This window comes from Bifidobacterium sp. UTBIF-68 (assembly GCF_006408855.1).
GTDB classification, from domain to species: Bacteria; Actinomycetota; Actinomycetes; order Actinomycetales; family Bifidobacteriaceae; genus Bifidobacterium; species Bifidobacterium reuteri.
This window is the reverse complement of sequence record NZ_JFAN01000001.1, coordinates 1-44,872: the sequence shown is the minus strand read 5'-3', so window position 1 is coordinate 44,872 and position 44,872 is coordinate 1. Positions and strand designations below refer to the sequence as shown.

Sequence of the window (44,872 nt, the reverse complement as noted above, 5' to 3'; positions counted from 1 at the left end):
CGCATGGAGGACCGCCGGAGACATCGCCCATAGGGTCGCAGGCCGGCTGAAGGCGTCGGCGCCCTCGCCGTTCGACCATCTCACGTCGATCGGCGTGGACGAGACCAGCTACAGGAAGGGCCACACGTATCTGACCGTCGTCGTCGACCACGAGCGGCGTCGGGTGATCTGGGCGCACGACGGGTACGGCAGGGACGTGTTCGACCTGTTCTTCCAACAGCTCACCGACGAGCAGCGCGCCTCCATCCGGGTCGTCACCGGCGACGGCGCGAAGTGGATCGACTCATGCGTTAGCCAGTGGTGCCCGAACGCCGAGCGCGTGCTCGACGGGTTCCACATCGTCAGCTGGATGACCGACGCGCTCGACAAGGTGAGGAAGCGCCTGTGGAACGACGCGAGGCGCGGCGGCGACCAGGAGGGCGTCAAGCGCATGCGCGGCGTCAAATACGCCGTGTTGAAGAACCCCGACCATCTCACCGACCGGCAGGAGGAATCCCTCGCCGCATTGAGGAACACGGATCCCAAGGGACAGCTCTACCGCGCCTGGCAGCTCAAGGAACTCCTGCGCAACCTGCTCAAGCACCCGCTCGGACAGGCCACGGCGGAACTCAAACGCTGGGTGTTCTGGGCGTCCCACAGCCGCATCCCCGAGATCGTCGAACTCTCCAAAAAGATCCGCAGGCGGCGGCCCGACATCCTGCGCACGATCGAGCTGGGCTACTCCAACGCCAGACTCGAGGCGTTCAACAACAGGATCAAGGTCACCATCCGCATGGCCTACGGCTTCCACCACGTGGACAACCTCATCGCCCTGATCATGCTCCGATGCGGCGGCCTCGACATCCGACTACCAAAGCCCACAACCTAACCCACGAAAACAGCACAAGCCTCTGAAATCTATAGCATCGGAACCAAATACGAATTCTTTGGTCATGAAATCGCTGGAATCAAACTGCATGCAGCAATCGACGCCATCATCCGAAGAAACAACATCCATGACTGCACTCTTGGCACCTGGCTCGATTGGCAAGCGCAAGGTACGCGAGTAACCGCAAACACTTACCATCACAACGTACGTGACTTCATGATCGAGGTAACCCATGGCCCCTGTCTCATTGACAACAATGTGTTCGCCTCCGCCTATAACCTTGACAATGCAGCTCAGGGCACCGCATTCGTGCACAATCTATTCTGCGGCTCCACACGCAAAATCTCTACGCCCAACCGATTCACACCATATCATCTGCCACATTCAACCAAGATATTAGGCACTGCATGCGTATACGGCAACGATGACCGCGTGGTGCAAAACATCTTCGCTGGCAGCCGCATAGTCATAGGCACCGATACACGAGGAACGGAGATTTACAACGGCGCCCCTTCCAATGAAGCAGAATACGCGGAAAAAGTCCATGCCTTGGGGGTAGGCGACGTCGAAATATTCGAACAAATACCCCAGCCCGCATACATCGAAGGCAATGTATATCTTAACGGAGCAGAAGCATACGAAAGAGAAGAGCATCACCTGTTATCCAACCATAATCCAAATGTACATATCATCCAGCATGAAGATGGCAGCGTGTGGTGTGAATTTTCACTCGATTTCCCAATAGATATCTTTACTCGTCTCATCAGTACAGACACGCTCGGGGTACCGCGATTGGTTAGAGAGCCATATGAGAATCCTGATGGTTCTCCGATTCTCATTAATCATGACATCAACGGAAACCCGCGCAAAGACTCCCCGACTCCCGGTCCATTTGAGTCACTAACAATCGGGCTTAACCAAATTCGATTGTTTTAAATAACGCAACCAAAGCGGCTGGTCGTCATATTACCTCATACCACTCCATATAAGAATCGGAGCAACAACCAGCCGCTTTGCTCACATCATCCGAGTACTTTATGCTGGCACTCACTCTGCCTCTCAAATCTCTAGATGCGACAAACCACGGTTCTCAGGCATCGGCTCCTCGACCCAGCAGGAAAAATACCTTCAACACCCAATGACAGCGCCAAAACCCTTGACGCCATCGTCTTCAGCAATCAATCAAACACAATAATCCGTGCTGCGGCATAGACACCCGGCATCACAGACGGAACACGGAACCTGACCACGAAATAGAAAAAGGGTCCCGGAACAACCCGGAACCCTATGGGCGGATGAAGCGAGATTCGAACTCGCGGAGGCTTTCACCTCACACGCTTTCGAGGCGTGCTCCTTAGACCGCTCGGACATTCATCCATGTCACCAAAAGGCAACTTGTTCATTATGCCACATCCCGCCGACCTGGCAAATCGGAGTTTCGCGACAACTCAGGCGTCAAGGACGCGCTGCGGAGAAGCACGGTGAGCCTCTCACGATGCTATGCACCTTCCTCAGCTCTCCCAATCCCACGTCACACCCCCAACGTTCCCACCGGAATGACATATATGCCGTCATCTCGACGATATGCGAACTCCCCAATACCTACCAGCACTGCCAGGAATTCCGGTTCACGAGTGCGGGCGCTCGGATTCCTCAGCAGTTTATTCTTCAGTCGGCGTAGGTTCGCCGCCGCCTCGGGGACCTTGTCTTCGCTGGTCTTGATCTCTATACCCGCCCAACGTCCATCAGCCAATTCGATGATCGCATCGCATTCAAGCCCGGAATCATCGTGATAATAGCGGACCGGCTCCATGCCGACGTCCGGCAACGCCCGCGCATATACGAGCAAGTCGCGAATGCAGAGGTTTTCGAACAGGAAACCGAAGGTCTGCCAATCACGAATCAGCGCATCAGGATTCATGCCCAGCGCCGCGGCAGCGATTGAAGGGTCTGCGAAATATCGACGCGCCTTGGTCTGCAATCGCTTCGGATCACGGGCGGGCGGCACCCAACCCTTCACAGGATCGATGACGAACATGCCTTCGAACATGGAGACATACTCCGCTACTGTGCGTTCTGAAATGAAATCATCCAGATTCTCTTCCGCACCGTACATATCTTTGCGAAGCGTTTTGAATGTGACAGCCTGACTGATGTTACGCGCCAACGAATCCAGCAAGCGCCTTGCCACGTCCGAGTCCTTGCCTTGACGAGGGACGCTTTCAGCCAAGGTAAGTCTCACGTATTCCCTAATCAGAATTTGGGCATCAGACACGGTCATATCCACGGCCTCCGGCCACCCTCCACGGCACACTGCGTCCATCAGCCCCTTGGTATCCAACCCGGACCTCGCCGCAGAAAACCTATGCCCGAACAGCCCCGACAGGCTGACTTCACCGCTGGAAAGCCCTGATTCATACAATGTCATGGGATTCATGCGAATCCGTCCGATTCTTCCGGCGCCACTGTGATTCGGAAGCTCGCTGCGAAGCGGCGTGGATGACCCGGTCAACAACCACTGACCTTTGTTCGCTGGCTCATCATCGACATGATGGCGCACCTCATCCCAGATAGCGGGCGCCAACTGCCATTCGTCAATCACATGCGGCCTGTCCCCCAGCAGCATCAACGATGGGTCTGCTTTGGCGACGGTCAGATTGTTATTGCGATCCACATACGTGATGCTGCTCGCGTGTGCACGGGCGGACCAAGTCTTACCGCACCATTTGGTACCAGCGATTTCAACTGCACCAAAGATGCGCAGATACCGAGCGATCTGCGAGTCCACGATACGAGGACGGTAGGTCTCAGGCTTTATGCCATGCGTCGTTGCTTCACTCATCGAATCCATCTCCCGTCATCATCGCCATCTCGCCTGCAATAATCCGAATTTCTCAACCGCAAAAATCCGAACTATACAACTACAATAATCCGAATTTCTCAACTACCAAAATCCGAATTTCTTAACCGCGAAAATCCGAATGAGTGAACCGGCTGCGCTGCCTGTATGTCTTCGCGTCGACCAGCATACTGCCTCATCAGCTAGTGCAGCATCACAGCCGTATCAGCAGATGACGGGCCAATCAGGACTGCTGCTCGTGCACGGAAGCGTTGACCCATTGGGTCTGCTCGACGTTGTAGCCGGAGAAGATGCCGATGTCGAGCATGCAGTCGCGATAATCGCGCCCGTGCGCGATGGTGATGTAATTGTCATCGACCAGACGGTTATGCGTGGGGTCAAGGCCAACCCAGCGACCGTCCTGATACACCTCCACCCAGGCATGCGTGGCACCTTCCCCACCGAGCAGTCCGGCGATGTATCGCGCGGTCAGGCCGACGTGGCGGCATACCGAGAGCATCACATGCGCATAATCCTGGCATACGCCCTTGCGCTGGGCGAGCGCCTGTTCGGCGGTGGTGCGAATCGTGGTGGACCCCGGCGTATACACGAAGGCGTGGTATACCTCATCCATCACTTCGGTGGCACGCTCAACCGGCGTGGCATGCTCCGGCAGCTTCGCTAGACGCCTCTGGCACAGATCCACCATCGCCTCGATGCATGGCCCGGGAATGGTCAATGCGGAGTTGAAGCGGTAGAGCGGCTTGTAGATCTCCTTCTTGATGTGCGCATTGTCCACGAAGGCGATGCCGGTCACCGAATAGCTGAACACGTCATGCGGTTCGGGAATGAAACCGGTCATCACCACGGAGTCGAAGGAGTCGATGGTGGTATCCAGCTCGGTATCAGGTCGGATCTTGACCTCCACGTCGATGACCTGCTGACGCGGGCCCGTCGCGGGGATGCAGCGGAGCTGGAACCGATGGTCGGTCACGGGAGCACTGAACGAAAGCTTCATCTCATAGTCGAATACGAGTTTCTTCAATACTGCTCCTGCGATTGTCTTCGTGTTCCACGGCATGAGGCCCGCCCGCAGGTACAGGCGTCATATCGCCCTACCGCATGACAGGCCAACAAGACCGCATTACCGGCTGTATGTTGATATCACCTTAGCATTGCAACACGTCAGATGCGCTTGGCGTCCATGTTCATGGAGCTCAACGACCCCATGTCCTTGATGGCCAACGCGCTGATGCGGCCGGAATAATCATCCAGATACTTCTTGAGCAGCGCCGCCACCTGATCGTACCCGCGGGCCGGCAACTGACCCACCAGCCAGCTCAGCCCATCAGCAAAGCAGCTGGGCAACGGCATGCCGTCAAGCACCATGGAATATGACGCAAGCTTGCGCAACGGCGCATCCATCTGCTCCATCGACAGCCCGAAACGCGTATACAGATCGATGCGCTCCAGATATTTTCCGATGAATACGAACGCCTTCAACGTGGGGTCGACTGGCGAGTTCTCGATGCCGCCCCAGAAGGCGAGCATGTCGTCGGCGATGTCGCGCTGATTGTAGATATCGTCGGCATCGGCCGCCTTGCGTGCCGCATCGGTGATGTTGGTCATGGCCAGTTCCACATACTGCAGCAGACGGGAGCTCAGTTCCGGGCGCAGAATCACCGCGTTGTTGAATGCGGCGGTGACCGCGGAACGGACGGAATCAGGGTTCGTGCCGTCGTAGAGGAAGCTCGTGACGAACTCGTCGAAGTCCTCGAAGTCCTCCGGAAGATCGAGTGCGTGGGCGAACGGGCGGAAAGCGTCCACGTCCGTGTCCATCACACGATCGTAGAACGGGAAGAACTGGTTCAGCGTGGTGAACGCACGCTCGGTGTAGCGTCCGAGCCAATACAGGTTATCGGCCTTGGATGCAGTGACCAGCGACAGCGAGTGATGACGGGACTGGCTGAGCAGATTGGCGACCTGCACCTCAGCCCCCAGCTCATGTTCCACACCGGTTTCAGGCGCCAGCACCCACGTGTCCTTGAATCCGCCGCCCTGCGAGGAGTTGACGATCATCTGGCCGGGCACCGAAGAGTATCTGGTCAGACCTGAATACCAAACGTGCGTGCTCTTACCGGTCACCACGAACGCGCGCAGATCGCATTTGCGCGGCGACATCTCCCCGGTCTTGGCATCGACCACGTCAATGTCGCGGAACTGAATCACCTCCTGGGCGATGAACCGGCGCGGATCCTCCTTGATGCGTTCGGCAAGCTCCTCGCGAGCGGCGGTGTCCAGCGATGAGCCGAACACCACGCCATAGCCGCCGGCTTCAGCGACGTCCTTGATGACCAATTCGCCCATGCGGTTCAGGACTTCCTTGCGATCGGCCTCGAACATCGGCATATACGTGGGCGCATTGTGCAGAATCGGTTCCTCGCCGAGGTAATACTTGATCATCTGCGGCACGAAGTAGTAGATGGCCTTGTCGTCGGCCGCGCCATTGCCCGGCGCGTTGACGATGGCCACGTTGCCGTCGCGGTATGCGGACAGAATGCCCGGCACGCCGATCACCGAATCGGGGTTGAAGGCGAACGGATCCAAGTATTCGTCCGACAGACGGCGGTACACCACGCCCACGCGATGGCGTTTGCCTGCGTAATCAAGGAAGTACACCTTGTTGTCCACCACTTCGAGATCCTCCGGGAAGGCGAGCGCCGCGCCAGTCTTCTCGGCCAGATAAGCGTGTTCGAAGAACGCGGAATTGTAGCGGCCCGGCGTCAATACCACGGCGATGCCCTCGGTGGAGACAAAATCCATGGCCTTGCGCAGCAGGCGGGGGTATTCGCGATTGTCGCGGATGTGCACATCGCGGAACAGGCGCGGGGAGATGCGACGTTCAATGTCTCGCACGAACAATGGATAGCTGGCACCGGAGGGGATGCGCAGATTGTCTTCGAGCACCCACCAGCGGCCGTCCTCCCCCTGTACCAGATCCTCGCCGGCGATGTGGGCGAAGATGCCGCCCGGAGGCGTCACACCATTGACCTGCGGGAAGTACCCGGCGGACGTGTATACATACTCTTCCGGAATGACGCCGTCATGCACAATCGACTTGTCCGAATAGATGTCCTTGAGGTAGGCGTTCAGCGCATTGACACGCTGTTTCAACCCCTTCTCCAGTTCGTCGAACTCATCGGATTCGATGATGCGCGGCACCGGGTCATAGGGGAACAGACGGTCATGGTATTCGTTGTTCTTGTAGATGCCGAAGCGCACGCCGTTTCTGGAGAGCTCCCGGTTGATGGCTTCACGGCGATTGACTAGTTCATGCGCCAACTTATGCGCAGCTGATTCGATCATCTCGTGCCTGCTCCTTGCTGTAAACGGCCGCTCGGTGCCACCTGCGTATCGCGGAGGCTTTGGCGCACGCTGACGCCGCCACCGCAACCCGGTGTGATGGTTATTAACCTAGGACAGGCCCGTTTCGGCAAATGCGCGCGAATGTTACGGGTAGGTCACTTCACAGCCGCTTCGACGCATGCTTCGGCGCTTCCTTTCGGAATGATGTCGCCAGCGAATCCTGCATCATCGTAATCCCGGGACATCATGCCTTCCACAGTGCAGTAGACGTGGAACATACCGGCCCACCGGAATCCGCGGCTGCTCGTTAGGATGGATGGTTATGACACGACTTCGCATTGATCTGGCGTACGACGGCGGCGGTTTCTTCGGATGGGCCAGGCAGCCACGACTGCGCACGGTGCAGGGTACCATCGAGGACGCGTTGCACAAGGTGCTTCGCGTACCTGCCGATGACGCTGACGATCCGTTGCGACTAACCGTCGCAGGGCGCACGGATACCGGCGTGCACGCCTCGCATCAGGTGGCGCATCTCGATGTGAGCGATGCGGTATTGCTGCGATGCGTCGGGCATATGGAGGTGCCAGCCGTCGATGCTTTGGCACGCCGGCTCAAAGCCGTACTGCCCCCGGATATCGTGATTCACCAGGTGACGGTTGCGCCTGACGGGTTTGACGCTCGTTTCTCTGCGCTGGAGCGGACCTATGTGTATCGTGTCGCCGACCGCTCGTCCGAAGCCGACCCGAGATCACGTGGTTTCGTGCTGCGTGTGGACGAGGCTTTGGATGTGGATGTAATGAACCGGGCGGCGGCGATGACACTGGGGCTGCATGATTTCGGCTCGTTCGCGACGCCCAACCCGGGCGGAACTACAATCCGCGAGGTCAAGAACGCCTATTGGAGTCGTGTTCCCGCCGTTCCGCTGGTTCCATCAGGTTCGGATATGGGCGAGTCATACCGGACTCCGTCATTGGAATCAGGATTGCTGGTGTTCACGATTGTCGCCGATGCGTTTGCCCGCAATATGGTTCGCTCTCTGGTCGGATCCTGTGTGAAGGTCGGTTCGGGACGCAAATCATTGGATTGGTTCGCCGATAAGATGGCGCACCCGGTGCGGGAGGGCTCGAGTGGGCCCATTGCGCCTCAAGGACTGACTCTGGAGCACATCGCCTACCCTCCGGATGAACAACTTGCTGCCCGCGCCAATGCAATCCGGGCGGTTCGTACCCTGCCATGATGCCCAACGGCCCGTATCGCCCCGTATGATCACGACAACCGAGAATTTGCGTCGCTGACAGGCTCTCAGTGACGCAAATTCTCGAAGAAAACAACCATCCCGAGAAAAAACATCACTGACACCATCTCAGCGACGCAAATTCTCGAGATTGGGAATCGTGCCAGAATCGTGCCAGAAGTGCCCCAGGATAATCCCAGAAGTGTCCTGATGCGAGATATGGAAAGAGGGTTGGAACCCATTTGGATTCCAACCCTCTATCTAGCTTAGCGGAAAGCTATTCAGCTCACTCGGCCTTCTCGGCGGCGGCTTCCTCGGCCGGAGCCTCAGCTTCAGCAGCAGCGGTCTCCTCAGCCGGAGCCTCGGTGGCCTCAGCAGCCGGAGCCTCGGTAGCTTCTGCGGCAGGAGCCTCGTCGGCGACCTTGGTGGCGGCCTCGGCTTCCTTCACGACAGCCTTCTTGGCAACCGGCTCGGTGACGAGCTCGATGATGGCTGCAGCAGAGGAATCGCCAACGCGCGGAGCGATCTTGACGATACGGGTGTAGCCACCCTCACGCTGCTCCATCTGCTCGGCAATCTGGGTGAACAGCACGTGCACCACGGACTTGTTGCGGATGACGCGCATCACGCGACGACGGGAGTGCAGATCACCGCGCTTGGCAAAGGTGATCAGGCGCTCTGCCAGCGGACGAAGGCGCTTAGCCTTCGGCAGCGTGGTGGTGATGCGACCGTTCTGGAACAGGCTAGTCGCCATGTTTGCCAGCATGAGGCGCTCGTGCGCAGGGCTGGAAGCCAGACGCGGGCCCTTCTTAGGTGTAGGCATGGGTTTACTCCTTATTGTCCGCAACGGCAGGCAGGTGGGCATATGCCCGAACATCCGCCTGCCATTATGGACGGTTTGTCAAAAGGGGCAGATCACTCTTCTTCAGGCGAGAAGAACGTGCCACCTTCGAGATTATTGGTATCAAAGGCCATCGGCGAGGACTTGAGGCTAAGACCCAGGGCCTGCAGCTTCTCCTTGACCTCGTCAATCGACTTCATACCGAAATTGCGGATGTCGAGCAGATCCTGCTCGGTGTGGGAGACAAGCTCACCGATGGTGTGAATGCCCTCACGCTTGAGGCAGTTGTAAGAACGCTGCGTCAGGTTGAGGTCCTCGATCGGGACAGCCATCTCGGGGTTGGTCTCCTCGGCCACCGGGGCCGGACCGACTTCAACGCCTTCAGCCTGGGTGTTGAGCTCACGGCACAGGCCGAAGAGCTCCACCAAGGTCGAACCAGCGGAAGCCACCGCGTCGCGCGGCGAGATGGCGGGCTTGGTCTCCACGTCCAGAATGAGCTTGTCGAAGTCCGTGCGCTGTTCCACACGGGTCGCCTCGACCTTGTAGCTCACCTTGAGCACCGGGGAATAGATGGAATCAACCGGGATACGGCCGATTTCACCATTGTCCTGCTTGTTCATCTGAGCCGGAACATAGCCACGACCGCGCTCGACGGTGAACTCGATTTCGAGTTCGCCATCTTCGGCGAGAGTGGCGATGTGCTGATCCGGGTTGGCGATGGTGACGCCGGCCGGCGGAGTGATGTCTCCTGCGGTAGCCTCACCCTTGCCGCTCTTGCGCAGGTACATGACCACAGGCTCGTCATACTCGCTGGTGAGCACAATGCCCTTGATGTTGAGCAAGATCTCAGTCACGTCCTCCTGGACACCCGGCAGAGTGGTGAACTCATGCAGGGCACCGGAGATACGCACAGAGGTCACAGCCGCACCAGGGATGGAGCTCAGCAGCGTGCGACGCAGCGAGTTGCCGAGCGTATAGCCGAAGCCAGGCTCAAGCGGCTCGATGATGAAGCGGGAGCGCTGCGAATTCAGAGATTCCTCGGTCAGAGTCGGACGCTGTGCAATAAGCACTGTGGTTATCCTTTCAGCTTGAACTCGGTGGTGCACTCACCGGTCAGGCGGTTTTGGATTGATTTCGTATTGCTGAGTGCTCAGACGCGACGACGCTTCGGAGGACGAACGCCGTTGTGGGCTTGCGGGGTGACATCGGTGATGGAACCGACCTCGAGACCCGCGGACTGCAGAGAACGGATGGCGGTTTCACGACCGGAACCCGGACCCTTGACGAACACGTCGACCTTCTTGACACCGTGCTCCATCGCCTTGCGGGCGGCGGACTCGGCGGCCATGCCAGCAGCGTACGGCGTGGACTTGCGGGAGCCCTTGAAGCCGACGTCGCCACCGGAGGCCCAGGACACCACGGCGCCGGACGGATCGGTGATCGAGATGATCGTGTTGTTGAAAGTGGACTTGATGTGAGCCTGACCCACCGGAATCGACTTGCGATCGCGGCGACGAGCGGGCTTACGAGCGGCTTGCTTTGGAGCTGCCATTGACCCTCGTTTCCTAATAACGAACTATGTTGTTGATATTCGAACGATGGAATGCCGAGCATCCCGTGGCTCGAATCATGCCACTCTTACTTGGTGGCCTTCTTCTTTCCGGCGACCGTGCGCTTCGGGCCCTTACGGGTGCGGGCGTTGGTCTTGGTGCGCTGACCGCGCACAGGAAGTCCCTTACGGTGACGCTGGCCTTGGTAGCAGTTGATCTGAATCTTGCGACGAATGTCCGCATCGATTTCACGACGCAAATCACCCTCGATCTTGTAGTTGCCCTCGAGGTAGTCACGCAGCGTGATCAGCTGCTCGTCGGTAAGATCCTTGACGCGGGTGTCCGGGTTGATACCGGTCGCGGCAAGCGTTTCCTTGGCACGAGTGCGTCCCACACCGAAAATGTAGGTGAGGGCGATCTCGATGCGCTTCTCATTGGGGATGTCGACTCCGGCAAGACGTGCCATTGCGATTCCTTCTTGTTTCCGTAGGTCTTGCACCCGCTCCTCCGGTAATCCGGCACGAGCCTACGTACCCGTGGTTCAGTGTCGTTCCCTTTCGGGAAGCACTGTGAGTGAGTGCCTTAATTATGGTGCCGCTGGAGAATCTGCTCTCAGCCCTGACGCTGCTTGTGGCGGGGGTTGGTGCAGATCACCATGACGCGGCCGTGACGACGAATCACGCGGCAGTTTTCGCAGATTCGCTTCACACTAGGGCTGACCTTCATGGTTATCCTTTACTTGTGTACCTTTACTTATAGCGGTACGTAATACGTCCACGATTCAGGTCGTAGGGGCTCATTTCCAGCACCACACGATCCTGGGGAAGAATACGAATATAGTTCTTGCGCATCTTGCCGGAGATCGTGGCGAGCACGATGTGCTTGTTTTCGAGCTCAACGCGGAACATCGCGTTCGGCAGTGCCTCCACTACCTGACCTTCGACTTCAATCACACCGTCTTTTGCCATGTGCCTCAGGTTTCCTATCGCTGGACGAATTACTACGAGTGCATCCGAAGACACACCGACATTCAAATATATACAGGGGCGTATACAGAGGTACCCCTACGCAACACCCGGCGTGTCGCATAGGGGTACCTGATCCGATCTGTGATATTGGAGCTATCGAATCAACTTTTCGTTGGCTGACTCAGTGCAAGTCGTTGATGATGCGCTTGCTGATTTCACTGATCTCGCCGACTCCGTTCTCAAGCACCAGCAGGCCGCGAGACTTGTAGATGTCAAGCAGAGGGGCGGTTTCCTTCTCATACGTTTCCAGACGCTTGGCGATGGCCTCCGGAGTGTCATCGGCACGTCCCTGCTCCGCGGCGCGCTTCTTCATGCGCTCCAGCAACACTTCACGGTCGGCTTCGAGCGCCACCACGTGGTCAAGCGGGGTGCCCAGCTCTTCGAGCATCTGATCGAGGGCTTCGACCTGAGCGGCGTTTCGCGGATAGCCATCAAGGATCCAACCGTTGGCGCAATCCTCCTTGGCCAGACGATCCTTGACGATCTTGTTGGTCAGGGAGTCCGGCACAAGCTCGCCCTTGTCGGTGTAGCTCATTGCCTCCAGGCCCAGTTCCGTCTTGTTCTTGATGTTGAAGCGGAAGATATCACCGGTGGAAATGGTGGGGATGTTGAAATGCTCGGCGAGCAGCGCGGCCTGAGTGCCCTTGCCCACACCCTGAGGACCCATGATGAGCAGACGCATGGTTTATCTCCTTGTTGATAGTGCTTGTCGTTGTATTGGTACGGAATCGGCACGACTGGCCATATGCCAACCGTGCCGACATCATTGGAGGCTTACTTGCCTTCCTTGTGATCCACGTTTTCGAGCAGGAAGCCGGTGTACTGGAACTGCTCGGTCTGGGCCCTTGCCTGACGCAGAGTATCGAGGCCCACGCCGGCGATAATCAGGATGGTGGTGCCACCGAACGGCAGCTGCGTGTTCAGTCCGAGCGCCATGATCAGCACGGTCGGAATCAGTGCCACGAACAGCAGGTAGACGGCGCCCACCGTATTGAGCCTGTTCATCACGTAGGTCAGGTAGCGGCTGGTGGCGTTGCCGGCACGGATGCCGGGGATGAAGCCGCCGTACTGCTTCATGTTGTCGGCGGTCTCGTCCGGGTTGAACGTGATGGACGTGTAGAAGAAGCAGAAGAACACAATCATCAGCGCGTACAGGGCGATGTACCACACGCTCGTGGTGTTCGCCAGGTTCGCGTTGATCCACTTGACCCACGACTGGTCGGACTTGCCGAACTGGGCGATCAGCGTCGGGATGGCGAGGATGGAGGACGCGAAGATCGGGGGGATCACGCCGGACATGTTGATCTTGAGCGGCAGGTAGGTGGAGGAGCCGCCGTACATCTTGCGGCCGATCATGCGGCGCGTGTACTGGACGGGTACACGACGCTGGCACAGTTCCACGAAGTCCACGAAGATGAGGATGACGACGAGCACCGACACCACGATGGCGAACTTGGCCCAGTCGCCGTCGGTGCCGTTGGTGCCCCAGCCAATCTCCCACAATTGAGGCAGGAAGCCCGAGCAGATGGACATGAAGATCAAGATGGACATGCCCTGGCCGATGCCCTTGTCGGTCACGAGCTCGGCCATCCACATGATGAAACCGGTGCCGCCGGTCATGATCAGCACCATAACGACGAGGTTCCACACGGAGCCGTCCGGGATGACCTGGTCGCACGCATAGTTGAACAGGGCGCCGGAGCGCGCGGTGACCAGAATGGTGGTGGACTGGAGGACGGCCAAGCCGATGGTCAGGTAACGCGTGTACTGGGTGAGCTTGGCCTCGCCGGACTGGCCCTCCTTGTGCAACGCCTCGAAACGCGGGATGACCACACGCAGCAGCTGCACGACGATGGAAGCGGTGATGTACGGCATGACGCCCAACGCGAAGATGGACAACTGCAGCATGGCACCACCGGAGAAGAGGTTCACCAGACCGATGAAGTTCTCGGACGCGGTCTGCGTCTTGCCGACGCACTCCTGCACCACCGAATAATCCACGCCCGGGGTCGGAATGAACGACCCGATACGGTAGATGATGATGATGAACAGGACGAATAGGATCTTCTTCCTGAGTTCCTTGGTCTTCAGGGCCTGGATTAGTGTCCTCACCTGGATTTCCTCCCTATGGCACGCTTGGGAGCGCACAAATACACAAACTAACGAACGAGCATAGTCTAACGTGCCTACTTGCCACACCTATGTCTCGAGAAAAGCATGGTTATGACGTCAAATACTCGTCCAATATTTGAGGACGATGAATCATCTATGGACGTTAGCCCGCGTAGGCAGTGCTTGAAAACGTTGGAATATGATGAACCCCCGTCCACCGGAAAGCGAACGGGGGTTCGTCATATTGAGGCGCTCAAATCATCTGAGGAACTATCAGTCCTCGGAGATGGAGCCGCCAGCCGCTTCGATCTTGGACTTGGCGGAAGCAGAGGCCTTCACACCCTTGAGGTTGAAAGCAACGGTGGTTTCGCCTTCGCCCAGAACCTTGACCGGAGCGTTGCTGCGCACAACGCCCTTGGCGATCAGGTCGGCCACGGTCACGTCGCCACCCTCGGGGAAGATCTCCACGAGACGGGCGATGTTGATGACCTGGAACTCGACCCTGAACGGGTTCTTGAAGCCACGAAGCTTCGGCAGGCGCATGTACAGCGGCAGCTGGCCACCTTCGAAGCCAGGACGCACGTGATTGCGCTTGGTCTGGCCCTTGGCTCCACGGCCAGCGGTCTTACCCTTGGAGCCTTCACCACGGCCAACGCGGGTACGATCCTTGTTGGCACCCGGAGCGGGCTTCAGGTCGTGCATCTGCAGGATTTCGTTATCTGCCATAATCAGTCAACCTCCTCGACGGTGACCAGGTGGCGCAAGGCGTTAGCCAAGCCACGGTTGGCCGGGGTGTCCGGACGGACGACGGTCTTACCGATCTTGTTCAGACCGAGGGTCTTGGCGGTAGCGCGCTGAGCCGGAGTACGGTTCACGAGACCGTGATGCAGGGTAATCTTCAGGTTCTTAGCCATGATTATCACTCACCATCCTTCTCTTCAGCGGCCTTGGCAGCAGCCTCTTCGCGAGCCTTGCGGGCCTCGGCGATGCCTTCGGCACGGGCACGCAGCAGGTTGTCAGGAGCGACTTCGTTCAGAGCGAGGCCACGACGGGCTGCGATCTCTTCCGGCTCCTCGAGCTGCTTGAGGGCAGCCACAGTGGCGCGGACGACGTTCACGGCGGTGGCGGAGCCCATGGACTTGGACAGCACGTCGGTGATGCCGGCGCATTCCATAACGGCGCGCACGGAGCCACCGGCGATTACGCCAGTACCCGGAGCTGCCGGGAGCAGGAGCACGGTGCCTGCGGCATCGTGGCCCTGAACCGGGTGGGTGATGGTGCCGCGGACGCGAGGCACAGTGAACATGTGCTTCTTGGCGTCGAGCTGGCCCTTGGCGATGGCGGCCGGGACCTCACGGGACTTGCCGTAGCCGACACCCACGGTGCCGTTACCATCGCCGACCACCACAAGTGCGGCAAAGCTGAAGGTACGACCACCCTTGTGGGTCTTGGAGACGCGGTTGATGGTCACCACGCGATCGAGCATATCATCGCCGCGGTTTTCCTCGCGACGGTTACGACGCTCGCCACGACGGCCCTCGCCGCGCTGGCCACGACGACCCTTGCGGTCCTCGTTGTTGGATTCGGTCGCCACAGTGTTCTGAGTTTCTTCAGCCACTTGGGTTTCCTTTGCTTCGTTGTCGCTCACAGTGCCAGACCTCCCTCGCGGGCGCCTTCAGCAACAGCTGCGACGCGACCAGTGTACTTGTTGCCACCACGGTCGAAGACGACTGCGGTGATGCCGGCAGCCTTTGCCTTGTCGGCGATCAGCTCGCCGACCTTCTTGGCGGCCTCAACCTTGGTGCCCTGGAAGCCGGCGAAGTCGGCCTGCAGAGTGGAAGCGGACACCAGAGTCACGCCCTTGGTGTCGTCGACCACCTGGGCAACCATGTGGCGGTTGGAGCGGGTGACCACCAGGCGCGGACGCTCGGGGGTGCCGGAGATGCGCTTGCGGATGCGTGCATGACGGCGCTTGAGGGCGACCTTCTTGCCCTTTCCGAGAATTGCAACGCTCATATCACTTACCAGCCTTTCCAGCCTTGCGCAGGATGTGCTCGCCGGCGTACTTGACGCCCTTGCCCTTGTAAGGTTCCGGAGCGCGCAGCTTGCGGATGTTGGCGGCAACCTGGCCGACGACCTGCTTGTCAGTGCCCTCAACGACCACATGGGTCGGATCGGTGACCTTCAGCGTGATGCCTTCGGGCGGGTTGACGGTGATGGTGTGGGAGTAGCCGAGGAAGAACTCGATGCCCTTGCCCTTGGCGACGGCGCGGTAACCAGTGCCGACGATCTCGAGGGTCTTGGAGTAGCCATCGTGCACGCCCTTGACCATGCCGGCGATGATGGAACGAGCCAGACCGTGCTTGGCACGGGTCGGACGCAGGTCATCGGCCGGGGTGAGAATGATCTCGTTGCCTTCGACGACAGCGGAGATGCCTTCCGGAACCACGTAGGAGTCGGAACCCTTGGCACCCCTAGCCGAGAAGTTCTGACCGTCGATCTTGACTTCGACGCCAGCAGGGATGGCGACGGGGAGCTTACCAATATGCGATGCCATGTTTCAGCTCTCCTTTCTCACCACACGAAGGCGACAATCTCGCCGCCAATGCCTCGGTCGAGGCATTCCTTCTGAGTCAGCAGTCCCGAGGAGGTTGAGATGATAGCGATGCCCAGGCCACCGAGCGGCATCGGCAGGGAGTCGGACTTCGCGTAACGGCGAAGACCCGGCTTGGAGATGCGCTTGATGCCCTGAATGGAACGCTCACCGTTCGGACCGTACTTGAGGGTGACCTCAAGAGTCTGGCCGACCTTGGCTTCCTTGGCGGTGAAGTCCTTGATGTAGCCTTCACGCTTCAGGATCTCGGCGATGTTCGCCTTGAACTTCGAGTACGGCATATCCACGGTTTCGTGCTTGGCCGCGCTCGCGTTACGCAGACGCGTCAGCATGTCTGCGATCGGATCTGTCATTGTCATTTTGGGCTTCATGCCCTTTCTCGCCGTGGTTTCCGCCGCTGTTCCGCCCTCATGGGCGGAACGTGCCGCGGACCTTCAGCGTCGATGTTTACCAACTGGACTTCGTAACTCCGGGCAGCTCGCCGCGGTGGGCCTTCTCACGAAGGCAGATGCGGCACAGGCCGAACTTGCGGTAGACGGAGTGGGGACGACCGCAGACCTGGCAGCGCGTGTAAGCGCGCACCTTGAACTTCGGCTTGCCGGCCGCCTTGTTCTTAAGAGCGGTTTTTGCCATATCAGTTCTCCTTGAAGGGGAAGCCAAGGTGCTTCAGCAGAGCGTAGGCTTCCTTGTCGTCCTTGGTGGAGGTCACCACAGTGATATCCATGCCGCGCACGTGGTCGATCGCATCCGGATCGATTTCGTGGAACATGGACTGCTCGGTGAGACCAAAGTTGTAGTTGCCCTGGCCATCGAACTGGTGGCCGTTGATACCGCGGAAGTCGCGGATACGAGGCAGCGCCAGGGTCAGCAGACGATCCAGGAACTCCCACATACGGTCGCCACGCAGGGTGACGTACGCGCCGATGGCCTGGCCTTCGCGCAGGTGGAACTGAGCGACGGACTTCTTGGCCTTGGTGATCTTCGGCTTCTGGCCGGTGATCACAGTGAGATCCTTGACGGCACCTTCGATGAGCTTGGAGTCACGAGCTGCGGCACCAACGCCCATGGAGACGACGACCTTCTGGACACGAGCGACCTGCATCGGGTTGGAGTACTTGAACTCCTTCTCGAGCTCAGCGATGATCTGCTCGTTGTACTTGGCCTTCAAGCGCGGGGTGGCCGGCGCTTCGACAGTGGTATCGGTCATGCCAGCTCCTTTCCGGACTTCTTGGCGACGCGCACGCGCACGGTCTTCACCTTGCCGTCACGCGCCTCTTCCTTGATGGTGACACCCACGCGGGTAGGCTGCTTGGTCTCCGGATCGATGATCATCACGTTGGAGCGATGAATCGGAGCCTCGGTGGAGACAATGCCTGCCTGCTGGCCCTGCTGGGTGGCACGAACATGCTTCTTGACGATCTGAACGCCTTCAACGATCAGTCGGTCGTTCGGAAGCACACGCTTCACGGTGCCTTCCTTGCCGCGGTCCTTGCCACGGATGACCTTGACCAGATCGCCGCTCTTAATCTTGGCTACCATGTCAGATCACCTCCGGAGCGAGGGACACGATCTTCATGAACTTGTGCTCACGCAGTTCACGACCAACCGGTCCGAAGATACGAGTGCCCTTCGGTTCACGGCCGGAGCCGAGAATGACGGCGGCGTTCTCGTCGAACTTGATGTAGGAACCGTCCGTACGACGGGATTCCTTGACAGTGCGGACGACAACGGCCTTGACCACGTCGCCCTTCTTGACCGACCCGCCAGGAATGGCGTCCTTGACGGAGGCGACGATCACGTCGCCGATGCCGGCATAGCGTCGCTTCGATCCGCCGAGCACTCGGATGGCGAGGAGTTCCTTCGCACCCGTGTTGTCGGCGACATGAAGCCGCGTTTCCTGCTGAATCATTGATTCTCCTTAGCCGAGCTGGTTCTCCCCATTTACCGGGGCATCGTGGAGTCCATGGTGCCCCGGTAAATGGCGAGCCTTGCCGAACTTTACTTACTTAGCGCGCTCGATAATGGATTCGAGACGCCAGCGCTTGGTCTTGCTCAAAGGCCGAGTTTCCATAATACTCACGAGGTCGCCAATGTGGGCGTCGTTGTGTTCATCATGGGCCTTGACCTTGCTGGTGGTACGAACGACCTTACCGTAGAGCGGGTGGGTCGAACGATGCTCGAGCTCGACGGTAATCGTCTTGTCCATCTTGTCGGACACGACGTAGCCGCGGCGAACCTTACGGGAGTTACGCTCTTCAGCCATAATCACTTCTCCTTGGATTCGGTAGCGGCCGGCTCCTGGCTGATGCCAAGCTGACGCTCGCGAAGCACGGTGTACATGCGGGCGATGTCGCGCTTGACGGCCTTGAGACGGGCAGTGTTGTCGAGCTGACCGGTCGCGTGCTGGAAGCGCAGGTTGAACAGCTCTTCCTTGGACTTCTTGAGGAAGCCTTCGATTTCCGCGTCGGTCTTCTCGTTCAGATTCTTGATGGAGTAATCAGCGGTACCGATAGCCATCAGATGTCACCACCTTCACGTGCGATAATGCGGCACTTCATCGGAAGCTTATCGATGGCGCGGCGCAGGGCCTCCTTGGCGATATCGTCAGAGACGCCACCGATCTCGAACATCACGCGACCAGGGCGGATGTTGGCAATCCAGAACTCGGGAGCACCCTTACCGGAACCCATTCGGGCGCCGAGAGCGTGCTTGGTCAGCGGACGATCCGGGAAGATCGTGATCCACACACGGCCACCGCGCTTGATGTAGCGGGTCATGGCGATACGTGCAGCTTCGATCTGACGGTTGGTCACGTAGGCCGGGGCGAGAGCCTGGATGCCGTAGTCACCAAAGTTGATCTCGTTGCCACCCTTGGACATGCCAGAACGCACGGGGCGGTGCTGCTTGCGGTACTTAGTCCTCTTGGGGATAAGCATTCTTGCTCACTCCTTCGTTTCTGCTGCAGGAGCGGCCTCGGCGGCAGGAGCTTCAGCCTTGGGGGCTGCGGACTGCTGCTGGGCGGCGGAACGGTTGCCACGGCGCGGACGACGATCGCCACGACGGCCCGGACGGTTGTTCTGCTGAGCCTGCTGCTCTTCGAACTCGGATTCGGTCATATCGCCCTTGTAGATCCACACCTTCACGCCGATACGGCCGTAGGTGGTGCGGGCCTCGAAGAAGCCATAATCGATGAGGGCGCGGAGGGTCTGCAGCGGAACGCGACCCTCGCGGGAGAACTCGGAACGGCTCATTTCCGCACCGCCGAGGCGGCCGGAGAGCTTGATGCGGATACCCTTGGCACCAGCGTGGATGGCGTCCTGCTGAGCCTTGCGCATGGCACGGCGGAAGGTGACGCGGTTGGTCAGCTGCTCTGCGATGCCCTGAGCGACGAGCTGGGCATCCAGCGCGGCGTTCTTGACTTCGAAGATGTTGAGCTGGACCTGCTTGCCGGTCAGCTTCTCGAGCTTGGCGCGGACCTTCTCAGCCTCGGCGCCACGACGGCCAATCACGATGCCCGGACGGGCGGTGTGAATGTCCACGCGGACGCGGTCACGGGTGCGCTCGATCACGATCTTGCTCACGCCAGCGCGCTCGAGGTCCTTGTTCATCTCCTTGCGGATCTGATCATCCTCGAGGACGAAGTCGCGGTAGCGTTCGCCGGGCTTGTTGGAGTCGGAGAACCACTTGGAGCGGTGGTTCTCGGTGATGCCCAGACGGTAGCCAAACGGATTGATCTTCTGACCCATCTTTAGCGGGCTCCTTCCTTGTTAGCCACAACGACCGTGATGTGAGAGGTGCGCTTGTTGATGCGAGCAGCACGGCCCTGGGCACGAGCGCGGAAGCGCTTGAGGGTCACGCCTTCATCAACAAAGGTCTCCTTGATGACCAGGTCGTTCTCGCGGAACGGCTCGCCGGCCTTGTCGGCCTTCACACGAGCGTTGGCGATGGCGCTCTCCAGGGTCTTGCGGACCGGCAGGGCCGCAGCCTGAGGGGCGAACTTCAAAATGGTGACGGCTTCGGTCGCCTTCTTGCCGCGGATGAGGTCGACCATGCGGCGAGCCTTGCGCGGCGTCACGCGGACGTGACGAGCGATTGCTTTAGCTTCCATGTTCTATTCCTTATCCTTAGCGGCGGGCCTTCTTGTCGTCCTTCACGTGACCCTTGAAGGTCTTCGTGGGGGCGAACTCACCCAGCTTGTGACCAACCATGGCCTCGGTGACGAACACCGGGACATGCTTACGACCGTCATGAACGGCGAAGGTGTGTCCGATGAAATCAGGAGTGATCATCGAACGACGGGACCACGTCTTGATGACGTTCTTGGTGCCCTTCTCGTTCTGCTCGTCGACTTTCTTCTGCAAGTGGGCGTCGACGAAGGGGCCCTTCTTGATGCTACGAGTCATCTTCTCGATACTCCCTTACTTGCGGTTCTTGCCAGACGGACGACGACGAACAATCATCTTGTTCGAAGCCTTCTTCGGACGACGAGTACGAACCTCGCCCTTGCCCCACGGGGAAACCGGCGGCTTGCCACCGCGGGTACGACCGCCGTGCGGGTGGTCGACCGGGTTCATGGACTCACCACGGGTAATCGGGCGCTTGCCCATCCAACGAGCACGACCAGCCTTGCCGAGCTGGATGTTGGCGTGGTCCTCATTGCCGACCTCGCCGACGGTTGCACGGCAGCGGGCGTCGACGTTGCGGATTTCGCCGGACGGCATACGCAGCTGGGCGTAAGCGCCATCCTTTGCGACGAGCTGGACGGAAGCACCGGCGGAGCGGGCGATCTTGGCGCCGCCCAGCGGCTTCAGCTCGATGGCGTGGACCACGGTACCGGTCGGGATGCTGTGCAGCGGCAGGTTGTTGCCCGGCTTGATATCGGCCTGGGCACCGGTCTCGATGACGTCACCCTGCTTGATGCCCTTCGGCGCAATGATGTAGCGCTTCTCGCCGTCTGCGAAGTGCAGCAGGGCGATACGAGCGGTACGGTTCGGATCGTATTCGATCTCAGCGACCTTTGCGGGCACGCCGTCCTTGTCCCAACGCTTGAAATCGATGAGACGGTACTGACGCTTGTGACCGCCGCCACGGTGGCGGGAGGTGATACGGCCGTAGGAGTTACGACCGCCGGTCTTGGACTTCTTGCGAAGAAGCGACTTCTCAGGCGTGGAGCGCGTCAGCTCGGAGAAATCCGAGACGGACGCGTTACGACGGCCTGCGGACGTCGGCTTGTAAACGCGGATAGCCATAATATAGTTCTTCCTTTAACTTTTCTCGGCTAGCCTTCAGTTGCCGAAGATGTCGATCGTCTGGCCCTCTGCCACGGTCACGATGGCGCGCTTCTGGGAAACACGCTGGCCGAAACCGGTGCGGGTGCGCTGCTTCTTGCCAGCGCGGTTGAGGGTGTTGACGTTCGTCACCTTGACCTTGAAGATCTCTTCAATTGCCTGCTTGATCTGGACCTTGTTTGCGTCCTTGGACACCACGAAGGTGTACTGGCCACGATCGGAATTGGCGTAGCTCTTCTCGGAGACGATAGGCTTCAGAATCACGTCATGTGCGGGCTTGTGAATAGCGACCATCGGAATCAGGCCTCCTTCGGCTCAGTCTTGGCAGCCACGAAAGCCTCGAAGGCTTCCTTGGTGAAGACCACGTACTGCGCGGTGACCACGTCATACGTGTTGAGCTGATCGACGAAAATCGGGTGAACGGTCGGGATGTTACGCACGGACAGCCACTCGTTGATGTTGTCGCGAGTGAAGACGACCGTGGTGAACTTGTCGGCGGTGATCGGGCTCAGCGCAGCGACGGCGGCCTTGGTGGACGGGGCATCGTTGATGCCGAAGTCCACAACGGCGATACGACCGGCGTTGGCGCGATCGGAAAGCACGTAGCGCAGGGCTGCGGCCTTCATCTTCTTCGGGGTGCGCTGCGAGTAATCACGCGGCTGAGGACCGAACACAGTACCACCGTGGTACCACTGAGGAGCGCGGATGGAGCCCTGACGAGCACGACCGGTGCCCTTCTGCTTCCACGGCTTCTTGCCGCCGCCGGAAACCATGCCACGGGTCTTGGTGGCGTGAGTGCCCTGACGGGCAGCAGCGAGCTGAGCAATGACGACCTGGTGAATCAGCGGGACGTGAGCCTGCACGTCCTCGGCGGAAACGCCGAAGATCTCAGCAGGGGCCTCAACGGTACCAGCAGCCTGGCCCTTGGCGTCAGTGACGTTCAGAGTAACGTTTGCCATGGTTTATCAGGCTCCCTTCACAGCCGAACGGACGAGAACGATGCCGCCCTTGGGGCCCGGGATGGCGCCCTTGATGGCGAGGATGCCGTTCTCGACATCGGAGGAGATGACGGTCAAGTTCTGGGTGGTGGAGGTCACATGACCCATACGACCAGCCATACGCTTGCCCTTGAGGATACGGCCCGGGGTAGCGCATGCGCCCACGGAGCCAGGACGGCGCTCGTTCTTGTGAGAGCCGTGGGAACGACGGTAGGACTTGAAGCCCCAGCGCTTGATGGTGCCGGCGAAGCCCTTACCCTTGGTGGTACCGGTCACGTCGACTTCAGCACCTTCGGCGAACAGCTCGGCGGTCAGTTCCTGACCTGCCTCGAACTGATCGACGTCGTCGGTGCGCACCTCAACGAGGTGACGACGCGGGGTGACACCGGCCTTGGCGAAGTGACCTGCCAGCGGCTTGGTCACCTTGGTCGGGTCGATGGCGCCATAACCGAGCTGAACGGCCTTGTAGCCGTCGGTCTCCTCGGTCTTGACGGCGGTCACCACGTTGGTGGACACGTCGACGAGAGTGACGGGCACGAAGAAGCCATTCTCGTCCCAGACCTGAGACATGCCGAGCTTCTTGCCCAGCAGAGCCTTGCGATTAGACATAGTGCTTCCTCCTCCCTTACAGCTTGATCTCGATGTTGACGTCTGCAGGCAGATCGATGTGCATCAGGGAATCCACGGCCTTGGGGGTCGGGTCCACGATGTCGATGAGGCGCTTGTGAGTGCGCATCTCGAAGTGCTCGCGAGAATCCTTGTACTTGTGAGGAGAACGAATAACGACAAACACGTTCTTCTCAGTCGGCAGCGGAACCGGGCCAACAACCGTTGCGCCCGCGTTCGTCACCGTTTCGACGATTTTCTTCGCCGATTGGTCGATGACCTCATGGTCATAGGACTTAAGCCTGATGCGGATTTTCTGTCCCGCCATTGCCGTCCGCCCTTTCTAGCGATTCGTTGTAGTGTTTACCAACCTGCTTCATTAGGGCACCGGCGCGCATGGCCTCCCTTGGACATACGTCCTCTGGCGGTCATCCGACATCAGTGCGCGGCTTCTGGGTTTCACCCGAAAGTGCTCTCCAGTCCGCGCTCGCTTTTTTAATTCCAATTTGCGAGCCCAAATCAGGCAACTTGTTTATCTAAGCACCGAGGTAGGACTAATTGCGAACTCATGTATTCCGGCGTGTCGCTCTCCCCGACTCCCCTTCCCCGGTCTCGAATCCTGTCTCTTCCTCTCCGACTTTCCACACGCCTACTCGGTTTACTTTCGATTGAGCACACACATGTCATCCCGTTGTTTATCCTCAGTCCTCCTTCTCTCTCCGCCGTTTCCTCTTTCCTCTCCTCCTTTCCTTCTCTGTCATCCCTCTATCCTTTCGGTCATCCCCTTGTTCTTTCTCTATCTTTTCGCCCTCCTCCCCCGCCTTCACTCAGTCCTCATTCCCTCACTCCTCGCTCCTCCACCCGTTGCCCTTCCGCCCACACGAATTTCCAATCCGGCCTATGAACCGACGTTCCGGGCATATGCGTATCACGAGGAAGTCCCCATATCTCGTTCTGGGCATATACGTATCTTGAAGAGCCCGATTTTGTCGCCACATGGTAGTCATATGCCCAGAATGCTGGGCGGCAGTTCCTCGAGAGAGGCCGAATACCACTCGACAATTGCAAGACAGACCCAGACAAACCACAGACACCACAGACAAACCACGAGTTGCAGGTATTTTGTGTACCTCAAATACAATCTGCAGGTATTTTGTGCTCATGAGAGACGAATTCCGAGCCGTACAAAGACACAAAATACCTGCACCGGCCCTTCACGTCACTTTTCACCTGCAAGCAGTGCTTACATATGTACCTGTTTCACCTGCACTGTCTATCGGACGCCCAGCTACCCATCCTCAGGTCCTCATATAACGACCTGTTTCACCTGCACTGCCTCGCTGGAATCTGATTCGCTGAAAGCATTGCAGGTAAAACATCGACAATTACGACAAATACACTCCCACATGTAGAACTAGCCCCATCAGAAGCTCGTGAGCCATACGCAATAACGAATCTCCGCACACAGCCGGACTGCACACCTGTCGGCTCACTCATTGCCTGCACCCAACTCCGCTGTCTGTTCCACACCAACGTCCTGACGAGGGACAAAGAAAGTCGATGTTGCCTACGGTTTACCAGAGCCATGAGTAGCTGGCATCCTGCGTCAATAGCTCGTTGACTGTATTGCCGGCTCCCCTACTGAGGGAGCTGACCAGCGGAACCGAAAGCCAGTCAATCCGCCAACGAACTGCTGACGCAAGATACCGGTAGACCACTAACGCTGTACGACAGTGCAGCTTGATAACCGATGCTGTCGCCCAGAAAGACCAAGCCGCGGCACCCCGGCACGCTCCAATTTCCTGACCAATAATGTCCGCTCCATCGCTTCTCGGAATGAAAAACGTACCATGTCGTCGACTATCATGCGAATCCGCTCCTCACGTTCCTTTTCAGCGATGACGGTGGCGGATAGGTCTCCTTCATGAAGCATTGAAGACGACCTATACTTCACACGGCCGTCAAGCTCTGCAACGATGAATCGACCGTCTGCCGTATGCCATGAGAAATCAACGCGATAACGATGTGCAAGATCAAGAGGATAGACAACCTCCTCTTGAAGAAGCGGCATGGCGAATCCCTCCTCTAGCATTACTCCTAGAGAGAATGCCTCACCACCATTTTCGGTCTGTCCGGTCACATATTCCAGCGCCTTCACGGCACCCTGTTTACCGTCACCAAGCATCCGCTGGAAATAATCGCGTAAGACTCGTTTCGAGGCGAGCCCTTTACGAGCCACCGCTTCTCCAATCGCCAAAGCATCCGGGAACTCCAGATGTCTCATGCAGTCAAAGACGGTACGCAACAAAGGCGTGACCCGAACGCCATCCACAACCTCATACTGAATATCGGACATGTAGTGATGACGCATTAATTCGTAATCTCTCCGGTATGTACTGCGTGTGACCGCAATGTTCACATTGCGCATATGACGTGTGGACTCATTGAATCCATAAAATGCCGCAGCCGTCATTTCGCAGAAAACCCATCGAGAGTGCTTAGAGGACAACGAGCGGATGATATGCCGGTATTGTTCAACGGCGTCAAGAAGACGCCAGTACTCGGGACGCGCGAACATACCTTTATATACGCACTGCAGCTCACCCGCGTTTGCGCGTCGGGCAAGAGTACGGCGTTGTGACGCGTCACGACCCCATACGCACAGTCGCTGCCGTTGTGCCTCGTCCAGACGCCGATCCAGATCCTTGTTCCGCCTCATACATCGACGCTAAGCAATGATGGATATGACTGTCCAGCCGAACCGACCTATGTGGTTCCAGCTTACCGAGTTATCCACATTCGTGTGCGAAAGCGACGCGGAATGGCTGGAACACGGCGAGGGTGACGCGGGTCTATGTAGACAAGGCTTGTATAGCCTCGCCTACGCAGGTGAGGCAACACAGCGACTGTATAGGCGAAGGTTACGCAGGTGAGGACTTTGGGAACGGAGGCGAGACGAAAACACAATGGAGACAGGGCGAGCGGGAACGAAGCGACGTGGCGGATGTCACAGCAGGGATCGCGGGACAAGGATTGTGGGTCAGGACACGGCCAATTATCGTGGATGCCGTGACACAATCACTGGCCAAGAACATCCGTCCCATCACCGACCACGGCGCAAACGTGTTGTATCAGCACGGCACACTCGCGTTGCTCGTACCCGGCCTGCTGGAGGGCACCACCACCATCGGCGAGCTGCTCGAGCACGGAGACACCGGCATCGGCACCGGTGAGGGACTGGACGGCGAACTCATCATCCTCGATGGCGTCGCCTACAAGATAGGCCAGACCGGCGTGGCCGAACGGGTCCCGGACGATTTCACCATGCCGTTCGCCAATTCTCATCGTGCTGCATTCCAGTACCAGTGCGAGCGTGAGGACATCGGCCTCAAAGAGCTCAATGACCGCATCGTCGAGGCCAACGGCCGAGCCAACACGTTCTTCTCCGTGATTGTGCACGGGACGTTCAGCTTCGTCAAGACTCGTGCCGTGATCAAGCAGCAGGCACCGTATCCCACACTGCTCGAAGTGGCGGACCGGCAGGCCATCTTCCTCAGACATGATGTGACCGGCACCATGCTTGGCTACTTCTCCCCCATGATGTTCCACGGGGCCGCCGTGGCCGGATTCCATGAGCATTTCCTCTCCGATGACCACACCTTCGGCGGCCATGTGCTTGATGCGGTGCTCGGCAGGGGGAAGATATACAGTCAGGTGTTCGACACGCTGGTGACGCATCTTCCTGTGGACGACCCCAATTACCGCAATCACGACTTCAGCCAGGACAATATCGGCGAGGCAATCACCAGCGCCGAAGGTGACACGCACGCGGATCATTCCGCCTAACGAGGAGCACGCGGACCATTCCGTCCGACGGGCAGGCCAGCCATTCCGACTGAGGAGGGTCGGCACAGCCACAGCATCCGCGAGCTGCAGCATCCGCAAGGCACAGTCGATGATGGTATCCGTCGACCACCCCTATATAAATCCGCCGATTACCCAGTAACCCGGAAATCAACCCGCCCAATTCAGCAATTCAGCAATTCCAGCAAACCGAATCTGTTGCACCCGGCGAATCTGTTGCGCCCGGGGTTGAATTGATACCTTTATATATATGAGCGAGCACTCCTCCCCACATCCGCAGTCCAACGACGTCATCAGGCAATCATCAGTGGCTTCCGTTCGCAATACCCCCCTGCAACGTTCGGACAGTGCTTCCCAATCTCATTCCAGTGCCGCCATGCAGGCCGAGCGCACTTCACGGCGACGCCGCACCACACTGCGTGATTGGATTCCCGACCAACCCGGCGCATGGGTCATGGCCTTGGCTCCCGCACTCGCCGGGGCGATATGCGGCACAGCCGCGGCAGTGGCGCGACCATCCGCTCAGTCAGGTTTCCCGGCGACCGCAGCCGGCTGGTGGATCCTGGCGTGTTGGGCTCTGTGCTACTGTCTGGAGTTCACGACCGCACGTTGGCTGAAATCCCATTGCGCATCGCGCTACCTGCCTCCGGCGCTCGGCTACGGCATTGCGCTTGCCGCCATAGGGTTGCCATTCCTGATCACGCACGTCGATGTGCTCGTATGGGCTCCCGTGTATGTGGTATTGGCGGTTGTGGCATTCGCCGGCGCATGGTTTCGCCGCGAACGGTCGCTTTGGGCCAACGCGGCAGCGGTGGTTGCCGCCAGCCTGATGTCGATGATCACATTCCACTATGCCGCGCATTCGCCCAGTATTCCGCAGGTCTCGCTGCCGGGGCTGGTGCTCGCGCTCTGTTTCGCCGCAACCCAGTTCGGCTCGGTGCTGTTCGTGAAGACGATGATTCGGGAACGCGGCAAACGCTCGTATGTCGTCGCCTCCTGGCTGTGGCATGCCGCGCTGCTGGCTTGGTGGCTTATCCCCGCGAATCGCAGTCCCTATCTGGTGATTATGGGGGTGGTTCTGCTCGCGCGCGCCATCGCGCTGCCATTGGTCGCCCGCGCACGAACCATAAAGCCCGTGATCGTCGGCATCACGGAGTGTTTCGCCAGCATTATCGCTTTCGGCTGCATCCTCGGCAATGCGCTGATGTATATCCCGCATATCTGATGGCCCCACGATGTAGGGACTATCCCACGTTGTAGGGATGCAACGATGCGGATTGGCTGTATGAAGCCATTTTGCGTTACAACACCATGGGGAAATCCCTACACCATGGGATAGCCATAACGATAACGGCTGAGGGGAGCCGCGGAACAATCGCCGTGGCTCCCCTCAGCCGTTGTGGTTTTGTTATTAGACTCTCAGTCGGACTCTCAGAGCCGCCGTCCTCAGACGCGCTCGGAGGCTTCCTCAGTGGCCGCCTCGCCTTCGCGTTCGACGCGCAGCTTGTGGCCTTCGGCCTGGCTGACGCCGTAGTAGGCGGCGATGGCGATGTCCTTCATGTCGTTGATCAGCGGGATGCGCGGGTTGGCCGGGGTGCACTGGTCCTCGTAGGCGCGCATGCCAATCTGGTCGAGGACGCTCCAGAAGTAGTCCTCGTCCACACCGCAATCCTTGAAGCTCTTGTTCATGCCGAGCTTGTTGTCGCGGTAATCCTCAACGGCCTTGGCCAGGTTCTCGACGGCCTCGGCCGGCGTCTTGCCGGTGTCGATGCCGAGGTTACGGGCGATGTCGCGGTAGCGCTCCGGAGCCACGTACTTGCTGTACTTCGGCCAAGAGGTTGGTTCCTCCGGAATCTGGCCATTGTAACGGATCACGTACGGCAGCAGGATGGAGTTCGTGCGGCCGTGGGCGATGTGACAGAGCGCGCCGATGGTGTGGGCCATGCCGTGGCACATGCCAAGGAACGCGGAGCCGAACGCCATGCCGGCCATCGTGGCCGCGTTGTGCATCTTCTCCTGTGCCTCGGTCTTGGCCAGACCGGGCTCGCCGTTGACGGACTCGGCCAGGTTGTCCCAGATGAGCTTGGCCGCGTGCAGGGCCATGCCGTCAGTGAAGTCGTTCGCGTACACGGACACGTATGCCTCGAAGCTGTGGGTCAGCGCATCGAAGCCGGCGTCGGAGGCGAGCTTGCGCGGCTGGGTGCGGGCCAGCACCGGGTCCACGATGGCCACGGACGGGGTCAGTGCGTAGTCGGTGATCGGGTACTTGTAACCGGTCTTGTGATCGGTGATCACAGCGAACGGCGTGACCTCGGAACCGGTGCCGGAGGAGGTCGGGATGCACACCAGCTTGGCCTTCTTGCCCAGCGGCGGAATCTTGAACGCGCGCTTGCGGATATCGAAGAACTTCTCGCGCACGTCGGAGAACGCGATCTCCGGGTGCTCGTACAGCAGCCACATGATCTTGGAGGCATCCATCGGCGAGCCGCCGCCGACCGCGATGATGGTGTCGGGCTCGAACTCCTCGCGCATCATCTCGGCGCCCTTCTCGACGGTCTCGACGGAAGGCTCCGGCTCCACGTAATCGATGATGCGGAAGGTCACGTTGTTGGCACGGGCGCGCAGCTGGTCGATGATCTTGTCGACCACACCGAGCTGCTCCATGACCTTGTCGCATACGATGACGGCCTTTTCGATGCCGTACATGTCGCGCAGGTACTTGATGGCGTTCGGCTCGAAGTAGGTCTTCGGCGGGATCTTGAACCACTGCATGTTGTTGTTCCTCCGGGCGATGCGCTTGATGTTGACGAGGTTCACGGCCTGCACGTTGCCCGAAACGCTGTTGCCGCCGTAGGAGCCACAGCCCAAGGTCAGCGACGGGGCGATGGCGTTGTAGATATCGCCGATGCCGCCGAGGGAGCTCGGCTGGTTCCAGATGATGCGGCAGGCGTGCATGCGGACGCCGTACTCACGCACGAGCTCCTGGTTGTTGGTGTGGATGGCGGCAGTGTGGCCTGCGCCCAGCTTGAGCATCTGCTCGCACATCTCGAAAGCCTGCTCCTTGTCGTTGGCTTTGAGGACGGCCTGTACCGGGGCGAGCTTCTCGTGGGTCAGCGGCTCGTTGTCGGAGACCTCCTTGCATTCGGCGGCGAGGATGGTGGCGTCGGCCGGAATCTCGAAGCCAGCGGCCTTTGCGATGAACTGCGGGGACTTGCCCGGAACCACGGAGTTGAGCTTCGGGGTCTGGCCGGAACCGGCGGTGCAGCCGAACATGTACTGCTCGAGCTTGGCCTTCTCGTCTGCGTTCACGAAGTAGGCCTTGCGAGTCTTGAGCTCCTTGACCAGCGCATCATACACGTCCTTGTGGGCGATGATCGCCTGCTCGGTGGCGCAGATCATGCCGTAGTCGAAGTGCTTGGACAGCACCAGGTCGTTGGCGGCGCGCACGATGTCCACATCGGAATCCACATAGGCCGGGGCGTTGCCGGCGCCCACGCCGAGGGCGGGCTTGCCGGAGGAGTACGCGGCCTTGACCATACCCGGACCGCCGGTCGCCAGGATCGTGGCAACGCCGGGGTGCTTCATCAAAGCGCCGGTGGCCTCGATGGACGGGTGTTCGATCCACTGGATGCAGTTGGCCGGAGCGCCGGCCTCGATCGCGGCGTCACGCACGATGCGCGCGGCCTCGACGGAGCACTTCTGCGCGCCCGGGTGGAAGCCGAAGACGATCGGGCAACGGGTCTTCAGAGCGATCAGGGACTTGAAGATGGCGGTGGACGTCGGGTTGGTGACCGGGGTCACACCAGCGACCACGCCCACCGGCTCAGCCACTTCGTCGATACCCATCACATCGTCCTCGCGGATGATGCCCACAGTCTTCTGACCGGCCAGGTAGTTCGTCACGTGCTCGCACGCGAAGATGTTCTTCGTGGCCTTGTCTTCCACGAGGCCACGTCCGGTCTCGTCAACGGCCATCTTGGCGAGCACCAGATGCTTGTTCAGTGCGGCGATGGATGCCTTGGCGACGATGCGGTCAACCTGCTTCTGATCCAGATCCTCGAATGCGATCAACGCCTTCTGCGCCTTCTCGACCAGCGCATTGACCTCGGCCTCAGCTGCGGCCTGCTTCTCTTCCGGGGTCGGCTTGGTGGCTTCGACCTTTTTTGCTTCTGCCAATTTGGGTCCTCCTCGATCTTTCTTGGGGTTGGTTGGCAAAGTATTCTGTTCTGTCATGCGCCACCAGGACCGCCACGCCGATACATCCGAAGTGGCCCGCATAGATTGGCATCTACGCACCCTGACGCGCACCGTCACAGTCACTGTGACCTGAGTCACAATATACCGAAGGCATTTATGGTCTGCATACGCACAAAATCAACGGCGTTTCATGATTATTAATGATATATTTTTGTGCAATACTGTGATATTTACTTAACAATTTCGCACTTTTCTTGCTTTTTTGATGTATTTTGTTTGTTTTTTTAGCAAAATCACAACCCTACTCACACATCATCTCGCCAACTTATAGAAGATTCTTTTCCATAAGTTGCCGCTTGGAGCAGCTTTTATGAAATAAATTTTCCAAAAGTTCGCTGACGAGTTGGAAATACAAGGAATTCCCGTGCCATCAATCTTAGATTGCAGCCATCGCGGACTTTTATCAAGTACACTGTTATATGTCTCATCTCACAAAGGGGTAATCATGAGGGCAATGCCGGCGACCGCGTTGAAGACGCACAATCGTAATGCCATGGCTCAATACCTCTATGAGCATCGAAACGCCACCAAGCAGGACTTGGAGCGCGACCTGGGACTGAGTCTGCCCACCATCACCCAGAACCTGCGCGCGTTGGAGGACGACGGCCTGATCCGCAAAGGCGATCTGCAGGACTCCACCGGCGGACGAAAAGCGCAGATGTACGAGTTCGACCCGAACCATCGCACCGCCATCGGTGCAGTGATGCGAGCCAACGAACTGCGCCTGTGTGCCATCAACCTGTACGGTAAGGTCATCGACCGTCGTATCGAATCGGCGCCGTACCGAAACACCAACGTCTACTATCAGCGCATCGGCGACATCATCAACGCCTTCGCCGCCGACTTGGAGCGCCGTTACGGCGCGGTGTTGGGTGTCTCATTCGCCATCCAAGGCATTCTCTCGCCCGACGGCACGACCATCACCTTCGGCACCATCATGGGCAACACCGGTCTCACTTTGGAGACCCTCAGCCAATCCATCCACTGCACGTGCATGATGATCCACGACTCGGATGCCTCCGCCATGGCCGAACTCTGGTTCGACCCCACGCTCACAGACGCGGTATGCGTATATCTGGAGCGACGCCCCGGCGGAGCGGTCATTGTGGATGGCAAGCTCTATCAGGGGCCCAACCAATGCAACGGCACTATCGAGCATATGACGCTGGTGCCGGATGGACGGCCATGCTATTGCGGGCAGCGCGGGTGCATGGACGCCTACTGCTCACTGGAGACCCTGCCCGAGGATTACGAAAGCATCCCCGGCTTCTTCAGCGTGCTTGAACAGGGCGAGCGCCACCACCGCGAGCGCATGAACGCATGGCTCAACTATGTGGCGCAGGCCATCGTGAACGCGCGTTCGATCATCGCCGGCGACGTGATCATCGGAGGCGAAGCCGCACAACATCTCACCGACGAGGACATCGAGATCCTGCGCAACCGTATCGTCGAGCGCAGCCCGTTCGGCACCGACCATTTCACGCTGCGCACCAGCTATTGTGCCGAAGACCAGAACATCATCGGTGCCGCGCTGCGATTCGTGGAGGCATATCTCACTGACATCCAGGTCAAATGAGCGGTTATTTGTGAGCTACTGGGCCATGGCCTAATCACAGAGCAGCGCAAAACACAAGGTATAGCCGCAGTCTGGCTGCGTCCCGTTGAAAAGCATACGCATCCGAACTGCATCCAAACAGCACTGCACTCGATAAAACTCACCATCAAGCATCGATGTGGATAACTCTGGAAGCTGGAACCACATGGGCCGATTCAGCTGGACATGCCTTGATTGGTCCCACTACGCTCAAACCACCGAGCAGGTTATCAACAAAGGAGTTGACGCAAGTGGGGTTGCCAAGTAGATTTGTGTATATCGACGGGGAAGATCCAGTGATTCTTCCATCGGCACATCGTGAGAGCAAACACGGGGAACCGCCGATCGCCGACAGCGACATTCTCCATGTCTATCGACATGGCATCGAGGTCGCTGTGAACGATCGGCGTATTCCTCCCACCCATGTCCTTGTGGGCACCGGAGCTTCAGGCGCGGTTCTCTATGAAATTGGCGTAATCGAACGCCAATGGATTCCAGGCATGGACGAACACGTCATCGTGCACGCCATGCGCGCACGGCTGTCCTATGAAATGAAATGGCTGCTGCTGCAGTACCACGAAGGTGATGGACATGAGATTTGAAGACTATACGCCCGAAATGCAGGCGAAATTACGGGCAATAGGCAACGCCGCCGCCGATGCAGTCGAAGCACAGGATTCCCCTTCACTGGGAGATCCTGAAAACGATCCGAACTTCTCCCCGGAGCTTGAGCTCAGCAGGCTTCTGAATCGTCGTCGAACGGAGCTGAAAGCAATCGATGACAGCATCACGCGCATGGTTCTGCTCATGCACCGCAGAGGACAATCATGGGAGACCATAGGCCGAAAGCTTGGCATCACCGGGGAGGCTACGCGATTGCGATACGCCAAACTGGAACGTCAATAGCCGACAGTCAAATACCCGTGTAATGAGTCGTATAATGAACCGAAAGCTTGAAATCCCAGAAGACACCGTCATTGGGCGACTTTGACAACAGCTGTAAAGCCTCCTGAATTTTGTCACCGAGAAAGTCCTGGGCCTCTTCAAGCTTCATCTCACGGGTGAGAAGGAAGTGGAGCAGCGCTCACAGGCACGGCATCTACAATAGGGGTATGAGAAATCCACCGTTGCATCGTTATGCCACTCGTCCCGGCCTGTACTTCACCGATGATGGAGGCGCTGACGTCATAGTCCGCTCCGAGACCGCGGGACAGGTATGGCTATGCGTGCTTGAGCCGGTCGACAAACCCAGCGCATTCTTCCAAGATGCGATTCGTCTGTTCTCAGACCCGGGCGTCTCCTTCATCCAGCAGATCCATGAGTTCCCGGTGTGCACCCGCATCATCGAGCACCTGTATCTCCGGGAGACGCTGTTCCGTATGAACGGCCCTAATTACGGCCTGTGGTACGTGCACCTGCCCAAAGCCTGGGACGGCATGCAATACGGGTACCGCGTGGATGGCGCATGGGACCCCAAACATGGCGTGCGTTTCAATCCATACAAATTCCTGCTCGACCCTTACGGCAAAGGCATCGAAGGCAGCATGGAGCTTGATCCGGCGGCGTTCTCCTACCAATGCGAAGTGCATGACCGCAAGGTCGTCGGATCGGCATACGGAGCGATGAGCACCATCGATTCACTGGGCCATGTACCGGTGTCCGTGGCCATCGACGACCGCGACATCCACAAGCATGAGGACGATCCGGGGCACCCGCATGTACCGTGGCGGAAAACCGTGATTTACGAGATGCACGTCAAGGGCTTTACGGCCAACGCTCCATGGCTGCCCGAGGAACTGCGCGGCACCTATGCCGGGCTCGCCCATCCGATCACCTTGGCGTATCTGCAGAACCTCGGCGTCACCACCATAGAACTATTGCCCATCCAAGCCAAACAGGACGAACTGTTCCTCCAGGAACACGGTCGCAGGAACTACTGGGGATACTCCACCCTAAGCTACTTCTCCCCCGAACCCTCGTACGCCACCAAGGCAGCCCAAGAGCACGGTGCGGGAGCCGTGCGTCAGGAAGTCATCGACATGGTCCGGGCCCTGCACGAAGCCGGCTTCGAAGTCATCATGGATGTGGTGTACAACCACACCTGCGAGGGCGGGGTCGAAGGTCCGACCGTCTGCTGGCGCGGACTAGACGATCTGGCGTATTACCGCCACCAGAAGTCCAACGTCGGGCGTCTGGAAGACACCACCGGCTGCGGGAACACCTTCGATTTCACCAATACCCACGTGGTCACGTTTGCGGTGGATTCGCTGCGCTACTGGGCCAAGCGCATCGGCATCGACGGCTTCCGCTTCGACCTGGGCGTCTCGTTGGCACGCCTCAACGGCGAGTTCACCCCGCATCACCCATTCCTGTATGCGTTGCGGTCCGATCTGCTGCTCGGCAATCTCAAGCTCATCATGGAGCCATGGGATTTGGGCAATCTTGGCTGGCGCACCGGGCAGTTCGGCATCCCGTTCGCCGAATGGAACGACCGGTTCCGCGATACCACGCGCACATTCTGGCTGGAGGATGTGGACGGCAGCATGGAATACGGACGGACCAGCCTGCAGGAGATGGCCACGCGCATGTGCGGTTCGGCGGATATGTTCGCCACCGACCCGGGTCGAGGCGCCACGGCATCCATCAACTTCGTGGCCTGCCATGACGGTTTCACGCTTACGGACCTGACACGGTATCGCACCAAGCACAACGAAGCGAACGGCGAGAACAACAACGACGGTTCTTCGGTGAACCATTCGGCCAACTTCGGCGTGGAAGGCGTGACTGACGAACCGGAAATCATCGCCGCACGAGAGCAGGCCGCCATGAACATGACAGGCACCATGCTGCTTTCGCTCGGCACGCCGATGATGCTCGCCGGCGATGAATTCCGCAATACGCAGAACGGCAACAACAACGCCTACTGCCAAGACAACGAACTGACATGGATGAACTGGGATTGGCTGTATTCCCCGTACAAGACCCGCGAGATGCGGCGCTTGGAAACGGTCTCGAGGCTTATCTCGCTGCGTAAATCGCTTGACCTGTACCATCACGAGGACTTCTTCACGCGATTGACGCAGATCGGACTGTTCAAGCCATCCGACCGCGTCAAATGGTTCCTTCCCGACGGCTCCTCCCCGAAGGAGCGCGATTGGTTCGATCTGAGCACTCGTGGGTTTACCATGCGTCTGCTGTCCAACACGGAGGTAGACGTCTGCATCGTGGTCAACGGCGTGGCCGAGAACCGTGACTTCCGGCTTCCTGACGACAGCACATGGATTCCCAAGTGGTGTTCCGCCGAAGTCAATGGATTGTGGCCGGGTCAGGGCGGTCATATCGGCACCGAAAAGGACAACGAGGAAATCAGCGTCTGGATGCAGCATGTGCAGAACGCCAATGAAGTCGTCAGGCGTCTGGCTGAGGAGGCGCAAACCCACAAGGCCGATGCCGCAGGCATCGCCGGATTCGACATCGTCGACAACAGCGCGGCGCACGATGGCGCCACAATCGCCGGTGAGGCGGCATCCGTCGATGCCGCAGCGGCAAACGGAGGGCCGCGTATATCCCCCAATATCACCTTGTATATGTCGGACAATGCCAACGACAGCGGGGACATCGACAGCACTGCTGCCGAGAAGGTCCCCGGTGAGAACAGCGCGATCGATCCTCACAATGTATGGACGATGCCGGCGATGTCCATCACACTGATGAAACAGGTGTGAGAAGCGGCAGCGGGATTGGCCACAGCACAGGCCACACATAAGGCAGTGTGCCGACAGGACGGTCCAGTCTGTCGGCGCACTGGCTCAGTACTAGTGGTCTATCTGGTAAATAATTGAGGGATTCAGTTTTTCTCTCCCCCAGTCAGCTTCGCTGACAGCCCCCTCGTCAGAGGGGGCCAGCACCACTCAACCAATTACGAGACAGACCACTAGCACATATACCGGGATATACCAAAGAGCCCTTCGTGGATGACCACGAAGGGCTCTTTGTGCTCGGTAAAGACACAGAACGCCAGCGGATTAACGCTTGGAGAACTGCGGGGCGCGACGTGCCTTGTGCAGACCGGCCTTCTTGCGCTCCACGACGCGAGAGTCGCGGGTCAGGAAGCCAGCCTTCTTCAGGGTGGCGCGGTTGGCATCACGGTCGATGGCGTTCAGCGCACGGGCCACGCCGAGACGGATGGCACCGGCCTGACCGGTGGTGCCGCCGCCGTCAACGAGGACGATAGCGTCGAACTTGCCTTCGAGCTTGAGCAGAACGATCGGAGAGTTGACCTCACGCTGCAGCAGCTTGGAGGGGAAATACTCCTCCAGGGTGCGGCCGTTGATGGTCCACTTGCCGGAGCCCGGAATCAGACGGACACGGGCGACGGCCTCCTTGCGACGGCCAGTGCCATAGCCCGGCTCAATCGCGGAGGTACCGGTGCCAGCGCCAGCGTTGGTCTCGGTGGTGTAGTTGGTGAGCTCCTCTTCGGTCTCGACAACCTGGGAGTCGTTGGTGTTTTCAGCCATGATATCTATCTCCTCTCAGGTTTCACTTGGCCTGCTGAGAGATCTGAGCGATCTCGAAGGTCTTCGGCTGCTGGCCTGCGTGCGGATGCTCGGCACCGCGGAAGACGCGGAGACGATCAAGCTGCACCTTAGCCAGACGGTTCTTCGGCAGCATGCCCTTGACAGCGGCCTTGATGATACGCTCGGGGTTCTTCTCGAGCAGCTCAGCGTAAGAGTCGCGGCGCAGACCACCAGGACGGCCAGAGTGGACGTAGAGTTCCTTGCCCATCTTGTTGCCGGTAAGAGCGATCTTGTCAGCATTGATGACGATGACGAAATCGCCGAGATCCGCATGCGGAGCGTAGGTCGGCTTGTTCTTGCCGCGCAGCAGGTTTGCAACCTGGGAGGCAAGACGGCCAAGCACCACATCGGTGGCGTCGACGATGTACCAGTCGTGGGTCAGATCAGCTGGTTTCGGAGTGAAAGTTTTCACTGGAGTACCTTTTCTATATATTGTGTTCCGGGTCTCGGCTGCCTGGCGTGGCTTGGTCAGAGCCGCATCCACAAAGCTTTGAACCTCATTATCCGTGGGCTCCCTGAAAGTCCTCGATGGCGAGTGGGATAGCGCTTTGAAGGACCCCTTAGGGAAACACAACAATCCACTAGTATATCGCGGGTCTTGACATAATAAAACGGCGTGGCGGACTCTTTCGTCCGGCCACGCCGTTTGCCTGAACCTTCTGTTCCCCGTCCGGGAACCCGATGGCGTCAGGAGTTGAAAATCTGCGCGATACGCTGCGCGCCAGCGGTGTCGAACACCGTTTCGAGCGGCACCACGTTGCCCTTGGCATCGGCCAGAGGAATGCGCCAGTTCGGATACTCGTTGTTCGTGCCAGGCTGGTTCTGTGCACGCTTCTCGCCTACCGCATCGGTGATGGATGCGGCAAGCAGCTTGCAGGGCGCATCCTTCAAGGCACGATACAGCGCATCGACGATCTGCGACTCGTGCGCCACACGGTCCTCGGCGGCTGCGGCATCGAGGTATCCCTGCTCCACCAGCATGGCGATCATGGCGTCCTGCTCGGCCTTCGCGGAAGCCTCGAACTCCTCCGCCGGACCGGACAGCAGTCCAAGGCGTTCGCGGATCTTCACGTGTTCGAATTCCAGATATCCCGCTGCCGGCGGCAGATCGTGCGTGTTCACGGAAGCCAACGCATACGGACGGTAATCGGCAGGCTTGCGGAATACGCCGTCACGCTGCTCGAACCATTCGACAGCGCAACCGAGGATACCGTGGCTCGCCAGTGAATCGGCCACATATTCCGGCACCACGCCCAGATCCTCACCGACCACCACGCCATGCGCTCTCGAAGCCTCAATGGCGAGAATACCCAGCATGATGTTCGAGTCGTAATACACGTATGCGCCATCCATGGCCGGATGTCCCGACGGAATCCACCACAGGCGGAACAGACCGAGGATATGGTCGATGCGAACGGCACCGGCGCGGGCGAACATATCATGCACCATGTTGCGGTACGTCCGGTATCCCGTGGCCTCAAGATCGAGCGGGCTCAGCGGAGGCTGGCTCCAGTCCTGACCTTGCTGGTTGAACATGTCCGGCGGAGCACCGACAGTGGCACCCTTGGCGAAGCGTTCGGGATTCCACCATACATCGGCGCCGTTGGGATGCACGCCAACCGCCATGTCGGACATGATGCCGATCTGCATGCCGGCATCCTTGGCCGCCTGCTGCGCTGCGGCAAGCTGCTCCACGGCCACCCATTCCAGCCAACGATAGAAGTCCAGCGTGTCGGGGAACTGGCTCTTGAGCTTGGCGATCTCCGGGGATTCGCGGTTCAGCAGCTGCTCCCAGCTGCTCGGATCGGATGAGGGCGCACCCCACTTGTCATAGCACAGGCACCATGTGGCATATGCTTCAAGATCGTTGCCGCTGGCGGCTTTGAACTCGTCGAACGCCGTCTGGCGGGCTTCCGTGCGCCCGGCCTTGAAGATGATCCAGAGCGCGTGCATCTTGCTGCGCCACATGGCATCGCGGTCGATGACCTGCGCGTCGCCGTTGAGCGGGTCGACGTCGGCGTGCAGGGCATCCACCTGCGCCTTGAGGTCCGCTGTGAGCAACGCATACTCCGGCAATGCCTCCGGTCGGATGTAGGTGAAGTTCACCAAGCGACGGCTGACCGGCAGGTACGGAGAAGGGGTGAGCGGCGATACCGGTTCGGCCGCGTGCACCGGGTTGATCAGGATGAAGTCGGCTCCGGTCTTTCGCTTGGCGTCGATCAGCAGCTGCCTGAGATCCTCGTAATCGCCCACACCCCAGGAACCGGAGGAGCGAATCGAATACAGCTGGGCCATCCAGCCCCAGAGGCTGCCGTTGTTCATCGAATCAAGGAGATCGACCTTGCTGGGTGCACTGATCAGCGTGGCATCCTGCGTACGGTCTCCCACAGTGACGTGCAAGGTATGGTATCCGACTGGCAGATTGGCAGGAATGACGAGTGCCGCAGTGGAGACGAAACGGTCGCCAAGGTCAAAAGCCTGCGAACCATCGCCCGGGCCTACCCCAATGGTGCCTTCATAGGGCTCGCCGTTTTCCAGTGTGATGGTGGCGCTCGGCGTCTCGAGGATACCGGTGTTGACCAGCACCTGATCCTCCGCGCCCGCCGTGTGGAGCACCGTAGGTGCCACCAACCTGGAGTGACGTTCCTTGAGGATTCGATGAATCTCCGCTTCCTGACTATCCTCATCCCGGGCGTCAATGCCCAGAGCGGACAGCACCTCGATCAGGACATCATCGTCAATCTCGTGGTAGTCGTGGCTCATGCCCACATAGCTGGTTCCGATGCCGACCAACTTGGCAAGACGAATAAGAGGGCGAGCCAGTCGCTCTTCATTCTCGGTGTTCTCACTCATACTGCACAGTTTAGCGCCCCCAATACCCTCCACACAGGAGCAACAACGCCGCAATCACGCGAAATTCCCTGATTATTCAGTATTTTTTCAACAAATTGGGTAGGAGATGGACACAGCGGCGGGTACGGCGCCGGCCTCACAGACGCTCAGCGTACGTTTACTGTGGCTTCGCACCTACTTATCTCACCAAACGTACACTGAGTGCGAGTAAGCGTACGTTTGGTGAGGTATAAGGCAACGTTTGGTGCACGCTGCAACGACACAACGAGGCGGTAGCGGCACAACAGCAACAGAGGGAATCTGCGGGCTACTGACGCTGGGCTACGGCATGGCGGACTTCCGGGGATGGATCGTCGGCAAGCTTCTGCAGCATCTGCGCGGAGGTATGCGGATTCAGCGCCACAGCCCGCCGCACCATCGATGCAAGCACCGCCGGAGCCCCCTCTTCGAGCTCGGTGCCGAGAACACCCAGATAGTCCAAGGTCTCTGCGTCGGCATTCGGGTCCTGCGCGCCTTCAAGCCGCATCTTCCAGCTGGTGCGCTTGTTGCGCAACGCGTGGTCGCGCACCGCGGGCACGGGATCCTTGGTGAGGCGGCCGACCAGCCAGTTCTTGTCGTCCTCATTGGCGGCCACGGCCTGACGCACTGATGGCTCAGGGTCTTCCGACAGCTTGACCAGAACATTCGGGAACGGCATCGTCGTGGCCAGGAACACGCGGTCCTCCACCGGCGTGTGCCGGTTGCCCGCAACGGCTTCCAATAATGCGGTGGCCCGCGAGAACGCCGCCTGATCGGACCGGTCCGGCAGTGGACGCCGCGCAAATTCCGAAAGCTCGGCGGAGTCGGTGGAATGCCTGAGACGTTCATACGACGCGGTCAGTGGCTCGAAGTTCTCTGCTTCTTCGGCCTCGGCTGCAGGCTGCTGTTCATCAGTCTTCTGGTCAGTCATGGGATACAGCTTAGTGGGTGGCTCCGCCAGCAGATCACTCGGCGACGGGGACGGGAATACTGATCAAGTCCATGGGATCAGGCGTCACTGCGGCATTGAAGGTTTCCCGCACCCGTTCCTCGAAACGTACGGCGGCATCAAGCGGAACCACGGCCGTCAACACCACGTTCGCCTCATAGGTTTCATCGGTCTGCCTGCCGCCCACCTGCGCCAGCACTTGTTGGAACCTGGCCAGCTGAGGGTATTCGAGACGGACCCTGTACCGACGCGCGACCATGATGCGCGCCACCTGCGCCGCCTTCATCGCCAGGGATGCGGCTGAGGAATATGCGCGGACCAAGCCTCCCGAACCGAGCAGGATACCGCCGAAGTAGCGCGTGACCGCCACCACGCAGTCGGTGGTGCCGGACTGTTTGAGCACATCGAGGATTGGTTTGCCGGCGGTGCCGGAAGGCTCACCGTCGTCACTCATACGTTCGGAAAGACGACCATCGGCACCCCCGCATACAGCTGCATACGCCACGTGCCGGGCCTTGGGGTGCCGCTCGCGTATCGTTTCGACGAATGCGAGCGCCTCATCCAGCGTCGCCACATGGGCGGCGTCGCCGATGAATTCGGACTTCTTTTCGACCAGCGCATCATGTGCGGGGGCTTGAGGGGTGTTGAGAATCGTTTGCATGGGCATCGGTGTGGGTATCGGCGATTGGGATTTGGTAATTGGCTCCGCTGAATTCGGCTCTATACCGACAGTACAGACGCTCTATAGACGTTCTATACAGACAGACACTGAGCCGCATCGTCCAGCGGCGGCACTTAGCGCTCGGAAACGACCACGTTGTAGTCTTCACCGGCGAAATATGCGGTGAGACAGGCGATCATCTGACGGGTGAGCTCCTTGAATGCGCCATCCGTGCGCCAGCCTACATGCGGGGTGAGCACGACGCCGGGAATTGCGCAGATGGCATCGTCGGCGGACAGCGGCTCATGGTCGAATACGTCGAGGCCTGCAGGGATATCCCCTTTCCGGAGCCGAGCGAGCAGTGCACCGGGTTCGATGACTTCGGAACGTGCGGTATTGATGAACAATGTGCCCGGGCGCAGACGGGCAAGATGCTCCGCGGTGACGATGCCACGCGTGGCGTCATTCAGCGGCAGATGCACAGAGACCACATCACTGCCGGCGATGAGATCGCCCAGATCGTCAACCGGAGTGACATCCAGACCGGCGAAACGTTCAGCGGGAACATGCGCGTTCCAGGCACTGACCTGCATGCCGAATCCGCGGGCGATGCCGGCGACCGTCGATCCGATGCCGCCGAGTCCGATGATGCCGAGTCTGCGGCCGGCAAGTTGCAGGCCATCGCCGCCGGACCACGCCCAGTTGCCGGACTTGACATCGGCGTCCAGCGCACCGACGCGACGGACCAGTTCCAGCATCAGCGCGAAGGCGTGTTCGGCCACGGCATGATCGCCATAGTGTTCGGCATTGCACACGCGAATCCGATGCTCACGGGCAAGCGGCAGATTGATATAGCTGGCCACACCGGTGCCGCAGAAGACGATGCATCTGATATGGCTGCGTTCGGCGATGGCATTCAGCAAATCATCCGAGATATGGTATCCACCGACCAGCAGGGCGTCGGCATCGGTGATGCGCTCCGCCAACACGGCTTCATCAGATGTGAACTCCTCATACATACGCACGCGAGCCACATCCTTGAGCGCCGGAAACTGCGCCTTGATGGGTTCGATCATGGACTGCAGCAGCGAAGGCATCACCACAAGCGGAAGGTCAGTGCGCTCCGGCTGGGTTTCGTAAATCTCGGTCATGTCCCCCACATTAGGCGGCCGGCGGGAGAATGGCGCATGACAATCGGTGCGTGGCTATTGCTGCGACTGTTGCTGCCGTTCCTGCGTAATGTTCCACTCGCGCACGACGTTCTGGTCGGCACCCATGGCATAGATGACATTCCAGATGCGTTGGCGAACCTGGGCATCCTGATCCTCCGACCAGCAGGTGCCTATCGGATGGTCACTGGAGATTGGGCACCATTTGTATGTGCCCTGCTGCTGGTTGGCGGTCGGCACCCAGTCAATGCGGCTGACGCGCCAGGACCCCTTGACGCCTTTCTTGCCGGCGAACTGCACGCGAGCCGTGACGCCTTGGTTGTTGACGATGGTCTCCGCTGGCGCGGATTCGGTCACCGCATTGCCCAGACCGTAGATGATCCATGTGCCGTTGTAGTTCTCGATGGGTTGCGCGCAATGGCATCCGGCGCCATAGATCACGTCGAAGGCACCGGTATCGGCAAGTTCGTGGGCTTCGGATACCTGCCAGGAATCCGCATGGTCAAGGTATTCCTGTACGGAATGCATGGCGATGGCCACCACATCAGCACCCTGTTCGCGCGCCTTGTTGGCCTTGTCCACCGCACGCTGGATATCGCTGTCGTGATGGGGATCGCCGGCGTCACGAAGACGGTCGACCTGCCAATCCTGATTCGGGGTCATGCCGTTGAGGGAGACCGTTCCCGTCACCAGCCCAAGCTTTCCGCCGCCGGTCGGCGAGTCGATGACCAGAGGCTTCATGGAATCCTCTTCGGTCTTGTACGATCCGGTCTGGGCGATGCCGTCCGCCTCAAGCGTGTCCCAAAGCCGTTGGATGCCCTCCGCACCTTGGTCCCAGGAATGGTTGGTGGCATGGGTGCAGGCGTTATATCCCACGTTGCGTGCCGCATCCGCCACTTCCGGAGGAACGTTGAAAATCGGGTAGGCGGAATATGGGCCGCCGCGCTGGGCGATGGGCGTCTCGAATTCGCACACTGCGATATCCGAGGCTTGGATATATTGCTTCATCGGCTCGAACAGCGGGTCAAAGTTGAATGCCGTGCCATCAGTGGCATTGATATTGGGTCCACGGAACTGATTCCATAGCCCCTCATGGAACAGCAGGTCGCCATTCACCAGCATCGCGATGCAATCCGTATCCGGGCAATCGGGCGAATTGCCGTGATGCTCGGCTACAGGAGAGGGAGCCTGCCGTGTTTTGTTAAGCGTGGCCCCGGACGGGCCGGCGGATGCGGTCGCGCCGGGCAGTTGCTGCGAACCAGCCACACGATGGTTCACACCCAGCCAAAGACCCAACACCCCGGCGCCCAACACGACAATGATGCACGCCAGCACGATTGCCAAGCGATGATTCCGCCCCGATGAGGCCCGATGCTGGCCTCTACCTGCAATATGCGTCATCTGCATTCACCCAATCGACTTCTCTCCACTACTCTTCCAGACTACTCCCCGGGCACCACTCCCCGAGCTTCCCCGGATTCATACGCGTGCGTCCCCGGCATACGGCGCGACCAGAACGTGACATTATCGGGCCAAATAATGATTTTGCATCGTTGTGCCGCGAATTGCACTTCTGTAGAATAAAA

The 44,872-nt window shown here is 59.1% G+C and carries 50 protein-coding genes and 1 tRNA gene; 9 read left to right on the top strand and 42 right to left on the bottom strand.

What is annotated here, in order from left to right:
* Together BW14_RS00260 and BW14_RS00255 are read left to right on the top strand one after the other, a co-directional pair.
* Positions 1-868, top strand: an 868-nt coding sequence (locus BW14_RS00260; RefSeq protein ID WP_140489034.1) for an ISL3 family transposase, incomplete at its 5' end; no start/stop codon positions are given.
* A 216-nt stretch (positions 869-1,084) separates the two neighbouring features.
* Positions 1,085-1,804 carry a hypothetical protein gene (locus tag BW14_RS00255; protein WP_140489033.1) on the top strand — a complete coding sequence of 240 codons (720 nt, stop codon included), beginning with the start codon at positions 1,085-1,087 and terminating at the stop codon, positions 1,802-1,804.
* A 356-nt stretch (positions 1,805-2,160) separates the two neighbouring features.
* On the opposite strand, the gene BW14_RS00250 is transcribed toward BW14_RS00255, so the two are convergent.
* The 4 genes from BW14_RS00250 to BW14_RS00235 form a co-directional block, all read right to left on the bottom strand.
* Positions 2,161-2,245, bottom strand: a tRNA-Ser gene (locus BW14_RS00250).
* A 154-nt stretch (positions 2,246-2,399) separates the two neighbouring features.
* Positions 2,400-3,710, bottom strand: a complete 1,311-nt coding sequence (locus tag BW14_RS00245) for an ATP-binding protein (protein ID WP_140463721.1) — start codon at positions 3,708-3,710, stop codon at positions 2,400-2,402.
* 241 nt (positions 3,711-3,951) lie between these two features.
* A complete protein-coding gene (locus tag BW14_RS00240) occupies positions 3,952-4,752 on the bottom strand; it encodes a transglutaminase family protein (protein ID WP_140489032.1) in 801 nt (266 codons plus the stop codon).
* A 140-nt stretch (positions 4,753-4,892) separates the two neighbouring features.
* Entirely contained in the window at positions 4,893-7,073 is a 2,181-nt protein-coding gene (locus tag BW14_RS00235; RefSeq protein WP_140462791.1) for a circularly permuted type 2 ATP-grasp protein, read from the bottom strand.
* Between the two features lie 322 nt (positions 7,074-7,395).
* On the opposite strand from BW14_RS00235, the gene truA reads away from it, so the two are divergent.
* Entirely contained in the window at positions 7,396-8,310 is a 915-nt protein-coding gene (truA, locus tag BW14_RS00230; protein WP_140489031.1) for a tRNA pseudouridine(38-40) synthase TruA, read from the top strand.
* A gap of 283 nt (positions 8,311-8,593) precedes the next feature.
* On the opposite strand, the gene rplQ is transcribed toward truA, so the two are convergent.
* The 30 genes from rplQ to BW14_RS00075 all read right to left on the bottom strand — a co-directional run bounded on the left by rplQ (position 8,594) and on the right by BW14_RS00075 (position 26,063).
* Positions 8,594-9,130 carry a 50S ribosomal protein L17 gene (rplQ, locus tag BW14_RS00225; protein WP_140462793.1) on the bottom strand — a complete coding sequence of 179 codons (537 nt, stop codon included), beginning with the start codon at positions 9,128-9,130 and terminating at the stop codon, positions 8,594-8,596.
* Between the two features lie 92 nt (positions 9,131-9,222).
* The gene (locus tag BW14_RS00220; protein WP_140462794.1) at positions 9,223-10,218 is read right to left on the bottom strand and encodes a DNA-directed RNA polymerase subunit alpha; all 996 of its coding nucleotides are present in this window, start codon (positions 10,216-10,218) and stop codon (positions 9,223-9,225) included.
* 80 nt (positions 10,219-10,298) lie between these two features.
* On the bottom strand, positions 10,299-10,700 hold the full coding sequence (rpsK, locus tag BW14_RS00215) for a 30S ribosomal protein S11 (RefSeq protein ID WP_034527262.1): 402 nt from the start codon (positions 10,698-10,700) through the stop codon (positions 10,299-10,301).
* 86 nt (positions 10,701-10,786) lie between these two features.
* Positions 10,787-11,164 carry a 30S ribosomal protein S13 gene (gene rpsM, locus BW14_RS00210; RefSeq protein WP_026641530.1) on the bottom strand — a complete coding sequence of 126 codons (378 nt, stop codon included), beginning with the start codon at positions 11,162-11,164 and terminating at the stop codon, positions 10,787-10,789.
* Between the two features lie 146 nt (positions 11,165-11,310).
* Positions 11,311-11,424: a 50S ribosomal protein L36 gene (gene rpmJ / locus BW14_RS00205; RefSeq protein WP_003814578.1), complete on the bottom strand. Its 114-nt coding sequence runs from the start codon at positions 11,422-11,424 to the stop codon at positions 11,311-11,313.
* A 23-nt stretch (positions 11,425-11,447) separates the two neighbouring features.
* Entirely contained in the window at positions 11,448-11,666 is a 219-nt protein-coding gene (infA, locus tag BW14_RS00200; protein ID WP_003808114.1) for a translation initiation factor IF-1, read from the bottom strand.
* A 181-nt stretch (positions 11,667-11,847) separates the two neighbouring features.
* Positions 11,848-12,408 (bottom strand): adenylate kinase, encoded by a 561-nt coding sequence (locus BW14_RS00195; protein ID WP_140462795.1) that lies wholly within the window; start codon positions 12,406-12,408, stop codon positions 11,848-11,850.
* A gap of 92 nt (positions 12,409-12,500) precedes the next feature.
* Positions 12,501-13,838, bottom strand: coding sequence for a preprotein translocase subunit SecY (gene secY / locus BW14_RS00190; RefSeq protein WP_140462796.1), 1,338 nt, complete (start codon positions 13,836-13,838; stop codon positions 12,501-12,503).
* Positions 13,839-14,111: 273 nt separating this feature from the next.
* Positions 14,112-14,564 carry a 50S ribosomal protein L15 gene (gene rplO / locus BW14_RS00185; protein WP_140462797.1) on the bottom strand — a complete coding sequence of 151 codons (453 nt, stop codon included), beginning with the start codon at positions 14,562-14,564 and terminating at the stop codon, positions 14,112-14,114.
* Between the two features lie 2 nt (positions 14,565-14,566).
* Positions 14,567-14,752, bottom strand: coding sequence for a 50S ribosomal protein L30 (gene rpmD / locus BW14_RS00180; RefSeq protein WP_044089160.1), 186 nt, complete (start codon positions 14,750-14,752; stop codon positions 14,567-14,569).
* Between the two features lie 5 nt (positions 14,753-14,757).
* On the bottom strand, positions 14,758-15,486 hold the full coding sequence (gene rpsE / locus BW14_RS00175; protein ID WP_140464582.1) for a 30S ribosomal protein S5: 729 nt from the start codon (positions 15,484-15,486) through the stop codon (positions 14,758-14,760).
* On the bottom strand, positions 15,483-15,854 hold the full coding sequence (gene rplR / locus BW14_RS00170; protein WP_044089097.1) for a 50S ribosomal protein L18: 372 nt from the start codon (positions 15,852-15,854) through the stop codon (positions 15,483-15,485). The genes rpsE and rplR overlap by 4 nt, the downstream gene beginning before the upstream one ends.
* Position 15,855: 1 nt before the next feature.
* Complete coding sequence (gene rplF / locus BW14_RS00165; protein WP_140489030.1) at positions 15,856-16,395, bottom strand: 50S ribosomal protein L6; 540 nt, start codon at positions 16,393-16,395, stop codon at positions 15,856-15,858.
* 17 nt (positions 16,396-16,412) lie between these two features.
* Positions 16,413-16,811, bottom strand: a complete 399-nt coding sequence (gene rpsH / locus BW14_RS00160; RefSeq protein WP_003829896.1) for a 30S ribosomal protein S8 — start codon at positions 16,809-16,811, stop codon at positions 16,413-16,415.
* 88 nt (positions 16,812-16,899) lie between these two features.
* Positions 16,900-17,085: a type Z 30S ribosomal protein S14 gene (locus tag BW14_RS00150; RefSeq protein ID WP_003814530.1), complete on the bottom strand. Its 186-nt coding sequence runs from the start codon at positions 17,083-17,085 to the stop codon at positions 16,900-16,902.
* A gap of 1 nt (position 17,086) precedes the next feature.
* Entirely contained in the window at positions 17,087-17,659 is a 573-nt protein-coding gene (gene rplE / locus BW14_RS00145; RefSeq protein ID WP_044089102.1) for a 50S ribosomal protein L5, read from the bottom strand.
* Positions 17,656-17,991 carry a 50S ribosomal protein L24 gene (gene rplX / locus BW14_RS00140; protein ID WP_044089103.1) on the bottom strand — a complete coding sequence of 112 codons (336 nt, stop codon included), beginning with the start codon at positions 17,989-17,991 and terminating at the stop codon, positions 17,656-17,658. Before rplX ends, rplE begins: the two co-directional genes overlap by 4 nt.
* Position 17,992: 1 nt before the next feature.
* Complete coding sequence (rplN, locus tag BW14_RS00135) at positions 17,993-18,361, bottom strand: 50S ribosomal protein L14 (RefSeq protein ID WP_044089104.1); 369 nt, start codon at positions 18,359-18,361, stop codon at positions 17,993-17,995.
* Between the two features lie 93 nt (positions 18,362-18,454).
* Positions 18,455-18,715: a 30S ribosomal protein S17 gene (gene rpsQ / locus BW14_RS00130; RefSeq protein WP_044089106.1), complete on the bottom strand. Its 261-nt coding sequence runs from the start codon at positions 18,713-18,715 to the stop codon at positions 18,455-18,457.
* Positions 18,716-18,717: 2 nt separating this feature from the next.
* Positions 18,718-18,969, bottom strand: coding sequence for a 50S ribosomal protein L29 (gene rpmC, locus BW14_RS00125; protein ID WP_044089107.1), 252 nt, complete (start codon positions 18,967-18,969; stop codon positions 18,718-18,720).
* Positions 18,969-19,388 carry a 50S ribosomal protein L16 gene (rplP, locus tag BW14_RS00120; RefSeq protein ID WP_044089109.1) on the bottom strand — a complete coding sequence of 140 codons (420 nt, stop codon included), beginning with the start codon at positions 19,386-19,388 and terminating at the stop codon, positions 18,969-18,971. The genes rpmC and rplP overlap by 1 nt, the downstream gene beginning before the upstream one ends.
* A 6-nt stretch (positions 19,389-19,394) precedes the next feature.
* Positions 19,395-20,198 carry a 30S ribosomal protein S3 gene (gene rpsC, locus BW14_RS00115; protein ID WP_044089110.1) on the bottom strand — a complete coding sequence of 268 codons (804 nt, stop codon included), beginning with the start codon at positions 20,196-20,198 and terminating at the stop codon, positions 19,395-19,397.
* Between the two features lie 2 nt (positions 20,199-20,200).
* Positions 20,201-20,560, bottom strand: a complete 360-nt coding sequence (gene rplV / locus BW14_RS00110) for a 50S ribosomal protein L22 (protein WP_044089112.1) — start codon at positions 20,558-20,560, stop codon at positions 20,201-20,203.
* A 16-nt stretch (positions 20,561-20,576) separates the two neighbouring features.
* The gene (rpsS, locus tag BW14_RS00105) at positions 20,577-20,855 is read right to left on the bottom strand and encodes a 30S ribosomal protein S19 (protein WP_003814508.1); all 279 of its coding nucleotides are present in this window, start codon (positions 20,853-20,855) and stop codon (positions 20,577-20,579) included.
* Between the two features lie 15 nt (positions 20,856-20,870).
* Complete coding sequence (gene rplB / locus BW14_RS00100; protein WP_044089113.1) at positions 20,871-21,701, bottom strand: 50S ribosomal protein L2; 831 nt, start codon at positions 21,699-21,701, stop codon at positions 20,871-20,873.
* A gap of 36 nt (positions 21,702-21,737) precedes the next feature.
* Positions 21,738-22,034 carry a 50S ribosomal protein L23 gene (gene rplW, locus BW14_RS00095; RefSeq protein WP_044089114.1) on the bottom strand — a complete coding sequence of 99 codons (297 nt, stop codon included), beginning with the start codon at positions 22,032-22,034 and terminating at the stop codon, positions 21,738-21,740.
* Positions 22,035-22,039: 5 nt separating this feature from the next.
* The gene (rplD, locus tag BW14_RS00090) at positions 22,040-22,699 is read right to left on the bottom strand and encodes a 50S ribosomal protein L4 (protein ID WP_140489029.1); all 660 of its coding nucleotides are present in this window, start codon (positions 22,697-22,699) and stop codon (positions 22,040-22,042) included.
* 6 nt (positions 22,700-22,705) lie between these two features.
* On the bottom strand, positions 22,706-23,347 hold the full coding sequence (gene rplC, locus BW14_RS00085; RefSeq protein WP_044089116.1) for a 50S ribosomal protein L3: 642 nt from the start codon (positions 23,345-23,347) through the stop codon (positions 22,706-22,708).
* A 16-nt stretch (positions 23,348-23,363) separates the two neighbouring features.
* Positions 23,364-23,672: a 30S ribosomal protein S10 gene (gene rpsJ, locus BW14_RS00080; protein WP_003808013.1), complete on the bottom strand. Its 309-nt coding sequence runs from the start codon at positions 23,670-23,672 to the stop codon at positions 23,364-23,366.
* Positions 23,673-25,061: 1,389 nt separating this feature from the next.
* Positions 25,062-26,063, bottom strand: a complete 1,002-nt coding sequence (locus tag BW14_RS00075; RefSeq protein ID WP_181162254.1) for a hypothetical protein — start codon at positions 26,061-26,063, stop codon at positions 25,062-25,064.
* 350 nt (positions 26,064-26,413) lie between these two features.
* On the opposite strand from BW14_RS00075, the gene budA reads away from it, so the two are divergent.
* Positions 26,414-27,190, top strand: a complete 777-nt coding sequence (budA, locus tag BW14_RS00070; RefSeq protein WP_140462802.1) for an acetolactate decarboxylase — start codon at positions 26,414-26,416, stop codon at positions 27,188-27,190.
* Positions 27,191-27,458: 268 nt separating this feature from the next.
* The gene (locus BW14_RS00065) at positions 27,459-28,433 is read left to right on the top strand and encodes a YwiC-like family protein (protein WP_308810439.1); all 975 of its coding nucleotides are present in this window, start codon (positions 27,459-27,461) and stop codon (positions 28,431-28,433) included.
* A gap of 221 nt (positions 28,434-28,654) precedes the next feature.
* Here BW14_RS00065 and adhE read toward each other — a convergent pair whose 3' ends face one another.
* Positions 28,655-31,384 (bottom strand): bifunctional acetaldehyde-CoA/alcohol dehydrogenase, encoded by a 2,730-nt coding sequence (gene adhE, locus BW14_RS00060; RefSeq protein WP_140489027.1) that lies wholly within the window; start codon positions 31,382-31,384, stop codon positions 28,655-28,657.
* Positions 31,385-31,910: 526 nt separating this feature from the next.
* On the opposite strand from adhE, the gene BW14_RS00055 reads away from it, so the two are divergent.
* The 4 genes from BW14_RS00055 (at position 31,911) to glgX (ending at position 36,784) form a co-directional block, all read left to right on the top strand.
* On the top strand, positions 31,911-33,041 hold the full coding sequence (locus tag BW14_RS00055; protein ID WP_140489026.1) for an ROK family transcriptional regulator: 1,131 nt from the start codon (positions 31,911-31,913) through the stop codon (positions 33,039-33,041).
* Between the two features lie 269 nt (positions 33,042-33,310).
* Positions 33,311-33,661, top strand: coding sequence for a hypothetical protein (locus BW14_RS00050; protein ID WP_181162111.1), 351 nt, complete (start codon positions 33,311-33,313; stop codon positions 33,659-33,661).
* Positions 33,651-33,965, top strand: coding sequence for a hypothetical protein (locus BW14_RS00045; RefSeq protein WP_044089164.1), 315 nt, complete (start codon positions 33,651-33,653; stop codon positions 33,963-33,965). The genes BW14_RS00050 and BW14_RS00045 overlap by 11 nt, the downstream gene beginning before the upstream one ends.
* A gap of 206 nt (positions 33,966-34,171) precedes the next feature.
* Positions 34,172-36,784, top strand: coding sequence for a glycogen debranching protein GlgX (glgX, locus tag BW14_RS00040; protein WP_140489025.1), 2,613 nt, complete (start codon positions 34,172-34,174; stop codon positions 36,782-36,784).
* Positions 36,785-37,084: 300 nt separating this feature from the next.
* Here glgX and rpsI read toward each other — a convergent pair whose 3' ends face one another.
* The 7 genes from rpsI to BW14_RS00005 form a co-directional block, all read right to left on the bottom strand.
* Positions 37,085-37,576 (bottom strand): 30S ribosomal protein S9, encoded by a 492-nt coding sequence (gene rpsI, locus BW14_RS00035; RefSeq protein ID WP_044089122.1) that lies wholly within the window; start codon positions 37,574-37,576, stop codon positions 37,085-37,087.
* Between the two features lie 22 nt (positions 37,577-37,598).
* Positions 37,599-38,048 carry a 50S ribosomal protein L13 gene (gene rplM / locus BW14_RS00030; protein WP_044089123.1) on the bottom strand — a complete coding sequence of 150 codons (450 nt, stop codon included), beginning with the start codon at positions 38,046-38,048 and terminating at the stop codon, positions 37,599-37,601.
* A 275-nt stretch (positions 38,049-38,323) separates the two neighbouring features.
* Positions 38,324-40,489, bottom strand: coding sequence for a 4-alpha-glucanotransferase (malQ, locus tag BW14_RS00025; RefSeq protein WP_044089124.1), 2,166 nt, complete (start codon positions 40,487-40,489; stop codon positions 38,324-38,326).
* 307 nt (positions 40,490-40,796) lie between these two features.
* Positions 40,797-41,438 carry an AbrB family transcriptional regulator gene (locus BW14_RS00020; protein ID WP_044089165.1) on the bottom strand — a complete coding sequence of 214 codons (642 nt, stop codon included), beginning with the start codon at positions 41,436-41,438 and terminating at the stop codon, positions 40,797-40,799.
* Between the two features lie 34 nt (positions 41,439-41,472).
* The gene (locus tag BW14_RS00015; RefSeq protein WP_140462841.1) at positions 41,473-42,117 is read right to left on the bottom strand and encodes a YigZ family protein; all 645 of its coding nucleotides are present in this window, start codon (positions 42,115-42,117) and stop codon (positions 41,473-41,475) included.
* 134 nt (positions 42,118-42,251) lie between these two features.
* Complete coding sequence (locus BW14_RS00010) at positions 42,252-43,268, bottom strand: NAD(P)-dependent oxidoreductase (RefSeq protein WP_044089126.1); 1,017 nt, start codon at positions 43,266-43,268, stop codon at positions 42,252-42,254.
* A gap of 54 nt (positions 43,269-43,322) precedes the next feature.
* A complete protein-coding gene (locus BW14_RS00005) occupies positions 43,323-44,564 on the bottom strand; it encodes a CapA family protein (RefSeq protein ID WP_375137536.1) in 1,242 nt (413 codons plus the stop codon).
* Positions 44,565-44,872: the final 308 nt, after the last annotated feature.

Excerpts from the sequence above, each read along its gene's own strand:
- rpsQ (WP_044089106.1), bottom strand. The coding sequence starts at position 18,715 with ATGGCTGAAGAGCGTAACTCCCGTAAGGTTCGCCGCGGCTACGTCGTG.
- BW14_RS00195 (WP_140462795.1), bottom strand. The coding sequence starts at position 12,408 with ATGCGTCTGCTCATCATGGGTCCTCAGGGTGTGGGCAAGGGCACTCAG.
- rpsH (WP_003829896.1), bottom strand. The coding sequence starts at position 16,811 with ATGACAATGACAGATCCGATCGCAGACATGCTGACGCGTCTGCGTAAC.
- rpsJ (WP_003808013.1), bottom strand. The coding sequence starts at position 23,672 with ATGGCGGGACAGAAAATCCGCATCAGGCTTAAGTCCTATGACCATGAG.
- rpmD (WP_044089160.1), bottom strand. The coding sequence starts at position 14,752 with ATGGCTAAGAACCTGAAGATTACCCTGCATCACGGTCTCGTGAACCGT.
- rpsS (WP_003814508.1), bottom strand. The coding sequence starts at position 20,855 with ATGACTCGTAGCATCAAGAAGGGCCCCTTCGTCGACGCCCACTTGCAG.
- BW14_RS00245 (WP_140463721.1), bottom strand. The coding sequence starts at position 3,710 with ATGAGTGAAGCAACGACGCATGGCATAAAGCCTGAGACCTACCGTCCT.
- BW14_RS00235 (WP_140462791.1), bottom strand. The coding sequence starts at position 7,073 with ATGATCGAATCAGCTGCGCATAAGTTGGCGCATGAACTAGTCAATCGC.
- BW14_RS00055 (WP_140489026.1), top strand. The coding sequence starts at position 31,911 with ATGAGGGCAATGCCGGCGACCGCGTTGAAGACGCACAATCGTAATGCC.
- rplX (WP_044089103.1), bottom strand. The coding sequence starts at position 17,991 with ATGGTAGCCAAGATTAAGAGCGGCGATCTGGTCAAGGTCATCCGTGGC.
- rplN (WP_044089104.1), bottom strand. The coding sequence starts at position 18,361 with ATGATTCAGCAGGAAACGCGGCTTCATGTCGCCGACAACACGGGTGCG.
- rplD (WP_140489029.1), bottom strand. The coding sequence starts at position 22,699 with ATGGCAAACGTTACTCTGAACGTCACTGACGCCAAGGGCCAGGCTGCT.
- rplW (WP_044089114.1), bottom strand. The coding sequence starts at position 22,034 with ATGGTCGCTATTCACAAGCCCGCACATGACGTGATTCTGAAGCCTATC.
- infA (WP_003808114.1), bottom strand. The coding sequence starts at position 11,666 with ATGGCAAAAGACGGTGTGATTGAAGTCGAAGGTCAGGTAGTGGAGGCA.
- rpsI (WP_044089122.1), bottom strand. The coding sequence starts at position 37,576 with ATGGCTGAAAACACCAACGACTCCCAGGTTGTCGAGACCGAAGAGGAG.
- BW14_RS00150 (WP_003814530.1), bottom strand. The coding sequence starts at position 17,085 with ATGGCAAAAACCGCTCTTAAGAACAAGGCGGCCGGCAAGCCGAAGTTC.
- truA (WP_140489031.1), top strand. The coding sequence starts at position 7,396 with ATGACACGACTTCGCATTGATCTGGCGTACGACGGCGGCGGTTTCTTC.
- rplQ (WP_140462793.1), bottom strand. The coding sequence starts at position 9,130 with ATGCCTACACCTAAGAAGGGCCCGCGTCTGGCTTCCAGCCCTGCGCAC.
- BW14_RS00075 (WP_181162254.1), bottom strand. The coding sequence starts at position 26,063 with ATGAGGCGGAACAAGGATCTGGATCGGCGTCTGGACGAGGCACAACGG.
- rplF (WP_140489030.1), bottom strand. The coding sequence starts at position 16,395 with ATGGCATCGCATATTGGTAAGCTCCCCGTCGCCATCCCTGCTGGCGTC.
- rpmJ (WP_003814578.1), bottom strand. The coding sequence starts at position 11,424 with ATGAAGGTCAGCCCTAGTGTGAAGCGAATCTGCGAAAACTGCCGCGTG.
- rplB (WP_044089113.1), bottom strand. The coding sequence starts at position 21,701 with ATGGCTATCCGCGTTTACAAGCCGACGTCCGCAGGCCGTCGTAACGCG.
- BW14_RS00255 (WP_140489033.1), top strand. The coding sequence starts at position 1,085 with ATGATCGAGGTAACCCATGGCCCCTGTCTCATTGACAACAATGTGTTC.
- glgX (WP_140489025.1), top strand. The coding sequence starts at position 34,172 with ATGAGAAATCCACCGTTGCATCGTTATGCCACTCGTCCCGGCCTGTAC.
- rplC (WP_044089116.1), bottom strand. The coding sequence starts at position 23,347 with ATGTCTAATCGCAAGGCTCTGCTGGGCAAGAAGCTCGGCATGTCTCAG.
- BW14_RS00020 (WP_044089165.1), bottom strand. The coding sequence starts at position 41,438 with ATGACTGACCAGAAGACTGATGAACAGCAGCCTGCAGCCGAGGCCGAA.
- BW14_RS00010 (WP_044089126.1), bottom strand. The coding sequence starts at position 43,268 with ATGACCGAGATTTACGAAACCCAGCCGGAGCGCACTGACCTTCCGCTT.
- rplR (WP_044089097.1), bottom strand. The coding sequence starts at position 15,854 with ATGAGCGTTGCAATTCTCGGAAAGGGCAAGAAGGTCGCCCTCAAGCGC.
- rpsK (WP_034527262.1), bottom strand. The coding sequence starts at position 10,700 with ATGGCAGCTCCAAAGCAAGCCGCTCGTAAGCCCGCTCGTCGCCGCGAT.
- rpsM (WP_026641530.1), bottom strand. The coding sequence starts at position 11,164 with ATGGCACGTCTTGCCGGAGTCGACATCCCCAATGAGAAGCGCATCGAG.
- rpsC (WP_044089110.1), bottom strand. The coding sequence starts at position 20,198 with ATGGGTCAGAAGATCAATCCGTTTGGCTACCGTCTGGGCATCACCGAG.
- rplO (WP_140462797.1), bottom strand. The coding sequence starts at position 14,564 with ATGGCAGATAACGAAATCCTGCAGATGCACGACCTGAAGCCCGCTCCG.
- malQ (WP_044089124.1), bottom strand. The coding sequence starts at position 40,489 with ATGAGTGAGAACACCGAGAATGAAGAGCGACTGGCTCGCCCTCTTATT.
- rplE (WP_044089102.1), bottom strand. The coding sequence starts at position 17,659 with ATGACCGATACCACTGTCGAAGCGCCGGCCACCCCGCGCTTGAAGGCC.
- BW14_RS00045 (WP_044089164.1), top strand. The coding sequence starts at position 33,651 with ATGAGATTTGAAGACTATACGCCCGAAATGCAGGCGAAATTACGGGCA.
- rpmC (WP_044089107.1), bottom strand. The coding sequence starts at position 18,969 with ATGGCTATCGGTACCGCTGATTACTCCATCAAGAATCTGAACGAGAAG.
- rplV (WP_044089112.1), bottom strand. The coding sequence starts at position 20,560 with ATGGAAGCTAAAGCAATCGCTCGTCACGTCCGCGTGACGCCGCGCAAG.
- rplP (WP_044089109.1), bottom strand. The coding sequence starts at position 19,388 with ATGCTTATCCCCAAGAGGACTAAGTACCGCAAGCAGCACCGCCCCGTG.
- BW14_RS00065 (WP_308810439.1), top strand. The coding sequence starts at position 27,459 with ATGAGCGAGCACTCCTCCCCACATCCGCAGTCCAACGACGTCATCAGG.
- BW14_RS00015 (WP_140462841.1), bottom strand. The coding sequence starts at position 42,117 with ATGCAAACGATTCTCAACACCCCTCAAGCCCCCGCACATGATGCGCTG.